The following is a 57,422-nucleotide window of genomic DNA, read 5'->3' on the forward strand; positions in this document are numbered from 1 at the left end:
GCGTCAGGTTGGCGGCGGCCTTGAGCATCGCCGCATCATCCTTCGGACGCGCCGCCGCACTCGGCTTCGCCGTTGCGCCAGCGGCCGCGGAATCGCGCCGAAGAATTGCCGTGTCGCTCATAAGTGGTTGTCCACACTCAATCTTTGCACCGGATCGTGGCGTCATGATGGCGCCAGGCGGGCGATCACGCTCCGGCCGGAGCGGCCCCGCCGATGGCGCCGGCCCTCGGCCGCTTGGCCTTCGGGATCGATGAACCGGCAGCAGGCAGCGACGGGCCCTTGGTGCCGCCGCGGTCGATGGTCTCGCCCGCAAGCACCTTCTTGATCTCGTCGCCGCTCAGCGTCTCGAACTCGAGCATCGCCTGGGCGAGCGTTTCGAGCTCGTCCCGGTGCTCGTCAAGCAGATGCTTCGCGCGTTCGTAGCCGTCCTCGACGATCTTGCGGATTTCCTTGTCGATCGCCTGGGCGGTCTCGTTCGACATCTGGCGCGCGCGGTTCATCGAATAACCGAGGAAAACCTCTTCATCAGGCTCGGCGTACTGGAGCGGCCCGAGCGCATCGGACATGCCCCAGCGGGTAACCATGTCGCGTGCGAGCTGGGTCGCGTACTGGATATCGGACGAGGCGCCCGAGGACACCTTGTCGTAACCGAAGATCACTTCCTCGGCGACGCGGCCGCCCATCGCGACGGCGAGGTTCGCGTACATCTTGTCGCGGTGATAGCTGTAGCTGTCCCGTTCCGGCAGGCGCATCACCATGCCGAGCGCACGGCCGCGGGGGATGATCGTCGCCTTGTGGATCGGGTCGGACGCCGGTTCGTGCAGAGCGACGATGGCGTGGCCGGCCTCGTGATAGGCGGTCATGCGCTTCTCGTCCTCGGTCATGACCATGGACTTTCGCTCGGTGCCCATCATCACCTTGTCCTTTGCCTCCTCGAACTCGTGCATCGCGACCAGGCGCTTGCCCTTGCGGGCAGCGAGCAGCGCGGCCTCGTTGACGAGGTTGGCCAGGTCGGCGCCCGAGAAGCCCGGCGTCCCACGCGCGATGACGCGCGCGTCGACGTCCGGCGCCAGCGGCACCTTTTTCATGTGGACGGCAAGGATCTGCTCGCGGCCGTCGATGTCGGGGCGCGGGACGACGACCTGGCGGTCGAAGCGGCCCGGGCGCAGGAGCGCCGGATCGAGCACGTCGGGACGGTTGGTGGCGGCAATGATGATGATGCCTTCGTTGGCTTCGAAGCCGTCCATCTCGACCAGCAGCTGGTTGAGGGTCTGCTCGCGCTCGTCATTGCCGTTGCCGAGGCCGGCGCCACGATGCCGTCCGACGGCGTCGATTTCGTCGATGAAGACGATGCAGGGCGCACTCTTCTTGGCCTGGTCGAACATGTCGCGGACGCGGCTGGCGCCGACGCCGACGAACATCTCGACGAAATCCGAACCGGAGATGGTGAAGAAGGGGACGCCGGCCTCACCTGCGATGGCGCGGGCGAGAAGCGTCTTGCCGGTACCCGGAGGGCCGACCAGGAGCGCACCCTTGGGGATCTTGCCGCCGAGGCGGGCGAACTTGCCCGGATCCTTGAGGTATTCAACGATCTCCTGAAGTTCCTCGCGCGCTTCGTCGATGCCGGCGACGTCGGCGAAGGTCACACGGCCTTCTTTCTGGGTAAGCATGCGCGCGCGGCTCTTGCCGAAGCCCATTGCGCCCGAGCCGGCGTTCTTCTGCATCTGGCGCATCACGAAGAACGCGATGCCGATCATCAGCAGGAAGGGCAGCGAATTGTAGAGCATGTACAGCCAGATGCTGCCCTGCTCGTCCGCCTTGACCTGAACGCCGACGCCCTTTTCGATCATGTGGTCGGCGATTTTCGAGCCGGCCGGGGCAACGGTGTGGAAATCCTCGCCGCTGTCGAGCTTGCCGGCGATATCGCTGTTGCCGCTGGTGCTCGTCGACATGGAGACCGTCTTGACGTTGCCCTCGTCGACCTGACGAACGAACTCGGAATAGGCCATTGCCTGACCTGTCGAAGCGCGCGAGCCGCCCTCGATGACCTGCACGAACAGCACCAGCGCGAAGAGGATGCCGACCCAGATCAGCAGGCTCTTCGTCCAGGGGTTCCCGGGCTTCTTTTCCTTGTCGTTCATCGTGTCCGTTTTCCGAAGGCCCAAACGGCCAGCACCTAAAATAGGCTCATCCACTTCAATAACAATGCGGGCTTAGGGGAAGGTGAACGCGCAGGCGCCGCCGTCTGTCCGTTCATCGAAGATTGATTGGGACTGCGGAGCGCCAAGCGTTAGCTAACGCAGAGCCGACAGGGGGGACCATGCTCGAGATCGCCAATCTATCGCACACTTATGCGAACGGGACAGTGGCGCTGGACGACGTCAGCCTGTCCATTCCGCGCGGCATGTTCGGGCTGCTGGGGCCGAATGGTGCCGGCAAATCCACCCTGATGCGGACAGTTGCCACACTTCAGCAGCCGACGGCGGGAAGCATTCGGTTCGGCGAAATCGACGTGCTAGCGGATCCGGAGCGGCTTCGCCGCACGCTCGGCTATCTGCCGCAGGACTTCGGTGTCTATCCGCGAGTGTCGGCCTACAGCATGCTCGACCAGATGGCCGTGCTGAAGGGCATCACCGGCAAGGGTGAGCGCAAGAGCGTGGTCGAGACGCTACTGAACCAGACCAACCTCTGGGCCGTGCGGAACAAGGCGATCGCCGGCTTTTCGGGCGGGATGCGGCAGCGGTTCGGAATCGCCCAGGCGCTCATCGGCAACCCCGAGTTGATCATCGTCGACGAGCCAACTGCAGGCCTCGATCCGGAGGAGCGCAACCGGTTCCTCAACCTGCTTGCAGGCATCGGCGACAATGTCGTGGTCATCCTGTCGACCCACATCGTCGACGACGTGGCCGACCTCTGCCCGCTGATGGCGGTCCTGGCGAATGGCCGGGTGCAGCTCCAGGGCAAGCCGGCCGACCTGATCGGCGCCACCCGCGGCAAGATCTGGAAGAAGGTCATCGATCGCGGCCAGCTCGAAGATCACCAGGGCCGCTTTGAGGTGATTTCGACCCGGCTGTTCGCCGGCCAGTCGATCATCCACGTGTTGGCGGACCAAAAGCCAGACGGCTTCGAGCCCGTCGAAGGCAGCCTCGAGGACGTCTACTTCTCGACCCTGTCCACGCTCCGCCGCGCGGCCTGAGGGGGCGCTGTCATGATCTTCGGGATCAGCGGCTTCGAAATCCGCTATCAGCTGCGCAACCCGGTGTTCTGGGTCGCTGCCTTCATCTTCTTCCTGATGGGCTTCGGAATCACGGCCAGCGAGAACGTTCGCATCGGCACCCCCGGCGCCGTCCACGAAAATGCGCCCTACGCGATCGCCGTCGCGACGGCCGTCTTTTCACTCTTCTACCTGTTCGTCATCACTGCGTTCGTCGCCAACGCGATCGTCCGGGATGAGAGCAGCGGTTTTGCGCCTATCGTCCGGGCAACGGCGGTGACGAAGACGCAGATCGTTGCGGGACGTTTCATCGGCGGACTGGTGATCGCCTGGCTCGGCTATCTCGCACTTCCGATCGGGATGTCGATCGGATCGGCAATGCCATGGGTCGATCCGGAGACGGTGGGGCCGCAGAAGCTCACTTATTATGCGTGGAACTTCGCCGTTTTCGCGGTGCCGAACATCTTCCTGATGAGCGCGGTCCTGTTCGCGCTCGCGACCGTGCTGCGCTCGATGATGGCGGCATACATCGGCGCGATCGTCCTCGTCATGGGCTATCTCGTCACCAGCAACATCATCGTGCAGAATATCGAGCTGCGGCCGACGTTCGCCCGATGGGAACCGATCGGCACGGGCGCCCTCCAGGAAACGACGCGCTACTGGACCCAAAGCGAGATGAACTCGCGGCTGGTGGATCTCGCAGGCAACCTGCTGTTCAACCGCATCTGGGCTGTCGTTCTCGGCCTGCTGTTCCTCGGCTTCACGCTATGGCGGTTCACGATGACGGAGCGCGCGCCATCGCGGCGCAGGCTGCGCAAGCTGGCCAGGCGGCAGTCACGGGAAGCGCGGATCGCTTCAGCCACACCGGCGACAGGCGGAGAGGCCATCCTCGCCCGCGAGGCGAACCCCTCGCGCTGGACTCAATTCACCACGAGGCTGCGCGTCGAAGTCCGGCAGGTTCTGACGAGCCCCGGGCTCATCGTGCTGACCCTGCTCGCGGTCGCATTCACGGCGGTGACCCTGTGGATCGCACGGTCGGAATACGGAACGTCCGACCATCCCACCTTGGCCGCAACGATCACCGGCGTGCAGGGCGGCTCCGCAATATTCCTGCTGATGATCGCCGCCTTCTACGGTGGCGAGCTCGTGTGGCGAGAGCGCGACCGCAAGGTCAACGAACTCATCGACTCCACCGCCGTGCCGAGCTGGGTGATGACGGTGCCGAAGATGCTGGCCATCTTCCTGGTGTTGCTGATCGTCAACGTAGCCGCGGCGTTAACCGGGATGTTCTACCAGCTGGTCGAGGGTGCCCGGGCGTTGGGCATTCCGGAATATGTCGCCTGGTTCATTGTCCCGGCCGCGATCGACAACCTGTTGTTCGCGATTCTGGCAGTGTTCTTTCAGGTTCTCAGCCCGAACAAATATGTGGGCTGGGTCATCCTGCTCATCTGGTTCGTCAGCGGGATTTTCCTCAACAACATGGGCTACGGAAACCCGCTGTACACCTACGAGCGCTCGCCGGACGTGCCGCTAAGCGACTTCGTGGGCACCGGCGGCTTCTGGAAGGGCGCTGCGACCTTCCAGTTCTACTGGCTGTGTTTCGCCGTGATGCTTGCGGCCGCCTCCCACTTGCTGTGGCCGCGGGGGACCGACCTCGGGCTGAAGACCCGTCTGCGGCGCGCTCCTGCAGCAGCGTCGACGGCCCTCATCGCGATCGTCGGTGTTGCAGCTACCGCGATGGCCGCGACCGGCGCCTACGCCTATTACAACATCAAGGTCCTCAACCGGTACCAGACCAGCGATGAGGCCGAGAAGTTCAGCGCCGACTACGAGCGCAAATATCTCAAGTACGAGAAGCTGCCGCAGCCGGCGCTCACCAGGGTCACGCTGGACGTGCACCTGATGCCCAGGCAGCGCTTGCTGATCACCGATGGCCGCTACGATCTCGTCAACAAGACCAGTACGCCGATCGGCGAGATCCACGTCCGCAAGGGCAACCAGGGGACAGAGTGGCTGAAGCTCGACGTTGCAGGCGCCCACCTCGCCAGCGACGACACCAAGTTCGGCTACCGCATCTACCGCTTCGACCAGCCGCTCGCGCCGGGCGCCAAGACCAGCCTGACCTTCCGCTCGCGCGTCTGGCGGCGCGGCTTCCGAGCCTCGCGGCCAGCGACAGACATCCTCGAGAACGGCACCTTCGCAAACAATTTCACGTTTGCGCCGATCATCGGCATGGACAGGAACGACCTGCTGACCGACCGCTCGCACCGCCGTCGCCAGCACCTTCCTGCGGAACTGCGGCCGGCCAAGCTCGAGAACCTGGCCGCGACCAACAGGAACTACATCGGCTCGGACTGGGTGATGTCCGACATCCGCCTGACGACGGACGCGGATCAGACGCCGATCGCCCCAGGCAGCCGGGTTCTGGACGTGAGCGGGCAGGGTCGGCGGCAGGCCCATTTCATCAGCACCGCGCCGATCCTCAATTTCTTCTCGATCCAGTCCGCCCGCTATCGTGACGCTTCCGAGATGCACAACGGCCTCAGGCTGTCGGTGTTCTACAACCCGGGCCACGACTGGAACGTGGCGAAGATGTTGCGGGCGATGGCGGCGTCGCTCGACTATTATCGTGCCAACTTCGGGCCATATCAGTTCAGTTACGCACGAATCATCGAATTCCCCGGCTACAACAGCTTCGCCCAAGCCTTCGCCGGAACGATGCCCTATTCGGAGACAATCGGCTTCAACGCGAACACCAACGATCCCACCAAGATCGACTTCACGACCTATGTCGTCTCCCATGAAATGGCGCACCAATACTGGGCGCACCAGGTGATCGGCGCCGACATGCAGGGCGGCACGATGCTGAGCGAGACGCTCGCTCAATATTCCGCGCTGATGATGATGAAGCACATGTACGGGCCGGACAAAATCCGGCGCTTTCTCAAGTATGAGCTCGACAATTACCTGACCAACCGAAAGGCCGAAGCGGTCGAGGAAGTCCCGCTCGAGCGCGTCGAGAACCAGGCCTACATCCATTACCGCAAGGGTGCAGTCGTCATGTACCTGCTTCAAGAGCGGCTCGGCGAGGCGGCGGTGAACCACGCGCTCGCCCGGTTCGATGCACGGTTCCGTTTCAGGGATGTGCCGTATCCCCGCTCGATCGACCTCATCGAGGAATTCCGCAAGGAAGCGAAGACGGCGAAACAGCAGCAGCTGATCACCGACCTCTTCGAGCGGATCACGTTGTACGACCTCAAGGTGGCGGACGCGGTGACACGCAAGGACGCTGCCGGCTGGACGACGACGATGACCATTGCCGCCGACAAGTTCCATGCCAGCGGAAAGGGTGTCGAGACCAAGGCTCCGCTTAACGAACCGATCGAAATCGGCCTGTTCACGGCTCGGCCTGGGATTGGTGAGTTCTCGGCGAAGGACGTCATCGTCATGGAGCGGCAGCCGGTCCACAGCGGGCGCCAGGTCATCAAGCTTCACACGCGAGTGAAGCCGCTGTTCGCTGGCGTCGACCCGTACAATTTCTACGTGGACCGAAACAGCGACGACAATCTGAAGAGCGTCACCGCTCGCTGAAATCGCGGCCGCTCAGCCCTGGACGGTGCGCATTCGTGAGACGACCTCGGCGAGCTTCGGTCGCTGTCCTTGGGCGAGCAGGCTTGCGCGGAAAAGACGTCCGACAAGGACGAGCTCGGCCCAGGTGAAGGCCCCAAGCGTAACCCCCGTCGCGACGACCTCCCAGGTGGGCATTCCCATGCCCAGCCGCGCGAGCACCGCGAACGGTGTCCAGATCGGCACCCAGGTGAGAACTTCCATTAGCACGCCGCCGCTGTTCCCCCCGATCACGGCCTGCATGAGGATGGAGATGGGTAGCAGGATCACGAGGAGGACCGGCATTAGATAGCCTTGAGCGTCCCGCATGGAGTCGCTCATGCCGCCGATGGCGAGGAACAGGATGCCGATGGTCACGTAGCCGACCACGAAGAAATAGATCATGGCGATGATCGAGCCGGGCGAGGTCAGCGGCTCCAGCGCGGGCCGGATCAAGTCGGCGATCGCGCCATGGGTGGCATACGCAGCGAAGACGCCGCAGCCGACCCACACGGCGATCATGAACAGGCCCACACCAGCAGTGCCGAGCAGCTTGCCGTACATGAGCTCCTGCGGGCTCACGCAGGCGAGCACGGTTTCGAGGAGCTTGTTGGAGCGCTCTTCCACGGTCCCCTGCAGCATCCAGCTACCCGACAGCATCAGGCTCATCATCAGCAGATAGGCGGCGGCAAGCGGCAGGATCGAGCGGACGAGCATGGATTCGCGGGCGCCACCCCCGGGCGGTGGCGTGGAGATTGCGAGCGCCGGGGTGATGCTGCTCGCGTTCTGGGCGGCGGCCGGCGGAACGCCCTGGCCGGTTAGGAAACGGGTGCGCAGGTCGCGGGTCAGCACATCCTGAACGGTTTGCACGAACGCCGGCGACGGCTGCCGGTTCGCCCACAGCCGGACAAGCGGACTTGGGCCGAAACTGGCAGGAACGAGAACGACGTAGTCGACCGGCTTCGCACCCTTGCCCTCCGGCTTAAGGACCGTCTTCAACGCAGAATCGAGCCCGCCATCCGGCACGGTCGCCAGCTCGGCAGGCACCGGCACCACCTCATAGTCCGGCTTGGATGCTTCGAAGTTCGGAGTAGCCTTCGGCTTTACCCGCGCGATCTCGGCTTGAGCCCGGTCGGCTCCGCCGCTCGCAACGAACTGCTCGACATCGGCGTCGGCGTACCAGCGGTCGTGCTGCGCCCACAGCGCGCCGGGGTTCGCGCGCTCAAGATGATGACGCTGAACGTAGCGTGACAGCTCGGTAAGCACCCTCCGGTTGCGCTCGAGATCAAGGCGCTGGGAGATCGCACGAGCCTCGCCTCCACCGGCGCGGTCGATCACCATGACGCGTGCCGCTTCGTCGTTGCCGACGAGCTGCGGCACGAATCCACCGATCGCGACAGACAAGGGTATGATCAGGAGCGTCAGCCAGAAGCTGCGCATGCTGGCGATCTGGCGGAATTCGCGGGCGGCGACGATTCGGATGTTTTTCAATTCGCCGCCTCCGGTGCGCCGACGATGTGCACGAAGACGTCGTGCAGGCTCGCGTGCACCTGTTCGAAACGCCGGAGCGGGAATTGCTGCGCAACGCAGCGTTCGAGAACATCGCCGGGAAGCACCCCCGCCGCGAGGCGCACGTCCCATTGCCGCCAGCCCTGCTCTGCGGCCCCGCGGTCATGGGCAGAGTCGACCCCTTCGATGTTCGAGGGATCCTGACGGGCGACCACGGCCAAGCGCGGCGGCAGCAGCCCGCGGGCCTCGTCGAGCGTGCCTTCGAACTGCTTGCCGCCACGAGCGAGGAGCAGCAGCCGGTCGCACAGGCGCTCGGCGTGCTGCATCACGTGCGTCGAGAAGACGACGGTCGCTCCGGCTGCAGAAGTGCGTCGGATCTCGTCTTCGAGCAGCCCCTGATTGACGGGATCAAGGCCGGAGAAGGGTTCGTCGAGGATCAGCAGGCGCGGGCGGTTGACGAGTGCGGTGGCAAGCTGGACCTTCTGCGCCATCCCCTTCGACAGCTTGTCGACGGTCGACCGCGAGTTCGCAGCAAGGCCAAAGCGGTCGAGCAGCGACGCCCCCTCGCGGCGGGCGTCGCCTGCGGACATGCCCTTCAGCCGGCCGAAGTAGGCAATCGTATCGAGCGCCGTCATCTGGCGGTACAGCCCGCGCTCTTCGGGAAGGAAGCCGATATCCGGCGCGCTCGCACGGCCGGGGGCCCGCCCGAGAACTTCGATCCGCCCTTCAGTCGGGCGGATGATGTCGAGCACCATGCGCAGAGAAGTCGTCTTGCCGGCGCCGTTGCCGCCGAGGAAGCCGAACACGGTGCCGGGCGCGACGGCGAAGCTCAGGTCGTCGACGGCGACCGTCTGGTCGAAGCGCTTCGTGACGCGCTCCAGGGCCAGTGCGCTCATCTTGTGTGACGCACGTCGGGTAAGTGGGCGGCAGTGGCGCCGATCAGCGGGCGAAACTCGCGGGCCGGAGCGGCAGCGCCATCACCGTGCAGCGGAATTTGTAGCGCGCAAGCGACTGGCACAGCATCTCCGAGTCGGCCTGTGACGCGGTTTCGATCTGGAATTGATTGAATCGCTGGCCATTCCAGTCGCGGTTTTCGATCACCGATGCGTGGAACTGGTTGATCGGCGGATAGGCGCGCTCGATCTGGCGCCACGTCGCCTGCGCGCCCTGCATGCCGACGAAGGCGCCGAACTGGACGGCGCCGCCGCGCTTTTGCGACCCGAACCGGGGTTGCGGCAGCGCCGCCGTTGGCCGGAGATAATAACGGCCGGGTAGCCGCGGCGCGGCCTGAACCGCCACGCGTGCGGGAGCGGCGACTTTGGCCTGTGCCGGTGCAGGCGACTTCGCTGCCACGACAGTCTTCTGCCTGGCAGACGCCTTGCTGCGGCACTCGCATTCGCCGCCCGCCAAGGTCACCGGCGGGGCGACCTTCGGTGTCGAGATCCGGTTCACTGCGTGCGCCGACTGCGGGACGGGGGCACTTGAGGCGGTCGCGGGAGCGGAGGTGGAAGTATGAGCCACTCGCGACTTCGCAACGCGCTTCGACGTCGATGTCTGTGCTGGCGGGAGGGCGACTGTCGTGCTGAGCGCCGGGGTCACCTGTTGTGGAGGCTGCTGGTTGGGTTCGTCTTCGGCGAGGAGCACATATGCGCCGCCGCTGATAACCAGCGCGGCCGGGATGAACCAGGCGGCGAACCGCCCCAGGCTGTGGTGGTCAGGAGCGACTGCTTCGTTGCCGAGCCATGGCAACCTCTCCGCTCCGGGCCTCGTGTCGGCCTCGGTCATGGTCTGGGCATCTCCTCAGCGGCAACCGCAGCGCAATGGTTTCGATTGCTCTTGATGATCTGCGTTAGGCCTAGCGGAAGTTCGGGCAGCGCGCGACAAACAATTGCATTGTTTTCAACGGAGAAGTGCAGCCACCGATCGGCGGCGCCCCGATCCGGCCGTTTAGATTCCGAGGCGGCTTCTTCGGGCTTCGTGCACCGATTGACCGAGAAGGAAGGAAAGGCCGGCCCGGTCGTGTGCGGCCCACCTGACTTGGGCGTCGATGTTGCCCATGCCGGCAACGACGAGGCTGACGACCTCTCCCTTGTCCAGGGGTTCTTCGCAGAACAGCTTGCAACCCTCGTAGCCGAGGTCCGTGACGAGAACACGGAAGCTGCGGCCGTCATCGCGCCGCGCCACACCGGTGAGGTGCACACGACGCCGCGCTGACCGGCCGATCCAATCCTGCTGCTCGCGTTGCAAGGTCAATCCCTTCGTAGCGCAAGATTATCATCGTATCGGTGCAGGAAATGTTAAGGCCGGCGCGGAGCGAAGTGGCAGGAGGTTGGGCCCCATCGCTGATGCGCATGGGTGTGTCAGCCGGCTTCGACGTGGATGCCGCGCACAGCCCGGGTTTCCATCGTGGTGCGCTCGTTTTCCGTCAACGGCCGGCTCTTGAGGCCCGGGCGCCCGATCAGGTGCATTCCGCCAGTTCTGAGCTGCGGAACGGCCCGAAGCGCCGCTTGCAAGTTGAGGTCGTCGACGAATTCGAGGCCACAGCGCGTGCCGGAGACCCAGGCAACCCGGCTGCGGGCGCGGATGCCATTGCGCTTGAACGAGACGGACGCGCCCTGCTCGGGAAGCACGCCGCCTTCGACGCACGCGCCGCGTGGTGACAGGTTGCGGAGGGTCATCGCTCTTGAGGCAGCGGCGCAATCGACCAAGGCTGTAAGCATCACGGATGCGCGGTGCGTTTCACGTCTGTCGGTATCGTCAGGGGCCACGTGCGATCTCCGTTGACTGGAGATCGGGCATACCATTCGGCGCCAGGCGCCGTAATCGCACTCCACGTGCTGTCCCACAATCGGACGCAGCTGCGGCTTCCGCTAAAGTGCAGTCAGCGCCTTATCCACGACGGGTGGAAACCCTTCGATCGCGAACTTGGTCGCCATCATCGCGATCGTCGCGGCCCCACCGTTCAGGATGAGCGCCGAGGCGCCAAGGCGGACCCGCGAGGTGTGGCGGGCAAGCAACTGCACGATCACAGCCAGGAACCAGAAGCCGATGATCTGGTAGCGCGTCTCGATGGACTCGACGGCCATTCGGGTCAGCGCAGCAGCGACGGCGAAGCCAAGGGCGCACCACAGCAGGATTGTCTTCGAACGTGTAATGACGATTGTCTCCGCATTCTTCTGTCGAACTCGTCCGCCGGGGCGAGCGGGCGGCGCCGGCTAGCACAGGGTCGGCAGTCCGCAATGTGTCAAAAAGATTGAAGATCCGCTTCGATGCTCCGCGCGGTGGGCTTGGCGATCCGCAGCGATGGTGCAACACTTCCCTAGGCCGTGGAGCTTTTTCGCGCCCGCAAAATGTGGAGTGGTGATGCCAGAAGACGTGGTGATGCCAGAAGACAAGGCGATTGTGGTTCCCGCCGCCAATCCGGCGGCTTTGGGGCTCGTGGCGTTCGGCCTAACGACGGTCCTGTTGAGCCTCGTCAACGCCGGAGTGCTTCCGGCGGGCGGCGAAGGGGTGGTAATCCCGCTCGCGCTTGCCTTCGGTGGCCTGATGCAGATCTTTGCGGGCGCGTTCGAGTTCCGGCTTGGGAACACGTTCGGGATGACGGCCTTCCTTAGCTACGGCGCATTCTGGTGGTGGTTCGGACTGCTGCTGCTGTTCGCTCACAATAACTGGATCGACATCTCGAACGCCGGGCCGACCGTGGGCGTCGCCCTGCTGCTGTGGGGCGTCCTGACCCTCTACCTGTGGATCAGCACATTCCGGCTTTCAAAGATCCTGTTCCTTATCTTCCTGACCTTGTGGATCACGTTCGCGCTGCTCGGTCTGGGCGCGATTCTTGGCAAGCCGGAGCTGGGACACGCCGGCGGCTGGCTCGGGCTCGTGTGCGGAGCGCTCGCCATGTACGGCAGCTTCGCGATCGTCACGAATACGACTTTCGGCCGCTCAGTCCTGCCTGTCGGAGAGCGCCCGATCCTCGGCGACTAGTAATTGCGGGGAGGTGCCGCGGCGAACCGCCACTCGGGGCCACCGATGCAAAGCACACCACGCAGCGTGGTCTGGCCGCCGTCGCGAAGGGTCGAGAGCAGGGGCTCCAGCTCTCGAGCCCGCAATGGCTCATCGGCGCCCTCGTGAGCCAGATTCGTGATAGCGCGAGCGACGATGCGTCGGATGATCTCGGTTGGGGCGTCCTCCGGCGCGTAACAGATCTTTCCCGAGCGTTCTGAAACCGCCCGGCTCCATTCCTGATCGACGGCCCAGTCGATTGCCTCATTGGCTGCAGCAAGGTGTGCTGCACTGGACGCGAGAGCCGCCGGGTCGAGCCAGTCGGCGACTGCAAGCCCGCTGCGAATCCGCGCCCGTTCAAAGCGCTGATCACTGTTGCTTGGATCTTCCATCGGCTCCACGCCCGCAGCCGCGCACACCCGCTCGAGTTCGGATCGCCGCCACGCCAGCAGCGGGCGCAACAGCTGCAGCCTGGAGCCGGGCAGCCTCGATCTAGGCCGCATCCCGCGCAGCCCCTTCACTCCAGCGCCGCGGTTGAGGCGCATCAACATCGTCTCAGCCTGGTCGTCCGCATGATGGCCGGTGAGGACGGCAGCGAACCGACCGGCGCGCGCCCAGTCGGCAAGCAGGCGATAGCGCTCGATGCGGGCGCGTTCCTGGATGGCAGTGTTCGGCTGGTCGGGCCATTCCGCCGTGAGCACCGTGTGCGGAACTCCGAGACGTCCGCAGAGGGCGCCAACCGCGAGCGCTTCGGCGCGGCTTCCGTCGCGAAGGTGATGGTCGACGGTGGCGGCCTCGATTAGCCCCGGTCTCGCAGCTGCCGCGAGCAACAGCAACGCGAGGCTGTCGGATCCTCCCGAAACGGCGATGCCGAGGCGAGCGGATCCCGGTGCAAGCGCATCGAGATCCCTCGTGAAACGGTCGATCAAGGGTAGCTCGGGAACCATCCCGAGCTTCTTAGCACATCAGCTGCATTGTGCCTGCGATTTGGCGCTCGTGAGCATCTTCTGAAGGTCCGGACGGACTTTGGATCCGTAAACGGACTCAAGCTCGGCATAGGCTTTGCACGCCTGCCCGGGTTGGCCGAGCTTCACCAGCGACTGGCCGAGGTAGTAGAGGCTGTCCTGCGCCCGCTCACCGCGCGGATTGTTGCGGTAGTTGGCGAGAAGCACTTCGGCAGCGCTCCGGGGATCGCCGTTATCGAGCATCGCACGGCCGATCAGGTTGTTCGCGTAGCTGACCCGGCGGTGCTTGGGATAAGCGGCGGTAAAGGCCTTCAGCGACGCGATCGCCTGGTCATACTGGCCGGCCTCCCACTGGTGGAAGCCAGCCGTATACGCGTCTTCGCCTGCATCGACCGCAGTGGCTGAGCCTTCCGCAGGTGCGGGGGCGTCGGAAGCTGCAGCAGGTGTCGGCTTTGGAGTTCCCGCCGAAGGCTTGCCGCGCACCGGCGTTCTTGCGGCTGGCGGATCGTTGGCGGGGGCAGTCACCGGGGCCGCGATCGGCGCAGGCGGCGTCTCGGCGATGCGCTGCTCGAGCGCGCCGATCCGCTGGTCCGAGTCGGCGCGGATCTTGCTGATGTCACCCTCAAGCGACTGCAGCCGATGCCCATTCTCTTCGGACTGGCGGAGCAGATCCGTCATCTGCCGCTCAAGCGCGTTGAGGCGCTGGTCGAGCGTGACGACGGACGACTGGGTCGCGGCAGGCTCCGTCGAGAAGCCTGCCGTGTCGGCCGGGCGACCGCGCGGGAAGACCTGCCGCTGCATCTGATCGATCTGCCGTTCCAGACGGTCGATCCGTTGCTCCGGAGAAGCCTGCTGGCGTTGGGCAAGCGCCGCCGCAGGCATCAGCGCAAGGCTGGCGCAAGCCGCAAGCGCGGCGGTCCGGTATGATTGGTTCACTGGCTTATGGTCCCCACGCTGCTCGTGCCGCGAAACTTTGCCCGTTGCCGGCTTTCCCGGCGATGAATCCTACTGTCCCGCGTTGGTCGTCGCTGTGTCCGCTTGCGGAGCGGGCGCCGGCGCCGGTTCCGCGGGCGGAGGGGTGACGCGTCGAGCGGCGGGCGGCGCTGCTCGGCGGGCTCGAACCGGCGGCGGTCGTAGCTGCGCAGGCGCTGGAGGTGCAGCCGTTGGCGCCGCCGACGGCGTCGCCTGCGCGGTCTTCATGAGGTCGGCGGGCAGGAGGCTGACCTTGCTGAGCTTGGTCGCGGGCGGGCCAATCTGCGGAGCGACCGCGCTGCCGACAGTAATCCTGAGCCCTTCGGCCTTTGCCGTGGTCAGGGTTGGCGCAGTGGCGGTCGCCGGCACCGGGAATGTTTCACCGGGCTGCAGGATGCCTTGCTTGAGAACGGTGCCGGCATCCTTGATCGAGAGCCAGACCGGCTCGGTTGCTGAAAGCACGACGGGCCCCTGGGGCGCCGCCGGTTGAGCCGCGGGTGTTTGGGCGGGCGCTTCACCGGCAGGCGCGGTGGCAGCCGGTGCGTCCGTGTCATTGCCCTGGTCGAGCGAACGATTGCTTAGCCAGCTCATCACGGCAACGACGAGTATCACCGCAGCGACCGCCGCGAGGACGAGCCAGCGCGGCATCGTCCGTGCGGGGTCGGCAGGCTCGAACACTTCCGTCGCTGTCGCCGGAGCGCCAGTTCCGCCCATCTCTGTTCGGAGCTGCTCACCGACCTCGGTCCGGTCGAGATTGACCGCAGAGGCATAGCTCTTGGCGAAACCCATCGTGTAGGTCGGAGCCGGGAGGTTGTCCCAGTCCGCTTGCTCCAGACTCTCGAGATGGCGGCGCGGGATGCGGGTCTGGGCGGCAACGTCTTCCAGACTGAGACCCTTTTCCTCGCGGGCCGCACGCAGGCGCTCGCCGACCGTTGGCAGTTCCGTCGCGTCGAGTTCGTCCATGCGTTCGCCTTATACTCCCTTGCGGTCAGTGTGGAGGCTGAACCGGGGGTGTCAACCGGGAATGGACCCGGTCAGTCGATTGTCACCGAGTGGCGCCGAGCCCAGTCGGTGAGCGCCTTGCGCATGTCGCGGGGAGGCTTGGCCAGGAGCTGGTCGAAGCGGGCGCGGATCGCCGCCGCATCGAGCGAGCGAACCATCGCCTTCACCGGCCCAACGGCTGCCGGAGTGATCGAAAAACTGTCCGCGCCGACCCCGACGAGGGCCATGGCTTCGAGCGGCCGGCCGGCCATCTCCCCGCAAACTCTCACGGGCACGCCGGCTGCGTGCGCTGCGTCGAGAACTCGCTTGAGAAAGCGCAGGATCGCCGGGCTGAGCCAGTCGTACCGCTGGGCCAGGCGCGGGTCCGAGCGGTCGGCGGCGAACAGAAATTGCGTCAGGTCGTTCGTGCCGACGGACAGGAAGTCCACTCGCGGCAGGAGTTGGTCGAGCATCTCGGCGAGGCTCGGCACTTCGAGCATGCAGCCGAACTCGATGCGACGCGGTACCTTGCGGTGCCCCTTGCGGGCCCATTCAACCTGTTCTTCGAACAAGGTCCGCGCCTGTTCATATTCCCAAGGCTCGGAGACCATCGGGAACATGACGCGGAGCACCTTGCCACCCGAGGCCTCGATCAGCGCACGCGCCTGCGCCTTCATGAGCGTCGAGCGGTCCAGCGACAGGCGAAGCGCGCGCCAGCCCATCGCCGGATTTTCGGCTTCGTCGTGGACGTCTGCGAGATAGGGCAGCGCCTTGTCGCCGCCGATGTCCACTGTCCGGAAGATTACGGGGCGGTCACCGGCGGATTCCAGCACTCGCGAGTAGAGGCGCTGTTGCCGGTCGCGCCCGGGGAGCGTGGCCGAGACGAGGAATTGGAACTCGGTACGGAAGAGGCCGATGCCATCGGCACCGGTCATTTCCAGCGCGGCGGCGTCCTCGGCGAGGCCGGCGTTGACCAACACGCCGACCTGCAGCCCGTCGCGCGTGACGGCGGGCAGCGCCTTCACTGCGGCGAACTCGGCGCGTCGCTTCTGGCTCATCGCCATGCGCTGTTCGAAGCTGGTCAGCAGTGGCCTGGTTGGACGGACGATGACGCTGCCGTTGTCCCCGTCGACCAGGATCATCTCGCCGTCATCCACGCTATGGCGGATGTCATTCAGGCGGCCGATGACCGGAACGCCTATGGCCCGTGCGACGATCGTCATGTGCGAGGTGAGCGAGCCCTCTTCGAGCAGCACGGCCTTCAGTCGGCGGCGGTCATATTCGAGGAGTTCGGCCGGCCCGAGGTTCCGCGCGATGAGAACGGTGTCGCGCGCCAGACCGGTTTGCGCCGCCGTGCCCATCCGTCCGGATACGATCCGCAACAGGCGGTTCGAGAGGTCCTCGAGATCGTGCATCCGCTCCTGGAGAAGCGGATCGTCGATGTCGCGCATCCGTGCCCGCATGCGCTGCTGCACCCGCTCGATCGCGGCTTCGGCAGTCAGCCCGCTGTCGATCGCCTCGTTGATGCGCCTCGACCATCCTTCGTCGTAGGCGAACATCCGGTAGGTCTCGAGGATTTCCTGATGCTCGCCGATAGTGCCGAACTCGGCCTCGCGCGTCATGTTGTCGATCTGTTCGCGCATGTTCCGGAACGCGGAATAGACGCGCTCGCGCTCGGCCTCGGTATCGTCGGCGACCACATGTTCGACGACGACGCGCGGCTGGTGGAAGACAGCCTCGCCCCGAGCCATTCCGGACACCAGCTTGAGTCCGGCAAGGCGCAGCGGCCCCGCGCTGCGGACGCGGGCACGGCGGGCACCGTCGACCAGCCGCGCCGCAGCGATCATCTCCGACAGCACCATCGCGACGGTCTGCAGCGCCTCGATCTCCACATCCTCGTAGCGGCGCGGGTCGGCGTGCTGGACGGCAAGCACGCCGATCGGGTTCTCGAGGCGCACGATGGGCACGCCCGCGAAGCTGTGGAAGCGCTCCTCGCCCGTCTCCGGCCGGTAGGCGAAGGCCGGGTGCTGCGCCGCTTCGGCGAGGTTCAGGATGCGGCCTTCGTGGGCGATGGTGCCGACCAGCCCCTCGCCCATTTTCAAGCGCGTGACGTGGACCGCTTCCTTGCGCAGCCCGTGGGTTGCGAACAGTTCGAGCTTGCTGTCGCGCAGCAGGTAGATGGAGCAGACTTCGCTTTCCATCTTGCCGGCGATCAGGTCGACGACGCGGTCCAGCTTGCTCTGGACCGACCCCCGCGCAGCCATGATCTCGTGCAGACCGGTCAGGATCTCGCGAGCGGAGGCGGCGGCGGACGCTGGCATGGCCCAGCGCTAGCAGGAACCGGCGAAGCGGATAACCCTCTGGTCGCGCCTACCGGGCGGAGACGAGGTTGTTCGCACGATCCCGGTCCGGAATCTTGTGGTCGGGATCCAGCTCCGCCCGCACCACCGGTGAGGGGCCAGGGACCGGCACGTCCGTAGCGGCTTGCCTGATCCACGTCTCGGCGGGCAGGCGAACGTCGCGCCGCGTGCCGTCGCCAAAGGTCAGGCGCAGGGTGACGGGCATGACCAGCTTGTCGCGCGACTCCACGCGAACCAGCGACCCTTGCTGACCTGCCTTGGCCGGGAACGGCTGAACGCTGGTGACGGCAAGGTCGAGTTGCCAGTTGTTCGCGTACCAGCCGCGCCACCACCAGCCGAGGTCCTCGCCGCTCTCGCTCTCCATCATCCGGAAGAAGTCGGCCGGCTTCGGGTGCTTGAATGCCCAGGTCCCGATGAACCGGCGGAAGGCTCGGTCGAACACTTCCGGGCCGAGGATCTGCTCGCGGAGCAGGACGAGGCCAAGCGCCGATTTGAAGTAGGTCACCGGGTGCCGGTACTTCTCGATGACCGTGTCGGCCCGCGACAGCATCGGCGGGGTTTTCGGGTCGGCGAGAATCGGCAGAATCTCGTCGACGGGGTTGCCGCCGCCGGGCGCATATTCGCTGTCGCGCTTGGGCGCGTACTCGCCGTGGTTGAACTCGTCGGACTCGTAGACATTGATGAAGGTGTTGAAGCCTTCGTCCATCCAGGCGTCGCGCCGCTCGTTGAAACCGACGATCATCGGAAACCAGCCGTGGCCGATCTCGTGGGCGGCGACGAAGAAGGTGGGCAGGGGGGGCGAGCGGATGTCGTCGAAGACGATGCCCGGATATTCCATTCCTCCGGCCGGGCCAGCAACGTTGATGGCTGCGGGCCAGGGATACGGGTACCACTTGGCCGAGTAACGTTCGACCGAGTCCTTCATATATTCGGTCGAGCGGTTCCACGCCTTGGCTTCCGGCGGATAGACGGACTCCGCGAGCGCGGTGCGGCCAGCGGGGAGCCGGATGCGCGCGGCGTCCCAGATGAAGGCGGGCGAGGCAGCGAAGGCGACGTCGCGGGTGTTGTGCATCCGGAAATGCCACGTGCGGGTCGCGGAAGGAGACCCGAGCGGTTCGGCAAGCGTGCGGATCATGACCGTCTTGTCGCTCTGGCGTGCCTGGGCGAGGCGGGCGCGCAGCTGCGGCGGGAGCGCCTGCGCTTCGTTGACCAGCTCGCCGGAGCCCGCGACGAGATAGTTGGCGGGCAGAGTCACCGAATAATCAAAATCGCCGTACTCGAGGTAGAACTCCTGCGCGAGGTAGGGGAGCGCGTCCCAGCCGCGGATGTCGTCGTAAACGGCCATGCGCGGGTACCATTGGGCGATGCTGTAGATCTCGCCATTCGGGCTCGGCATCCAGCCGGTGCGGCCGCCCCAAGGATCCTTGGGGACCGTGTAGTGGTAGGCAATGCGGATGATCGCCTGGCTTTTGGATGCGAGCGGCGTCGGCAGCTGGAGCTGGGCGCGCGTGTCGCTAATCAATGGCTGGACGGCAGTACTGTCCTTGCCGAGCTGGACCGACGCTGAGTCCAGCACCAGACCTTCGGTGTAGCCACCGGTCGGTCCGCCGCCCGACAGGTTGCCCCGGGACTCGGGGCGGTAGCGGTTCTGCTCCAGCTGCAGCCACAGCACGTCGAGCGCATCGGGGCTGTTGTTGGTGTAGCGGATCTCGACCGTGCCGCGGATCGAATGCGTCGCGGGGTCGAGCGTCGCACGAATGCTGTAGTCGGCGCGGTTCTGCCAATAGTGCGGGCCTGGCAGCCCGCTGCCCGAGCGGATCAGGTTCGGCGCAGGACCGTAGTCGAACGCCTGGAAGAGCTCGCGCGGATCATACGCAGAAGGCGCGGGGGTCTGCGCTTGCGCCGCAGCGGCCAGAGCCAATCCCACGAGAGCAAGCGCCGCGCGCACGAATTTGGACAGGCCCATGTCTCTCCTTAACCCCGGCTTTCAAGAGCGGCGGCGGCTTCGTCGACCAGTTCGCCGATGATTTCGGCGACCGGCTCCTCGCGGGTCACCATGCCGACGGACTGACCGGCCATCACGGAGCCCGCCTCGACGTCGCCGTCGATGACTGCGCGGCGAAGTGCGCCCGCCCAGTAATGTTCGATCTGCAGCTGCGCCTCGGCCATTTCGATGTCCTGCCGGTCGAGCAGGTCGGCGACCTCGCGCTGCTTGGCGGCGAAGCGCTCCATCTCACGGTTCTTCAGCGCTCGGACTGGAATGACGGGCAGTCGCGGGTCGATCTGCACGGACGGGATCGCGTCGCGCGCCGACGCGCGGATGAAGGCTTTCTTGAAGTTGGCGTGCGCGATGCACTCGGTCGCGCAGACGAAACGCGTGCCGAGTTGAACGCCGACCGCGCCCATCTCGAGGTAGGCGGCGATCGCTTCGCCGCGGCCGATGCCGCCGGCCACGAACACCGGGATATCCTTCGCCACGGCAGGCAGGATTTCTTGCGCAAGCACGGACGTCGAGACTGGGCCGATGTGCCCGCCGGCCTCCATGCCCTCGATGACCAGCGCATCGACGTTGGAGCGCATCAGCTTCTTCGCCAGCGCCAGCGCCGGGGCAAAGGCGATCAGCTTGGCGCCGCTCGCCTTGATGCGGTCGATCGCTCCACCAGGCGGGAGGCCGCCCGCGAGCACGACATGCGTGACGCCGTGCCTTGCGCAGACGTCGATTAGCTCGGACAGCTGCGGGTGCATGGTGATGAGGTTGACGCCGAAGGGTCGCGTCGTCCGCGCCTTGGTTTCAATGATCTCGGTGTCGAGCAACTCCGGCCCCATCGCTCCGCAAGCGATGACGCCAAAGCCGCCGGCATTGGAGATGGCCGAGACCAGGTTGCGTTCGGAAATCCAGCTCATTGCGCCGCCGAGGATCGCGAGGTCGCAGCCAAGCAGCTCGGTCCCGCGATGCATCAGCGTCTTCAGGCGCGCGTGCCCGAGCGATGGCTGCAGCGCGTGAGGATCGGCGATCAGTCCCTCGCCGCTCATGCTGCCTTCTCCGCGTCGAGGCCAAAGGCGGTGTGAAGAACCCGCACCGCAAGCTCCAGCTCGTTCTCAGCGATCAGCGCGCTCACCTTGATCTCGCTCGTCGAGACCGCGAGCAGGTTGATCTGCCGCTCGGCAAGGACTTCGAACATGGTGGCGGCAAGCTGCGGGTTGGAGCGAATGCCGACCCCGACGATGCTTACCTTCGCGACGTCGTCGTCGTGCAGCAGGCTGGCATAGCCGATCTCGCTGTTGCGCTGCTCGATGACGGCCATCGCCTGGGCAACGCTGGCGCGCGGCACGGTGAAGGTGAGGTCCGAGGCGCCGCTGTTCGGCGTTGCAGCGTGAACGACCATGTCAAATGCGATTCCGGCCTCGGCGAGCGGAGTCATCACGCGGGCGACCGTGCCCGGCTTGTCCGGCACTCCGGTCAGCGTAATCCGCGCCTCGTTCCGGTCGGCGGCGATGCCGGCGATCAGGTTTCTTTCCATGTTCACTCCCGAAAGCTCGGCGACGATATCGGTGCCGGGCTTGTCCTCGAAGGCCGAAAGCACGCGCAGCGGCATCCTCTCGCGCATTGCGAGTCCGACCGACCGGACCTGAAGCACCTTCGCACCGACACCCGCAAGCTCCAGCATTTCCTCGAAAGTCACCTGAGTCAGCTTGCTCGCGCGCGGCACGATGCGCGGATCGGTGGTGTAGACGCCGTCGACGTCCGTGTAGATGTCGCAGCGATCGGCTTTCACACCGGCCGCGATGGCGACCGCGGAGGTGTCCGAGCCGCCGCGGCCGAGGGTAGCCAGGCGGCCGTCTTGCGACACGCCCTGGAAGCCCGGAATCACGGCCACCGTGCCGGCGCTCAATGCCTCGCCGAGCATTGCGGACTCGACGGCCTCGACGCGGGCGTTCCCGTGCACGCCCGACGCGCGGACCAACTGCCAACCCATGAAGCTGCGCGCGTTCACGCCCATGGCCTGCAGCGTCATCGCCAGCAGGCCGGACGTGACCTGCTCGCCGCTCGCGACGACCACGTCATATTCCTGCGGATTGTGGAGCGGCGCAGCCTCACGGCAAAGTTGTACCAGCCGGTCGGTCTCGCCAGCCATTGCCGAGACCACGACGAGAACTTCGTTCCCAGCCTCGGCTTCGCGTCCCACGCGCGCTGCAACGCTGCGGATCCGCTCGATGCCCGCCATCGAGGTTCCGCCGAATTTCATGACGATGCGGGGCATTGATCTCCTTGGGCGGCAGGCGGCGTCCTGTTAGGGGTGGCTCATGGTCCAGACAAGCATCCTCGCCGAAGAAGCCGAGCGCTTCGGCCGCCTCGCCGCCGACTGGTGGGACCCGGACGGCGCCTCCGCGATGCTTCACAAGCTCAATCCGGTGCGGCTGAAGTACGTGCGCGACCAGCTCGACCAGCATTGGCAATGCGACGAGTGCAACCGCCGGCCGCTGGAGGGCAGGACGGCACTCGACGTCGGCTGCGGCGCCGGCCTGCTCGCCGAACCGCTGGCCCGGCTGGGTGCGAAGGTCACCGGCATCGACGCGGCTCCGGAAGTGATCGCGGTGGCGCATGAGCATGCGGCGGCTCGCGGCCTGGAGATCGACTATCGCGCCGGTGACGTGCAGGCGCTCGAGGGGCAGTTCGATCTCATCACCTGCATGGAAGTGATCGAGCATGTTGCCGACCCGACGGCGTTCGTTGCTGCGCTAGCGCAGAGGCTTGCTCCCGATGGCCTCCTCGTTTTGTCCACGCCCAACGCGACGGGCTGGTCGAAGCTGATGATGATCACCGTTGCCGAGGGCCTGGGCCGAATCCCGCGCGGCACGCACGACTTCGACAAGTTCATCGCTCCCGAGCGGATGAAGGTGCTGCTTGCCGATGCCGGGCTGAACTGCGTCGATGTCGAGGGCATCGCCTGGTCGCCGACCCGCGGCCTTCACCTCAGCGACGACGTGCGCCTCAACTATCTTGTGTCGGCTACCCGCGGGCCAGTGGCTTGAAGACGGCGCTGCTCGTGACGGCGATGCTCGTCGCCTGCTCACCCGCGCCGGTCGACGCCCAGGTGCCGGCATTCCCCGGCGCCGAGGGCGCGGGAGCGATGAGCCTTGGCGGGCGTGGTGGCCGCATCATCCGCGTCACCAATCTCGAGGACAGCGGCCCGGGCTCGCTCCGTGCAGCAATCGAAGAACGCGGATCTCGCATCGTCATCTTCGACGTCGGCGGCACCATTCGGCTCAAATCGCCGCTGACGATCCGCAACGGACGGATCACAATCGCCGGCCAGACGGCTCCCGGCGGCGGAATCACCGTGCGCGACCAGACCTTCAGCCCGCACGCCGACGACGTGGTCGTCCGCTTCGTTCGCTCGCGCCTCGGCGATGTGTCGCGGGCAGTGAACGACGGTATCTGGGTCAGCCACGGCAACCGCATCATCCTCGATCACGTCTCGGCGAGCTGGGGGACGGACGAAAGCCTCTCGGTCACGTCCAACTACAAGCGTCCCGGGACCGACCTCGGCGACGTGACGGTGCAATGGTCGATCATCTCCGAATCCCTGTGCCGGTCCGTGAACCCAAAGGGGCGGCACTGCTTCGGATCGATCATCGGCGGCTCGCGCGGCGCGCACTACAGCTTCCACCACAATCTCTGGGCCGACCACGCGGCGCGCATGCCGCGCATCGGGCCCGTGCTCCCTGCCGAAAAGGACAGCATCGGCGGCTTTTTCGATATTCGCTCGAACGTGATCTACAATTGGGGCGGACACCAGGCCGGCTACAGCGGCCTTCCGGTCGGGCCGGCCGCCTACAACTTCATCGACAACAATTACTGGTCGGGTCCGGACAGCATGGACCCGGAGATCTTCAAGGAAGGCAATCCCGGCGCCCACGCCTATTTCTCGGGCAACATGCTCAACGGCCAGGTCCTGACGGGCTTGGCGGGTGTCGGCGGGCTGAAAAACCCCGGTTACCTGCTCGCTCGGCCGGTCGCGATGCCTTCGGTGAGGACGGACAGCGCGGCCGCCACTTACGACAAGGTCTTGCGCCTGGCCGGCGCCTCGCTCGTTCGCGACGCGGTCGACAATCGCGTCATCGCCGGCGTCCGCAACCGCACCGGGAGGCTCGTCGACAGCCAGGAACAGGTCGGCGGCTGGCCTGACCTCGCGCGCGGCAGGCCGTGGGTCGACGGGGACGGCGACGGCATGCCGGATGACTGGGAACGTACGCACCGCCTCAATGCGGACGACCCGAGCGACGGCAACGAGGATCGCGACCAGGACGGCTATACCAATGTGGAAGAGTGGCTGAACGCCCTGGCGGCGCCCGCAATGCCTCGGTGAACCGCGATGACTTGACGACGAACCGTGCATTTCTGTAGACGAGCCGTGTTGAGGCCGTCAGGAGATGATCGCGATGAGCCGTTCCGAAGTCAGCCGCACGCCTGGTTCCAAGCTGCTTTGGGCGATCCTCATCGGCTTCGCATTGTCGATCCCGCTCTTCTCCGTCTGGCTGCTCGTTTACGATCGGCAGAACCAATCCCGGGAGGCTAGCGCTTCGATCACTGCGGGTTGGGGCGGGCCACAAGCAATTTCCGGGCCGGTCCTTGCGATCCCCTACCGGATGAGCTCGACCGAGACGACGGTCGAGAACGGGCACGACGTCACGCGCACAAACGTCGTCAATCGAGTCCTGACGCTCGCGCCCGAGGTCGTCGGGCTGACGACCTCGGTCCGGCCCGAAGTGCGCAGGCGCTCGATCTATCAGGCTGTCGTTTACGGGGCGACCGTTTCGGGAAAGGCGCGCTTCGCCTTTCCACCGGACCTTGCCCGCACTGGCGTCGATCCGTCGCAGATGAACCTGAGCCGCGCCGAGCTGCGATTCGGACTCAGCGATCCGCGAGGCCTCGGCGCGAACCCGCGCGTGGCCATCGGCACCCAGCCACTTCGTCTGCAGCCGGGGGGCGGCAGCAGTGGAGGCCGGCGCTTCTTCGCATGGGTCGACGCGGCCGGTTTGGCTGGTCAGCCAATCGTCGTGGACTTCTCCTACGAGTTCCGCGGAAACGCCGCGCTTAGCCTGAGTCCCAACGCTGGCGACACGCAGTGGAGGGTACAGTCGTCCTGGCCAAATCCGAGTTTCGGAGGGGACTTCCTGCCAAGTGGCCGCAAGGTTGCTGCCGACGGATTCCAGGCAAGCTACCGGATCGGCAACCTCGCTCTCGGCCGTTCACTGGTGAGCACCGGCGACGCAGATGCAGCGCCAGCCCCGGCGCCTCAGCCGGGGCTCTCGACCACCGCGGACGACGGCGCGCAGACCGCTCAGATCGACCTCATCCAGACAGTCGATCTGTATTCGCAGGTAAACCGCGCGACGAAGTACGGCTTCCTTTTCATCGGGTTCACCTTCCTGGCGCTGCTGATGTTCGACATCATCGGCGGAGTGCGCGTGTCATCGGTCGAATACCTGCTGATGGGCGCTGCGCTCGTGCTGTTCTTCGTGCTCTTGCTCGCCTTTGCGGAGATCATCGGCTTCACACTGGCGTACGTGCTCGCATCGGCGGCAATCGCAGGACTGAACACCGCTTACTCCGCCGCGGTTCTGGGCAGCTGGAGACGCGCCGGTTTCATCGGTGGTTTGCTCGTCGGCCTGTACGCCGTGCTCTACATCCTGCTCAGCCTCGAGGCGTTCTCGTTGCTGATTGGCTCGCTGCTCCTCTTCGCGGCGCTCGCTGGCGTGATGTACGCGACGCGCCGCATCGACTGGGGAGGCATTCGCGAGCCGCAAGTCTCGTGACCCTGTAACAGAATGCCGCTAGGCGGCGCCGCATGAGCAACACCGTTCCGCCTAAACGCATCTTCCCGACCTCCAAGGTCGACGCCCGCGCCGCAAGCCACGTGCCGTCGACGCCGCAGACCGAGAGCGCCGCTTACCGGCTGGCGTTCCAGGACAATGAATTCCTGCTGCGCGAGGACCTGCGTCCGGTGCGCTTCCAGCTGGAGTTGCTGAAGCCCGACTTGCTGCTCGACGAGGCGAAGATCGGGTCGACGTTCGTGTTCTACGGCTCGGCGCGCATCCCGTCGCCGGAGGCGGCGGACGGCCTCGTTGCGGCAGCAACCAACGACGAAGAGCGGGCGATTGCGGAGCGGCTGAAGACGAAAGCGCCCTATTATGACACCGCTCGGGAGCTTGCGCGGCTGGCGAGCCGGACGCCGGTGGACGCCTCGGGATACAGGCACTTCGTGGTCTGCTCGGGCGGCGGTCCGTCGATCATGGAGGCAGCCAACCTGGGCGCAGTCGACGAGGGCCAGGAGACGATCGGGCTCAACATCGTCCTCCCGCACGAACAGCTGCCGAACCCCTATGTGACGCCGGACCTCAGCTTTCAATTTCACTATTTCGCGCTGCGCAAGATGCACTTCCTGATCAGGGCGCGCGCGGTTGCCGTGTTCCCAGGCGGATTCGGAACGTTCGACGAGATGTTCGAGCTGCTGACTCTCATCCAGACGGGCAAGGTGCGGCCGCTGCCGATCCTGCTGTTCGGCCGCGACTTCTGGAGCCGGATGGTCAATTTCCAGGGCCTCGCTGACGAGGGTGTCATCTCCCGCGAAGACCTCGACCTCATTCACTGGGTCGAGGATGCGCAGGATGCCTGGGATTACGTCCAGCGCTTCTACGAAGAGCGCGATGCGGTCGGGGACACAACGGACACCGACGGCAGCTGAAGCTTACTTGACGGAGCCCTTGGTGCCCGGGTTGGCCTGAGCCGCCGGGCTGGCATCGCCACCCGAATTCTTGATGTTCTTCTCGATCGCGCCCGTCTTCAGGACCGGCTCCTTGTCGGCCTTTTGCGGTCCGTTGTTGGCGCCAGTGCCGGCCTTGGCAGCGTCCTTCTGCGCAGTGTCCGACGCCGGAGCAGCGGCAGCCGCAGCCGGAAGCGGCTGCGGGGCGTCGCTATGCTGGTTCAGGAAGGCGATCACGTTGGCGCGGTCCTGCGGATTGCTGAGGCCCGCGAAGGTCATCTTCGTGCCCGGCGCGAAGGCCTTCGGACTCTTCAGCCACTGACCGAGACTGTCCCAGCTCCAGTTGCCGCCCTTCTTCGCGAGTGCGTCGGAGAAAGCGAAGCCCTTGCCCTGACCGATCGGTTCGCCGAGCACGCCCCAAAGGTTCGGACCGAGCTGGTTGGCGCCGCCCTTGTCGGCGTTGTGGCAGGCACCACACTTCTTGAACACGTCGGCGCCCTTGGCTGCATCGGCCTTGGCGAGATAGGCCTCGATCGGCTCCTCGGCCGCAGCACCGCCGGCGCCTTCTTCCTCGACACCCGCGATCGGGTAGCCCATCGTCTCCGGCCGCTCGCTGTGGAACGCTTCGCCCGCGACGATCGACGATCCGAGGGCGATGATCCCTGCGAACAGCACCCAGCCGGCGATAGTGTTGAAGCGATCTTGCATGAGGTTTCCCTGTTGCTCGTGAGCCGAGACAGATTGGATATGCGCCGCCCTTTACGGACGACTTCCGGCTTCTTCAAGCGGCCAGCCAATGCTCCATGAGGGTCCTGGCAATGGCAAATCGCGGCGGTGGCTGAAAGGCGGCGTCGTCCGGATGGCGGATCGCTTCGGCGACCTGTTCGCGGCTGAACCAGCGGGCGTCTTCCAGCTCCGTAGTATCGATGGTGAGGTCGGGCGAGAGCGCACGGGCAAGGCAGCCGATCATCAGCGACGACGGGAACGGCCAGGGCTGGCTGGCGACATAGACGATGCCTTGGACGGCGATCCCTGCCTCCTCGCGCAGTTCGCGCGCAACGGCGGCTTCGATCGTTTCTCCGGTCTCCACGAAACCTGCGAGCGCCGAGTAGCGGCGAGGCGGATACGCGGGCTGTCGCCCGAGCAGGACGGCACCGTCGTGTTCCGCCAGCATGATCACGACCGGGTCGACTCGCGGGTAATGTTCCGCACCGCACTCAGCGCAGGAGCGCGACCAGCCGCCGCGGATGATTGCTGTCGGGGAGCCGCAGTTGGCGCAGAAGCCGTGCCCTCCGTGCCAGCCAGCGAGGCTGAGCGCAGCGGCGAAGATCGGTGCCTCCGTCTCGGTGATGCCGCCCAGCACCGAATAAGCGGCGCGTGATCCTTCGACGTGGTCCGGGATCGCGCTGAAGCGCGGGGCGTCCTCGTCGAGACCGAGGAAAAGATCCGGTGCGCTTACCGGCTGCCATTCGAGCATCCCGTCCGCCCCGATCGCAGGAAGGCCGTCGCGCCAGGCGAGCTGCCGTGCCTGCGGGCTGCGTGAGAGCTCGGCGATCCCACCCGGATCGCCGCGCAGCGCATCGGCGCGATCGAGTCCGGCACCCGAGAAAAACGGTTCAGGCGGCAAGGAGCCGTTCGCCTTCTTGGGCGGCTGCGACCGCTTTCCGGTACAGGGTCGGCAAGCCCGCCTCGTCGATGCGCTCGAGTGGTTGCCACCAGCCTTCGCCAACGGCGCCACCGGCGGGGACGACATGAAGGTCGAGCGAGAAGTGCGTGAAGACATGGCGCACGACAGCCACGGCATTTGCCGGCGCGGTTTCCTGCCATTCGCTGGTGGGGAGAGCAGCCATCCCGCCGAGAATGCCGCGGCCGGGCCGCCGAACCAGCCACAGCGTTCCGTCCCGTTGCGTCCACCAGGCAATCGCGTGCCGATGCGGCCGCGGTGCTTTGGATTTTGCCGCCGGGAATGCGGCTGGCTGGCCCGAAGCGCGCGCTTTGCAATCTCCGGCGAGGGGACATGATTGGCACAGCGGCGCCTTGGCCCGGCAGATCGTCGCGCCGAGGTCCATCATCGCCTGCGCAAAGTCTCCAGGCTGGTTGGCCGGGACCATCGTCTCGACAAGCGCGCTGATTTGCGCAGGGGTCGGCTCCCGGATTGCGTTCAGGCGGGCGACGACACGGCGGACGTTGGTGTCCACGACCGCGACAGCCTCGCCGAATGCGATCGCGGCGATTGCCCCCGCTGTGTAGTCGCCGAGTCCGGGCAAAGTGCGAAGCTCGGCTGCCGTGCTCGGTAAACCGCCGCGACGGACGACTTCCCGGGCACAGGCGATGAGATTGCGGGCGCGGGCATAGTATCCGAGGCCCGCCCATTCGGAGAGCACCTCGTCGTCCAAAGCGGCGGCGAGCGCCTGAACGGTCGGCCATCGCGCGACAAAGCGCTGGAACCGCGGCGTGACGGCGGCGACGGTGGTCTGCTGGAGCATCACTTCGCTCAGCCACACGCGATACGGGTCCGGAGGCGCTTCACCCGGGCCGGACCGCCACGGCAGCCGCCGGAAGTTATCCACATAATGTTGAAGCAGGCGCGTCGCGGCGTTGGCGGTCACATGGGGGCTATGGCATGCTCCCCGGCGATGTCGAAGGGAAAGATGACCGAGGAGCCGGAACGCAGCTGCCGTGCGCGTGCGGCCGGCGATCTCGTCGGCGAAGTGGGTGGGCAGTCCTTTCGCAAGTTCGGCTTCGTACAGAGTGCCGTAGTCAGCCGCTGGAGCGAGATCGTCGGCGAGCGCTACGCGAAAGTCTCGTCACCCGAATCGATCCGCTTCCCCGCCGGCCGCAAGTCGAGCGGAGCGCTGACTCTGCTGGTCGAGGGCGCCCATGCTCCGCTCGTGCAGCACCTGGGGCCGATGATCATCGAGCGGGTGAACCGGTTCTTCGGCTATGCCGCGATCGACCGCATCATCTTCAAGCAAGGCCGGGCTCCGCGCCCGGCACCGGCACCGCCCCGGCCGCAGCTTGCGCCGGTCCCGGCGGAACTCGGCGACGGCCTGCGGGAAATCGCCGATCCGGGGCTTCGGGCTTGCCTGGAGTCGCTCGCGGGACGAATTGCCGCTACCGCCGGGCCGCCGTTGCTGCCAGTCAGCGACGATAAACCTTTTCCGGGCGATATTCGGAGCAAGTAAAGCAATGAAGATTGGCAAATTTCTCGCCGGCGTGATGGCCGTCCTGGCCGTGGCCGGCTGCAACCAGAACAAGTCGTCTGGCGAAGCCGTTTCGGACAACGCCAACGTGAAGATCACGCAGGCGAACCCGCCGCCGGGCGGAACCTGGGCCGATGTCGTGAACGCCACGTCAGCGAGCTACGTGATGGGCAACCCCAACGCCAAGGTGAAGCTGGTCGAGATCGGCTCCCTTTCGTGCCCGCACTGCAAGCTGTTCGCCGACGAAGGCGTGCCGTCACTCGTCAACAAATATGTGAAGACCGGTCATGTCAGCTGGGAATACCGGCCGTTCGTGATCCACGGGCCGGTCGACATGGCGGCGGACATGATCGTTCGCTGCAATGGCGCGAAGACCTTCTTCCCGATGATCGAGGCGCTCTACAAGGACCAGGCCGCGTGGATGGGCAAGCTCGAGGCCGCTCCGCAGGACAAGATGACCGAGATCCAGAATTTGCCGCCAAACCAGGCGTTCGTCGCCATGGCAAACCTGCTTGGTCTGCAGGACTGGGCGGCCGCGCGCGGCCTGTCCGTTGCCAAGAGCAACCAGTGCCTGAGCGACCAGAAGATGATCGACCATGAGGTTCAGGTGCTGAGCGACGTGAACAACCAGTACCCCGACTTCGCGGGCACGCCCTCATTCATCATCAACGGCAAGATGCTGCCGAAGGAAGTGGCGAGCTGGGACAAGCTCGAGCCAGCCCTCCGGGACGCGCTGAAATGAGGACTGCTGCGTTTGCGGTGATCGCCCCGGCGCTTTGCCTGGCGCCCATCGCCGGCGCGGCAGTCAAGCCGGCGCCGGCACGCGACTGGTCGCGCACTGTCGCGGCGACGGCCGAAGGCGGAATCCGGCTCGGCAACCCCGCCGCGCGGGTCAAGGTCGTTGAATACGGCTCGCTGATGTGCCCGCACTGCCGGCACTTCGAACAGACCGGCTTCAAGCCGCTCGTGCAGGGCTACGTTCGCAAGGGGCAGGTCAGCTTCGAGTTCCGCAACCTCCTGCTCAATGCTCCAGACATCTCGGCGACGCTGCTGACTCGCTGCGCCGGAGCGGCGAAGTTCTTCCCGATGGCCGACGTCGTCTATGCGACCCAGCCACAGTGGCAGAAGCGGATCGCCGACCTCAGCGAGGCGGACAACTCCGCTCTTCAGGCGATGACGGATCAGCAGCGGATCGTCCGCTACGCGCAGGTCACCGGCCTCGTTTCGGTCGCGGCGCGCTTCGGAGTCACGACTGCCCGGGCGCGGCAATGCCTCAACGATCCCAAGGCGCTCCAGCAGCTGCTCGATGTGACGAAGAGGGCAAGCGACAACGGAGTCCACCACACGCCGACCTTCCTGATCAACGGCAAGGTTTCCGACGCCGCAACTTGGGAGCAGCTTGAGCCCGAGCTCAAGACAGCGCTCACCAGTTAGCGGCGCTCGGGGGGGGAGACATCGTTGCGGATACGACGGCTCAAGCTCAGCGGGTTCAAGAGCTTCGTCGAGCCGACGGAGCTCCGGATCGAGCCCGGGCTGACCGGAGTCGTCGGTCCCAACGGGTGCGGCAAGTCCAACCTACTCGAAGCAATCCGCTGGGTGATGGGCGAATCCAGCCCCAAGTCGCTGCGCGGCGGCGGCATGGACGATGTCATCTTTGCAGGCACCCTGAGCCGGCCGGCACGCGATTTCGCCGAGGTCTCGATCCTGCTCGACCGGCAAGCAGGCGAAGATGGATCGAGCGGCGGCGAGAGCGAAGTGACCAGGCGCATCGAGCGAAGCGCCGGCTCTGCATACCGGATCGATGGACGCGACGTTCGCGCCAAGGACGTGGCGCTGCTCTTCGCCGACGCCGCGACGGGTGCTCATTCCCCGGCGCTCGTCAGCCAGGGGAAGATCAGCGGGATCATCGCCGCCAAACCCGTCGAGCGGCGCCAGCTGCTGGAGGAGGCAGCCGGCATCTCCGGACTGCACGCCCGCCGAAAGGACGCCGAGCAGAAGCTGCGGGCGACCGAGGCCAACCTCACGCGCCTGGGCGAAATCCTGTCGGACCAGGAGCAGCGCGCTGCTGCGCTGCGCCGCCAGGCTCGTGCCGCCGAGCGCTACCGGAAGCTGAGCGAGCAGATCCGGCTCGTTGAAGGCAAGCTTCTGCACGCGCGGTGGAGCGAAGCGGAATGTGCGGCCGACACTGCGCGTGCGGACGCCAGATCGGCCGAGGAGGAAGTGGCCGCCGTTCAGCAGGCGATGACCGATGCGCAGACTGCGCAAGCCGAAGCAGCGGCAGCCCTCGCTGCACGGCGGACCGCGCTCGCAGAGTTGCGCGAGGCCGCGCACGCGCTTGCGCATGAGCTTGCGACGGCGCGGGCTCGGCGCGACACGGTTGCGCGGCGGCTCGCGGAGCTCGACCGGTTAGACGCTTCGCTCAAGGCGGACATGGAACGCGAACGAGCTCTTCATGGGGATGCCGTCGCGGCGCTCCGGCAGCTGGATGCGGAGCGCACGAATATCGAGCAGCGGCTCTCGGAAGCGGAGAGCGACGCCGGGCGGATCGCAGCTGAATTGAACGCCCTCGAAGCAAAGTCGCGCGAAGCAGAAGCGGCGCTCGCCGAGCTGCTCGCGCGTCAGGCGGCGATGCGAGCCGAGCGCCGGGTTGCGGAAGCGGCGCTTGAGGCATCGCGTGCGCAGCTTGGCCGCACCGGCCTGGAGCATTCGCGGCTTGGCGATCAATTGTCCGCGCTCGGCGACGGCTCCGAGCATGAGGGCGCGAAGGCGAACGCCGACGAGCGCGCCCGAGCCGCTGCCGCGGCACTGGAAGCGGCCGAAGCGCGGCGCGCCGCAGCCGACGAAGGCCGCGCCGCCTCGGCGGAAGCCAGGGACGCCGCCGAGAGCAAGCTGGCGAGCGCCCGCGCGTCGCTATCGGCCGTATCTTCGGAACATGACGCTCTGGCCCGAGCTCTCGAACACGGCGGCGGCTCGGCCATCGCCAGCCTGAAAGCCGAGCCGGGATATGAGCGGGCGCTTGCAGCTGCCCTGGGCGAGGATGTCGAAGCAGCGATTGGCGGCGACGCTGCCAGGCGCTGGCAAGGGAGTGCGGCGCACGCCAGCGATCCGGCGCTCCCGCCCAGTACCAAATGCCTCGGCGATCATGTCGCCGCTCCCGATGAGTTGCAGCGCCGTCTGCGGCAGGTAGCCGTGGTCGACGAGGATGAAGGTCAGGAGCTCGCCGTCGGTCAGCGGCTGGTGACCCGCGACGGCAAGCTTCGGCGGTGGGACGGGTTCGTAGCGGTCGGCTCTGGCGCTGCTGCGGCGGAACGGCTGCTCCGGGTCAATCGCCTCGCCCAGCTCGCCGACGAGCTTCCAGGCCTTCAGCAGGCAGCTTCCGACGCGCTTGCGGCCCGGGACGCGACTATCGCCGACATGGAGCGCTTGCGCGCGGCGGCAGAAGAGGCGCGGGGTGCTGCGCTGGCTGCTGAGCGCGAAGGTCGCGAGGCCGCTCGCGCTTCGGATGCCGCCGCCGCCGCCCTGGAGCGAATTACTGCCCAGCGCACGGCGCTGGAGCAGCGGCTTGCAGACCTGGAGCCGGTTCTCGCTGCGGCGCGTGATTCCGTTGCTGCAGCCGACCAGGCGTTATCGACCTTGCCCGATCCTGCCGCCCTCGAGGCTGACGTGGAGGCCGCGCGTCGTACTGCCGGCGTCGCCGCCAGCGCCGTCGCCGACAAGCGAGCGGAAGCGGCGACGCGGGCACGCGAAACGGCTGCCGCTCGTGAGCGCTCAGCCGCCGCGGCACGTGAGCAGACCGACTGGCGGCGGCGCCTGGCAGATGCGGAGCGGCGTCTTGCCGAGGCTGACGAGCGGCAGAAACAGCAGACCGCCGAGCGTGCCGAGCTGGCCGCCGAGCCGCCCCTGCTGGACTCCCGCATTGCCGAGCTCGAGCAGGCAAATTCGGAAAGCCACGCCGCGGTTAGCGACGCATCGGGTGCAGAGCAGGACGCGGAGCGTGCAGTGGCTGCTGCTGCTGCTTCCGTCACGGCCACCAACGAGCGCTCGGCCGGCGCGCGCGAGCGTCGGGCCGGCGCCTTGGCTCGTGCCGAAGCGCAGCAGGCGCGCAGCACCGAACTCGCCCGGGTTTGCCTGGAGCGGTTCGAATGCGTCCCGCAGCGGCTCCCAGAGCGGCTGGGCTTCGACCCCGCGGAGGTGAGTAACGCATCGGATGAGTCAGCCAGCCTGGAACGGCTGACTTTGGAACGCGAGCGGATTGGCCCCGTCAACCTCGTCGCCGAGCAGGAGCTTGCGGAACTCGACGCCGATCGCACCAGGAGCGCCGCCGAAGCCGAGGAACTGACGCAGGCGATCCACCAGCTGCGCGGCTCGATCGGCAATCTCAACCGCGAGGGCCGGGTGCGCCTTCTCGACGCCTACCAGAAAGTCGACGGCCACTTCCGGCGGCTGTTCACTACACTTTTCGAAGGCGGGCAGGCGCACCTGGAGCTGGTCGAAAGCGACGATCCGCTCGAGGCAGGGCTCGAGATCATGGCGCAGCCGCCTGGCAAGCGGCTGTCCACGCTGACGCTGCTGTCAGGCGGAGAGCAGGCGTTGACCGCAGTCGCGCTGATCTTTGCCCTCTTCCTGACCAACCCGGCGCCCATCTGCGTGCTCGACGAGGTCGACGCGCCGCTCGACGACGCCAATGTCGAACGCTTCTGCGAGCTACTGCAGCGGATGACGCAGGAGACGGACACCCGCTATCTCATCGTCACCCACAATGCCGTGACGATGAGCCGGATGGACCGGCTCTTTGGTGTGACGATGATCGAGAAGGGCATCAGTCGGCTGGTATCGGTGGACCTCGGCGGCGCCGAGACACTGCTCGCTGCCGAGTAGGGGCCCGCTATTGCGAATGATTAGCATTAACTGTAGACGCTCGTCCCAACAACAATGGGGACGATATGGACCGGATTATGTTCGCATCGCTGGCAGCGGTGCTCGCGTGCGGCGCGCCCGCAGCACATGCGGCCACGACTGGCGGAGCAAGCGCTGACGTCGAAAATGCCGGTCCGCAGATCATCGTCACCGGTCAGCGCGGCCGCTATGGGGCGAGCTCGACCGGCACGGCGACGAAGACCAACACCGACGTCAAGGACATTCCCCAGGCGCTGACCAGCATCTCGTCGGCGCAGATCGACGATCAGCAGCTTCGGTCGATGGGACAGCTACTGACCTTCGTACCGGGCGCGAGCGCCGGCACCGGTGAAGGCAACCGCGACCAGCTTGTCCTGCGCGGCAACTCCAGCACCGCCGACTTCTTCGTCGATGGGGTTCGCGACGACGTCCAGTACTTCCGCGACTTCTACAACGTCGAGCGGGTCGAGATCCTCAAGGGCCCGAACGCGATGATCTTCGGGCGCGGCGGCGGCGGCGGGATCGTCAACCGCGTGCTCAAGCGTCCGACGTTCAGCGACCGGCGGGACGTCACGGCATCTGCCGACAGCTTTGGGGACGTTCGTGGCACGGTCGATGTCGACGCGGCACTCAGGGCGAATGCGGGGGCCCGCATCACCGCGATGGCCGAGGACGGCCGCGGCTTCCGCAAGCACACGCGGCTCCGGCGATGGGGCGTGAATCCGACCGCGGCGGCAACGATCGGAGAGACCCGGATCGATTTGTCGTTCGAGCATTTCCACGACCGCCGCACCGCGGACCGCGGTGTGCCGGCTAACGGGGATGAGCCGCTGCGTGGCTTCGACCGAACTTTTTTCGGAGATCCCGACAAGAGCCACGCGCGCGCCAACGTCGATCTGGCGTCGCTCGCCGTTCAACAGCAGCTCGGGACGGGCCTCACGCTGCGGAACCGGACGTTGCTCGGCAGCTATCGCAAGTTCTACCAGAACGTATACCCGACAGCGTTCAGCGCGAGCTCGGGGCTTGTCACGCTCGGCGCCTACAACAACCGCAACGACCGGGATAACCTGTTCAGCCAGACCGACCTCGTGTGGGCCAACCGCCTCGCCGGTATCGACCAGACTCTGCTTGTCGGGTTCGAGGTCGGCCGGCAGAAGTCGCGCAACCAGCGGCTGAGCGGCACCATCGTCAGCGGCAACACGACGCCGATCAGCGACCCGACTGTCGACGTGGATGTCATCTGGGCTGCTGCGCCGACCGACGCGAACAACCGTGCGCGCGCCAGTGTCGCTGCCGTGTATGTCCAGGATCAGATCAGGCTCGGCAAGGCCATCGAGATTGTCGCTGGCGTTCGCTTCGACAGTTTCAAGCTCAGAGTGCGCGATCTGCGCACCAGCGGCGGCGAGTTCACGCGGAGTGACCACCTCGTGTCGCCGCGACTAGGCCTGGTGCTCAAGCCGGCCGGGAGCCTGTCCTTCTATTCCACCTACAGCCGGTCGTACCTGCCGCAGTCCGGCGATCAGTTCAGCGGCCTGACGCCGGTAACGGACTCATTGAAGCCGGAGCGCTTCGACAATTACGAGATTGGCGCGAAGTGGGAGCCGAAGCCCGGCTTGCTGGCGACAGCGGCGATCTACCGCCTCGACCGTAGCAACACGCAAGCCCGCGACCAGAACGACCAGGTCGTTCTCACCGGCGCCCAGCGCAGCCGCGGCGTGGAACTCGGCCTCGAGCGGAGCCTGGCGAGCGGATGGCTGATCTCGGCTGGCTACGCATGGCAGAAGGCGGAGATCGTGAAGACCACTGCTGCCGCGCCGGCCGGACGCGAAGTGCCATTGGTCCCCCGTAACAGCGCCTCGCTGTGGTCGCGCTACGACCTGAACCGCCACCTGGGCATCGGGGTCGGCGTAGTTGCCCGCTCCAAGTCCTACGCGACAATCAGCAACGCGGTGACACTTCCCGGCTACGCTCGCCTCGACGGCGCGTTGTTCTACGAGGTCGGCAACGGCATCGAAGCGCAGGTCAATGTCGAAAACCTGCTCGGGGCGCATTATTTCAGCGCCGCGAACAGCGACAACAACATCGCACCTGGAGCGCCGCGCACCGTAAAGGCCAGCCTCGGCTACCGCTTCTAGCGGGTCAGCTCGGCTGCGCGTTCCTTGATGCGGCCGAGATCGGCAACGAACTTCGCTCGCTCCTCGTGGCGGCGGTCCTCTTCGGGGATGCGCAGGAGGAAGCTCGGGTGAACCGTGACCCAGCATTCGCCGCCGTCGGCGAGTTTCAGTGGTGACCCGCGCACCTTGCTGATCGTCACGACCTTATCCAGCAAGGACCGCGCTGCTGTCGCCCCAAGCGCAACGGTGACCGGCGGACGGATCAGTTCGCGCTCATGGTCGATCCACCACCGGCAGGCCTCGATCTCACCCGCGTCCGGCTTGTTGTGGATGCGGCGCTTGCCGCGCGCCACGAACTTGAAGTGCTTGACGGCGTTGGTGACGTAAACCGTCGAGCGGTCGATCCCCGCCTTTTCCAGCGCCGCGTCGAACAGCTGCCCGGCCGGGCCGACGAACGGCCGTCCCGCGACATCCTCCTGGTCGCCCGGTTGCTCGCCGACGAACATGATCGACGCGTCGAGCGGACCTTCACCGAACACGGTCTGGGTACCGAACTTGTAGAGGTCGCACCGGGTGCACTTGCGCGCATCCTTGAACAGCGCTTCCCAGGAGGCGCGCAAGTTGCCGCCGGGCTCGACCCGCCGCTCGGCTTCAAGAGCGTGGCTCAGTCCTTCCTTCGCAACCGAGCGGTCGATCATCTCCAGCTCCCTCGCGCGCGCACCCGCGATCAGCGGCTGAACGAGCGAGGTCTCGGGCATGTTGCGCCAGTATTTCTTCGGCATCTCCTTGAGCATCGCCCCGACCTTCAGGCGCGCCGGGTTGAAGATCGAAGCGTAATAGGTGCGCCAGGTCTCCTCGAGCGGGTCGCCCGACGGCGCGTCTGCCCGCGTAGCGCCCGGCCCCTCGTTGAGCGTCTGGCCCTCCCAGTGGATCGACAGCTCCGGCGTCAGGATCGACCAGCGCATGTTGGTGAAGCGGTCAACGAAGAAGCTCGCGGCGCGGCGGACGATGTGATGCTCGGGCTCGAAGTAGGCGACGAAGCGCTCGTCCAGCTCACGGAAGCGGACGAACGCATGCATCTTGTGGATGTCGCGGCGGACCGCCTTGGCGAGGTCCTGCAAACGCCGGACCAGCGGATCTGCGGCGTCGTCCAGCGCCTGCTTGTTCACCTTCACCCGAAGCAGCATCGCATAAAGCAGAGCGAAGCGCTGCGGGTCCGAATGGCAGACGACGGCCCGAGCAAGCTCAACGAAGGCGCGCGGTACCGGGAAGCTCGCGGCTGCGGGTTGCGGAGTATCGGAACCGAACAGGTCCGCGTCGCCACCTTCCACCTGCCAGACCACGGCACTCGCGGGCACGCCAGCCTCGGCAAGATCGCGAGCGGCATCGCGCCAGCCGTCGAAGTCATCCGGCGCGGCGAGCGTTACGCGATGCGCGTCGATCATGGGCCCTTCGCGTAGCACGTCAGGCCGCGAACAGTTCCAGCTGCTGCTGCTTTGGCGCGATTATCTTCTGGAGCTGTGCGCTGTCGGTTAGCAGGGTCGGACGCCAGTCCGCAGTCGTGATGAACGGGCGCAGCTTGGTGATGGAGACGGTCAGGCGTGCGACGTCGTCGAGCCGCAGCTTGCGCCAACTCCGGGACGCGACGATGCGGTCGACCGCTTTGACGCCCAGACCGGGGACGCGCAGAAGCATCTCGCGTGGCGCGCGGTTCACATCGACAGGGAAGTTGTCGCGAAACTTCAGCGCCCAGGCGAGCTTCGGGTCGATGTCGAGGGGCAGCATGCCCGCCTCGTCAGCGGCGCTTTGCACCTCTTTCGGTGCGAAGCCGTAAAAGCGCATCAGCCAATCGGATTGGTACAGTCGGTGCTCGCGCATCAGCGGCGGTCGCTTGAGCGGGAGGACGGCGCTTGGATCAGGGATCGGGCTGAACGCCGAGTAGTAGACGCGACGCAGGCCGAAGCGATCGTAGAGCGTGCTCGCCTTGCCGACGATGTCCGCGTCGCTCGCTGCGTCCGCGCCGACGATCATCTGCGTCGACTGGCCTGCGGGTGCGAACCGAGGGGCCGACTTGAAGCGCTTTGCGGCGTCCCCGGCCTCGGCGATCGACGCCTTCATGTCGTTCATCGCGCCTTCGATCTGACCGGCGTTCTTCTCGGGTGCCAATGATGTGAGGCCAGCTTCGGTCGGAAGCTCGACGTTGATTGACACCCGGTCGGCAAGCAGCCCCGCCTGACGGACCAACTCCGGGTCGGCGTCCGGAATCGTTTTGAGATGGATGTAACCCCGGAAGTCGTGGTCCTCGCGTAAGCTCCGGGCCACCTCGACCAGTTGCTCCATCGTGTAGTTCGAGGAACGGATGATCCCGGACGACAGGAACAGCCCCTCGATGTAGTTGCGCTTGTAGAAGGCGAGCGTGAGGCGGACGACCTCCTCCGCCGTGAACCGCGCCCGGCGGACGTTCGAGCTCTTGCGGTTGATGCAATAGGCACAATCGAAGATGCAGCTGTTGGTCAGCAGGATCTTCAGGAGCGAAATGCAGCGGCCGTCTGGCGCATAAGCGTGGCAAATGCCCATGCCTTCGCTGGAGCCGACACCCTTGCCCCCGCGGCTGTCGCGCTTGCTCGTCCCCGACGACGCGCAGGACGCGTCATATTTGGCCGCGTCAGCAAGGATCGCGAGCTTTGCCTGGACGTCGAGCTGGGCCACGCGTTCTATCTATGTTCCGCACTGGTCACTTGCAAGACAATAGCTTAGCTGACGCGGCTGACCGACCTGACCGAAAGGCCGTAGCACGGAACGTGGGGCGCTGACGGCGGTTGGTTTGGCGGACAATTAGGAGATTCCCGATGGCCGATGACCGCGAAATCGAAGAGACGTTCTGGAAGGCGCTGAAGCACAGCCCGTTCATCATGCTTGGCGTCGAAGGCACGCGCGACGGCGCGACCCAGCCGATGACGGTGAACTTCGAAGACCAGGACCGCGAAGCAGGCGTGCTGTGGATCTTCACCGCCAAGGACCATGACCTCACCCACGCGCTGGGCCAGTCCAATCGCGCGATCGGGTCATACTCCGCCAAGGGTCACGACGTGTTCGCCAGCCTGCGCGGGACGCTGCAAATTCAGAACGACCGGGCCACCATCGACCGGCTGTGGTCGCCGATGGTTGCCGAATGGTACGAGGGCAAGGACGACTCCAAGATGGCGCTCGTCCGATTCGATGTCGAGGATGCGAAGATCTGGATCAGCGATGTGGAAGGCTTCCTGAAGCCCGCCGTCAATAAGCTGTTCGGCCGGAAGCCGGAGACCGGCATGAAGGAGAAGGTGGCCGAGATCAGCCTGTAGGAAGGCTCTCGCGCAGCTTGCTTTCGATGTTCTCGGTTGGCGGCCGGTGAATCGACCGGTAACGTGCTTCGACGAGGCTGTAGACGCCGAACAGCATCAAGCCGGCTGCCACCGCATATTCGAGTGGCCCGTGCAGCGCGTCCAGGGCCTGCTCGAGTCCGCCAGCTTCCGCCGGGTTGCCGTCGAGGGCTGCACGGGCGAGCAGGAACCCGACAGTAAGGAATGTGACCCCACGCGCTGCATAGCCAGCGCGGCCCAGCCATTTTGCCCACCCTTGGCGCGCCCGCTCGTCAAGGTGACGCAGGAATGAGCAGGTGCCGACTTTGTACAGCTGCACGAGCCCCGCGCCGGCAAGCACGGCGGCTGCCACTGCGAGGACCAGCTGGCCGTGCGGCAAGTGCAGCGCAGTCGCTGCATTGTCTTGTGCTCCCCCCTTCGCTTCATGCCCGTCGGTGATGAGGCGCGCCGCCTTGTAAGCGAGGTACGAATAGATCGCGCCGCTGCCACCGGCGGCGATCCGGCGGCGCCACGCCTTTCCGCCGTCGGTGCCGCTGTCCATCCCGAACGCTGCGTCCGCAAGCCGCCACAGTCCATAGCCTGTCATTCCGACGATCATCACAATCAGCAGGCCGCGCCCGAAGCCGCGGTTCAGGTATTCCAGTGCGCCGGTGAGGTCCTCCGTCCGGCCCGTGCCGAGGACCAGCACTCCGATAACGATGTAGAGCGCCCCGCGGACAAGGAAGCCGAGCCTCGCCAGCCACTGGAACTTGCCCTCATATTTCGGTTCGGCGCGCACGGTCAGCTGAGCGCTTCCGCTTGCTCCTGTGGGCTCCCTTCCATTCGCTGCCCGAGCAGCAGCTTGAACAGCACGAATGCGACCAGCCCGACGCCGGCACTGGCAATGTGGATCAGCCAGAAGGTGGTCGTCGGCAGGCTCGAGTAGAGGCCACCGACATAGCCGACCATCTTGTTCGCTGCGAAGAACGACAGATAGTAGAGCCCGATCACCGTCGCGGTGATCTGCTTGGGCGCGATCTTCGTGAACAGCGCCAGGCTGATCGGCAGGATGTGCGCGAAGCCGATGCTGTTCAGCAGGTGGAACATGAAGGGCCAGAACAGTCCGATCTTGGCACCCTCCGGCTGGGTCAGCGCTGCCATGAACAGGCAAGCGCCGCCGGCGACCGTGAACAGACTGCCGATGATCATCTTGCTGATCTCGTCAGGCTCGCGATGGTTGAGGCTCCACCATTTCCAGAACGCGGCGACCGCGACGAGCATGGAGAAGCTCAAGGTCGCGTCGAGGGTGATCAGCCATGAGCTCGGCATCGTGTAGCTCATGAACGTCAGGTTGAACTGCTGATCGCCCCAGACGAGATAGGCGTTGAAAATCTCCTGGTTGGTCAGGAGCGAAATGGCCATCACCGGAATCAGGATGAAAAGCGCAAGCACTCGGGACTTGTCCTCGCGCGGCAAGTTGCGGGTCATGTACAGATAGAGCCCGGCGATCAGCACGACGGTCGAGATCACGGCAGTGAGCGGCGTTGCGAACAGGAAACCCGAGATCGCCAGCCATGCGATGACGAGAACAGCGATGCCCACTGCTCCGGCGCTGATCCGCCCCGTCGCGACACTGGTGCCGAGCTGGGCCCCGCGCGGGTCGGCGGGGAGCCAGCGCTGCCCCATTAGGTAGATGACGAGCCCGAATACCATCACCACGCCGGCGCAGCCGAAGCCATATTCCCACCCGACTTTCTGGCCGAGCGTTCCAGCGACCAGCGGCCCGGCGATGACGCTGACGTTGATGAAGATGTAGAAGATCTGGAACGCCATGGCGCGGCGCAGATCACGCTCGTCGTAAAGCTCGCCAACCTGCGTCGCGATATTGCCCTTGAAGAGGCCGACGCCGACGATCAGCGCCAGCAATGCGAACAGGAACGCGCCTTCGAAGGCCATCAGGAAGTGGCCGAAGGACATGACCAGAGCGCCCGCGATCAGCGCCGCTTTGCGACCGGTCAGCTTGTCGGCGATGATGCCGCCAAGGATCGGCATCAAATAGACGAGCGAAGTGTAGTCGCCGAAAATGCCCGACGCGAGCGGCTGCCCCTCGAGGCCCTGGTAGTGCCAGCTCCGCAGCCAGGCGAGGCCCGTGACACTTTCGATCCTGTCGGGGAGCAGCAGGTAATTGACCATGTAGAGCGTCAGCAGCGTCTGCATGGAGTAATATGAAAAGCGCTCGCAGGCCTCCGTGAAGCCGAGGAAGCCAAGGCCCTTCGGGTGCCCCAGGAAGGCGCGGTCGGAGCGGTCAACCTGCTCGAGGTCGGGCGTGGCTTCGGCAACACTCATGACTGCTCTCCCCTGCAGCGTGCCCGACGGGGCTAGCAGAGCGTCGCGGCCCCGCAACAAAATTGTCCCGTCAACGGCAGTTCGGACTTGTCTGAACAAGCGTCAGGGCGTCTTACGCCGTCATGAACGCCAAGCTCCTCCGCACCACCGCCCCGATTCTCAGCCTCTTCGCGATTGCCGCCTCACCGCCGCAAGCTCGAGTGACTCCGATGACTCCCGATGTCGTCGCCAGCTACGAGCAGGTGAAGCCCTGGGCCGATTTCGTGCGGCGCGAAGTCATGATCCCGATGCGCGACGGTACAAAGCTGTACACGGTCGTCGTCATGAAAAAGGGGACGCGCGGCGGGCCGATTCTGCTTACGCGCTCGCCTTACGACGCGCATGGCGATGCATTCCGCAGCGCCAGCCAGCGCATCACCGACAACCTGCCAGCGATGTACAAGGAGTTCGCGGAGGACGGCTACATCATCGCGATCCAAGACATCCGTGGGCTCCACCGCTCCGAAGGCACGTTCGTGATGACGCGGCCGATCGCCGGCCCGCTCAACAACACCGGCATCGACGAATCCACCGACGCCTACGACACCATCGACTGGCTGGTGAAGAACACGCCCGAGTCCAACGGCCGCGTGGGCACGATCGGTTCGTCCTACCTCGGCTTCACGACGCTGATGAGTGAGATCAACCCGCACCCGGCGCTCAAGGCCGCCGTGCCGGAAAGCCCCATGGTCGACACCTGGATGGGCGACGACGACTTCCATAACGGCGCCTTCCGCGTGCCCAGCTTCGACTACTTCCTCGGCATGAGCACCGGCAAGGCCGATGCCGGCGCCGCGATCGCGCGCGGCCAAGGCGACGATTACACTACTTACCTGGACAGCGGCTCGGCTGGCGACTTCGCGCGCCGCTGGGGCATCGAGAACGTGCCGTCCGTCCGCAAGGTCATGGAGAACCCCGCCTACACCGACTTCTGGTCGCTTCAGGCGGTCGACAAGTGGTTCGCCGCACGTCCGCTCACCGTTCCGACGATGCTTGAGGTGGGTCAGTGGGACCAGGAAGACAGCTATGGCGCTCCGGCTGTCTACCGTGCGCTCAAGGACAAGTACGAGGGCACTGGCCTGCTCCATCTGGTGATTGGCCCTTGGCGGCACTCCGGCGCCAACCACTACGGCTACGATCTTGGCAACCTCGCCTTCACCGGGGACACGGCGCGGGAGTGGCGCACGAAGTGGATGAAGCCGTTCCTCGACCACCACCTGAAAGGTGCTCCCGATCCTCACACGCCGCCGGTGCTGACCTATGCGACGGGGATCAACCAGTGGGAGGAGAGCCCGCGCTGGCCCATGGGCACGCCGACCCCGCTCTATCTCGGGCCGGGCCAGGCGACGAGCTTCACGCAACCCGCCCGCGCAGGCAACGATGCATACGTGTCGGACCCGTGGAAGCCGGTTCCGTTCATGCCGCGTCCGGTCAACATGGGCGACGCGGACCAGTGGCACACCTGGCTCGTCAACGATCAGCGCTTCGTCGACGGCCGCCCGGATGTGCTGAGCTACACCGGTGAGCCGCTAACGGCTCCTGTGCACATCATGGGTCCGCCGCAGGTCAATCTGTTCGCTTCAACCAGCGGCACCGACAGCGATTGGGTGGTGAAGCTCATCGACGTCTACCCCAACGACATTCCCGAGGGCCGTTCGCAGGGCGCAAGGCCGAGCATGGCGGGTTACGAGCTGCCGGTCGGAATCGAGATCTTCCGCGGCCGCTATGTGCATGACCGGGCGCGCCCGGCAGCGCTGAAGCCCGGCAAGGTGGAGCAGTTCAGCTTCAACCTGCCAAACGTCGATCACGTGTTCCTGCCTGGGCACCGGATCATGGTGCAGGTCCAGTCGAGCCTCTTCCCACTCTACGACCGCAACCCGCAGACGTTCGTCCCCAACATCTTCAACGCGCGGCTCGCCGACTACCGGTCGGCGCAGCAGCGGATCTATTTCGGCGGCGCGACGCGTAGCGCGGTGATGCTCCCGGTCGTTCCCTAGGAGCGGGGAACCTATTGCTCGGGAGCGGTCTGCTGCTCGGACGCTTCCTGGGCCTCACGCTTGGCGCGCTTGATCTCCTGGATGAGGCAGCCGGTGTGGCCGCCCGGGCCAACCGCTGAACAGCTCATGGTCCCGGTGTTGCCGACGCTCTGCAGGTCCTGCGCCTTGTTGGCCCAGGATTGCCGTTGCTGCCGGGCTCCGCTCAGCCGCTGGTTCTGGGGGAGGCGATAGCGCTCCGTTTCCGGACGGTGGCGGCAGACCACGATGCTGCCGTTCGTCGAACGCGGGCAGGGGTCATTGCCGAAAACGATCACTTCGCCGGCAGTCTCTTGCGCGGCCGCAGGTACGGATACGAGCGCGAGGCTTCCGGCGGCTATCGTGGCGCAGGCGCTGAGCGCGATGATCACCTTCGTCATGGGTCGGTCCTTCCGTATGTTCCAATCGGCGATGCCCGCCGCAAGTTCCTCAAATCCGCTTAGAAAGCGCAATCGCCGTCCGGCAGCCGGCGCGGATCGCGGCAGTCAGAAGCGGGTAGCCGACGGCGTCGCGCGCCCCTGCTTCACGCGCCGTGTCCCGGTGCTCGAGCTCTTCCGCCTGGAACTCCAGAATGTCCGCTGCAAGTTGCGGATCTTCGTCGCCGATATCCTGCAGTTGCTGCGAATAATGCTTGTCGATCTCGGTCTCGACGGCGTCGGTGCAGGCGAGGGCCGCCTGTTCGGACATCAGCGCGGTTGCGGCGCCAAGCGCGAAGCCGGCCACATTCCACAGCGGCTGGAGAGCAGTTGGGCGTACGCGCCGCTCGGCCATCAGAGCGTTGAAACGCTCGAGATGCCGACGCTCTTGTGTCGCCATCCGCGCGACCAGCTTCGCTTCCGGGCAATTGCGGCGAAGGACCGCGAGCTGGCCGGCGTAGATGCGTGTCGCGCCATATTCGCCGGCCTGGTTGACCCGCAGCATCGCATCGCGGTCGGGCCGAGCGTCGCCTGGACGCCAGCGGCTCATGCCCGCCGTCCCCGCAGCACGAGAACGGCGATCAGGAGAGCGCTGCCAAGCGAGACGATGGCGTTCCATCCCGCCATGGAGACGCCGAGGAATGACCATTGCACCTGGTCGCAGCGAACGACCGGAGCGTTCATGATCTGCTTCAGAAGATCGGCCGAACTCGTGCCGTGGGCGGTTGACGTGCAGGTCGTGAAGCCCCGGAAAATGCGAAGCTCGACGCCGGCGTGATAGAAGCCGATGGCGCCGGAAACCGCGATCGCCGCCGCTGCAAGCAGCACCAGCGCGCGCGAACGGCCAGACCTCGCCGACGCCGTGAACGCGAGCACCGCCGGGACGAGCGCGGCGAAGTGCGCGTAGCGCTGCCACCAGCACATCTCGCACGGGTAGAGGTGGCCGATATATTGCGAGCCGAACGCTCCCGCGAGCAACGCTGCAGGCACAAGCAGCGCGAGGAAACGCGCGACCGCTGGCGGAGTCAGCGCCGCCGGCTCGGAAGAACGCGTTGCAACCGCTTCGGTCATGCCGGGCTTAGTTGCCCTTCTTCGTGACCGCCGAGGCCGCGACGGGGCCCTGGCCGGCTGCGCGGCGCACGGTGTTCAACGCATAATAGAGCTGGAAGTCGTCGATGCCCTTCTTCTTCAGCTCCTCGGGCGTCGCGCTAAAGCGCGGGTCGGTCTTGTCATCGCTTTCCAGCAGCTTGTCATCGACCTTCGCCTGGTTGAGCAGGTGGCGGCGCAGGTCCGCTTCGCGCGTCACGCGCCGGTCCTTGTAGTCCTCGTCCGACAGCTGCGGCACCGCGATGTCGGGGTCGATCCCACCCTCCTGAACCGAGCGGCCGGATGGCGTGTAGTAGCGGGCCGTGGTCAGGCGCAGCGCCGTGCGATCGCTGAGCATCTGGATCGACTGCACCGATCCCTTGCCGAACGTACGCTCACCTAGGATCAGCGCGCGCCGATGGTCCTGGAGCGCTCCGGCCACGATCTCCGAGGCCGAGGCACTGCCGACGTCCGTCAGCACGACGACCGGTAGACCGTGCGCCATGTCGCCGGCCTTGGCGTAGTAGCGCTGGATGTCGTCCTTCTCGCGCCCGCGCTGCGAAACGATCTCGCCGCTGTTTAAGAAGGCGTCGCTGACCTCGATCGCCTCGTCGAGCGATCCGCCAGGGTTCGAGCGCAGGTCGACGACATACCCCAGCGGGTGACCGCCGGTCGCCTTGTCGATGCCCGTCAGTGCGGCTTCGGTGGCGGCGCCGGTGCCGGCCGCGAACTGGTTGATGTTGATGTAGCCGATGCCGTTCTTCACCTCCCACTTGACGGGGCGAACCTTGATCTCCTCGCGCACGATGGTGAAGTCGAGCGGCTTGTCGCGGCCCTTGCGCAGAATCTCGAGCCGGATCGGCGTGCCCGGATTCCCACGCATCTTCTCGACCGCCTCGTCGAGCGTATAGCCGGAGATCAGCTCGCCGTTGATGTGCGTGATGTAGTCGCCAGGCTTGATGCCCGCGCGCCATGCGGGGGTGTCCTCGGTCGGGGCAATGACCTTCAGAGTCCCGTCTTCCATGCCGACAGAAATGCCGAGCCCGCCGTAGCTGCCCTCGATCAAGGTTTTGAGCGCATCATAGTCGGCGCCCTCGGCGTAGCTCGAATGGGGGTCGAGCGAGGCCAGCATGCCGTCGATCGCGCCCTTGATCAGCGTGTGGTCGTCGACGGGCACCACGTAATGCTGCTTCACCTGCTGATAGACGCTCATGAACTTCTCGAGTTCGGCGTAATTCGTCGTGTCGGCGGCAGCGAACGAGCTCGCGGTCACCGGAATCAGGGCGAGCGCGCTGACCAGCGCGACTGGAGGAAGGAGCTTGTGAAGCAAAGTCATACGGGTGGTCCTGCTGGCGGCCCGACGATTTAGCCGCCTTCGTTGTCATTTGACAGGGCTGCAGATGAACCTGCGATGAGAGCGGGCGAGACCTGGGAGCCGTTTCGCGATAATTCGATTTCAATCGGCCCGAGCGAGCGTCCGAGCGGCTGCCCCGCGTTGACCCTGGCGCCGGTCTGCAGGGTCGAGCCGACGCCGACCAGCAGCGTCGCCCAGCCGCCGCCATGATCGATGATGACCACCCCATCGTGGCTCTTGAACGGGCCCGAGAAGCGGATGACTCCGGCGGCCGGCGCGCTCACCGGCGTCCCCCGGCTCGTGCGCAATGTGAGTCCGCGCGAACGAACGCCCGCTTCGTTGACTGCGCCGAGGCCTTCGACGACCGGCGCTGCGGCTGGGAGCTGGTAGGCGAACGGTGCGCGCGCGGGATCGCCTTCACCGCGGATCGGGCGGGCCGGTGCGGGGTCGACTCCGCTAACCTGCGCCGCCATCTGCCGGGCGGCGGAAGATCCGGAGGCCGTCCGCTCCAGGCTTTGGACCTGTTCGCCCGAGGCGAGGGCCACGTCTCCAAGGCTGAGCGAGCGGCTTGCCGCCGAGGATGCGAGCAGAAGTGCGCGCCGCTCGAGCGCAGCAAACTCCTGCCTGCGCGCCGTCAGCAGCTGCCGGCTCCGCGCGAGCTTGTCACGAGCGATGCTGGCTTCATGCTCCAGGCGCGCGCCTTCGGTGAGCTGGGCCGAAAGGGCACCGGCACGGCGCCTGATCACTGGAAGGGTTGCATCGAGCAGCACGCGCACGCGCACGAGTTCGTCGGTGCTGTGCCGATCGGCGATGGCGAGCAGCGGTGGCCGCTCGGCCATCAGGGCCAGGCCCGCGAGTAACGATGAAACCGGCTGCTGCTCCCGCTGCAGCTGCGCTCGCTGGGTCGCAAGTCGAGCGGAGGCGAGCCGGACCTCCGCGTCGGCGGCCGTGATCTGGGCCTCGGAAGCCTGAAGCGCCTGTGCTGCGGCGAGCTGCTGAGCCTGCAGCTTGGCGGCCTGTCCGCGCGCCTGCTCGGCGATGTGCAGCAGCCGCGCTTCCTCTTCCTCCGCAGCAGCCTGCTCGGCGCGGGCGCTGTTCAGGGTCTCGTCGATCGACTCGGCTACGGGCTGGACCGGCGTGCTGGCCGCCAGGAGCAACGGCGAGAGGATCAGCGTAAGGGCGAGCCGGTTCACGCCGCTAACCCTCTCGATGATACGGGTGGTTGGCAAGGATGGACGTTGCACGGAACAGCTGTTCTGCGAGCATCGCCCGGACCAGCAGGTGCGGCCATGTCGCCGCCCCGAAGGAGAGGAGCAGGTCGGCGCTCTGCCTCTGGTCGTCCGCATGGCCGTCGGCCGCGCCGATCAGGAACCTCGCCTCTCGCTTGCCGCCGTCGCGCCATCGTTCGAGCTGCGCCGCGAGTTCGCTCGACGCCAGGGTTTTCCCGCGTTCATCGAGCACGACGCTGACCGAGTTCGTAGATGGAGCAGGCGCGTCCTTGCCGCGGTCGGGCAGTTCGCTGACCTTGGTCGGCCAGTCGATCCGTTTCAGGTAGCGCTCGACAAGCTCAGCTTCGGGGCCGCGGCCGATCTTGCCTCTCGCGATGATGTGCAGGAGCACGCCCCGGCAACGATTAGGGCGTAGCGAGCGCGTTACTGAACGGCCAGGTCAGCACTCTCGTGAAGCCGTCGTAAATCGTGCGTGCTGCCTCGGCGATCGTCCGCGGCCGGTTGGATCCGCCGCGTGCGAAGATGGCCACCGCGATCCGGTGACCGTTAGGCATGGTGATGAAGCCGACGTCGTCGCTCAGCCCGTCAAGCGTGCCCGTCTTGTGCTCCACGGGCGTTCCGGCCGGGAGCAGCCACTTCATACGGTTCTTGCCGGTCTGGCATCGTGCCATCAGGCCAAGGAGGTAATTGCGGCTTTTTGGCTGGACCAGTTCGCCCTGGTAGATGCGCTTCAGGAGGTCGACCATGGCCACCGGTGTGCTCGAATCCCGGCGGTCCCACAGGTCGCGGCGAGCGGCGAGAAGCTGCGCAATGGTGCGGTCGACGCGAACGCCGCGGATTCCATTGTCGCGCAGCCAGTTGTGGACGGCGTTTGGCCCGCCATCCGCTTTCAACAGGATGTCGGCCGCGCGGTTGTCGCTGTGGATCAGCATCTTCGCCATCAACGAACGAACGGACTCGCCGTTGATGGAGTCATCGAGCGAGCGCATCCCGTGATCCACCTGCGAGAGGTAGAGCGCGGCGATAGCGACCTTGACCGTGCTTGCCATCGGGAACGGCACGTCCCCCTTCACGCTCAGCGTTTCGCCGGTGGTCAGGTCGAGCGCTGCAATGCCGACGTCGGCCGTCTTGTTGGCGACGAGCATCTGCAATTCCTGCTCAAGCCCCGTCAGCGACGGCGACGAGGCCGCGACCGCGGGCTGCGCAAAGAGCGCAAGCACAGACAGCAGTAAAGTCGTTCGCCGCATCAGTTCACCCACCCGCAGCAGCCGTGCGATCAGAATCGCCGAAAGCCCACATGCGCTCCAGATTGTAAAAAGTTCTTACCTCTGGGCGGAACAAGTGAATGATCACGTCCTCGGCATCGATCAAGACCCAATCGGCTGCCGGGAGTCCCTCGATGCGCGGCGTGCGCCCAACCGAGTCTTTTATGCGGTCGGCGACCTTGTTCGCCATCGACGCAACCTGCCGCGTCGACCTTCCGGACGCGATCACCATGTGGTCGGCGATGTTCGACTTGCCGGCGAGCGGGATGGAAACCACGTCCACCGCCTGGTCATCATCTAGCGACTTCAGGATGAGGCGGTGCAGTTCTTCGACGTCGATTGGAGTGCGGCCGGGCTTCTCGGCGGCAGGCTCAGCGGGACGTTCGGTCAAGGGGTCTCCTGGGTGAAGAGGCGGAGCCGTCTTCCCTCCTGCCTGTGCGGCTTGGATCGAGGCGGCGATGCCAGTTGGGGTCGTGCGCGCGAATAGCTGTCGCGGAGGTGGGATCGGGCGGCAGGCGAAGGAACAAGATCGCCGGTGCACTCCACTCCGTCCAACGTTCGGCCTGGCTGGGCGGTCGGACAAACCACCTCAGCCAACCCAGCGCGCGCGCCGCGTGGGCACTGCGATCATAACCCCGGCGCGAAATGACCGCAATCGCCAGTTCGCGTGCTAACCCTCTCCAATCACGCCATTTGTGAAAATCCGGCAGGCTGTCGCCGCCCATCAGCCAGATGAAGCGGTCACCGGGATATCGGCGCTTGAGGCGCCGGACCGTATCGACACTGTAACGTGTGCCCTCGCGGCTCTCGAAGTCGCTGACCCGGAGCGGCGCTCGTCGGGCGATCCGCCGGGCTGACTCCAGCCGGCCTTCGAAAGGGGCCATGTCGGCGGCGCCGTCCTTGAGAGGATTGCCGGGCGATACCAAAAGCCAGACTTCGTCGAGCCCAAGCACGCGCATGGCTTCGAGGCTGATGCGCCGGTGGCCCCGGTGTGCGGGATTGAAGGAGCCGCCGAGAAGACCGATGCGCGCCATCGCCGGAGCGCTAGCACGCACGTTCCTGACCGCCTAATATGCGGCTTCGAGGGGGCGTTGATGAGTAATCTGGAGGTATTGGGGGACGCGGTTGCAGGCGGTGTCATCGGCCGCGCGGTTGAGCCGAAGGCAGGCGAAGTCGCGGCCGGCCACACCCACGAGAGCGATTGTTTGAATTGCGGTGCCAGCCTGGCGGGGCCGTTCTGCGCCGAATGCGGGCAGCACGCGCATGTGCACCGGACGCTGTCCGCTTTCTTCCACGACTTCGCGCACGGCGTTCTGCACTTCGAGGGCAAGATCTGGCGGACGGTTCCGCTGCTCGCGTGGAAGCCTGGCGTCCTCACCCGCCGCTACATCGACGGGCGGCGAGCGAGCTACGTCTCCCCGGTCGCGCTCTTCCTCTTCTCCGTGTTCGTGATGTTCGGCGTGCTCAGCGCGACCGGGAACGTCAATTCGCACCTGGGCTCCGACCCGAGCCTCGCCAAGCAGGAGCGGGCGACGGTCGAGAAGATCGAGAGGCGGCTGAAGAAGCGGGCTCGCCCCGACCTCGACGCCGGAGACATCAAGGATATCGACGAAGACATCGCCGAGACGAAGACCGACCTGGCACTCATCCGAAGCCTGCGGGCGCAGGGGGTCACCGAAGCAACCTTCTCCCGCGGCACCGATCACTTCAACAGCAGCGTTCCGTGGATCGAGGAGGCCTATCACAAGGCGAAGCAGAACCCGGACCTGCTGGTCTACAAGCTCAAGAGCAACAGCTACAAATGGAGCTGGGCGATCATCCCGCTCTCGGTGCCCTTTGTTTGGCTGCTGTTCCCGTTCAGCCGGCGGTTCCGCATCTACGATCACGTCGTCTTCGTCACTTATTCTCTCGCCTTCATGACCCTTCTTGTCACGGCGGGCGCTCTTCTGTCGGCAATCGGGATCAGCCAGGTTGCGCTGCTGGCAGCCGTTATTCCGCCCGTCCACATGTACCGGCAGCTTCGCGGTGCTTATGGCATCCGGCGCTTCGGTGCCGTCTGGCGGACGATGCTGCTGCTCCTGTTCGCGCTACTCGTGCTGATTGGCTTCATCCTGCTGATGATTGCGCTCGGCGTACTCGACTGACGCGCTCCGTCAGGCTTGCTGTTCAAGCCCTGCAAGGAACGCCTCGATGGCCCCGACCGCTTCGGGCTCGTCGAGATCGGGCGCATGTCCGACGCCGCTCACGACTGCCGCCTGCATGCCGGGTGCTTCGGCTTGCATCCGGGCAGAAGCTTCCGCGCTTAACAGGTCGCTTCGCTCGCCACGGATCAGCAGCAGCGGTTTGTCCGCGAGTCCACGAAACAGCGGCCACATGTCGATTTGCGGCGTGGGCCCCGATCCAGCGAACGGCGCTGCGATCTGCATGTCGTAGTCGAAGCCAACTTCGCCATCCTCTTCGCGGCACGTTCGTCGCGCCATGCGGACCCAGTCTTCGTGCGTGTAATGCGCGGAGAGGTTCGCGTTGTTGGCGGCAAGCTGCCGCGCCGCTTCGTCGAAGCTCGCGAAACGGACGGGCTTGCCGACATAGGTCCGGATGCGATCCAGACCTTCGCTGCTGAGATCGGGCCCGACGTCGTTGAGGATCGCCGCCGCAATCCGCTCCGGCGCGATCGCAGCGATCGCCATCGTGACCAGCCCGCCAAGCGACGTTCCGACGAAAACGGCCCGTGCAATCCCAAGATGATCGAGCAGCTCGAGCGTGTCCCACGCGTAGGTTGGTGGCACGTAGCGGGACGTCACCGGATCATAATCGCTGCTGCCGCGGCCCCGGAACTCCAGCGCGATCACCCGGAAGCGTGGCGAATAACGCTCGGCGAAATCGGCAAAGTCGCGCACGTTTCGGGTCAGCCCGGGCAGGCACAGCAACGGCGGCCGGAACTGGCTGCCTGCATAATCGCGGTAGTGCAGCTTCAGCCCGTCCCGAACGGTAAAATATGCGTCGGCTCCTTTGCTCATCGCGTCAGCCCCGTGCGCAGCATGCGGCTGGTCACGTCCGCGACATGCGCTGCATCGCCGCTCGACCACACCGAAAAGCGAAGCCCCAGAAACACGTTCGCGCCCATCATCCCCCAAGCCAGAATATCGATGTCGCCGTCGGAGAAGCTGCTGTCGATGTCGCCTTTGTCCCGGGCGGCGATCAGGCGGGCGGCGATGCGCGTTGCCGTGGTCTGGTAGTGCTCCTTGAAACCGTTCGGTTCGACGAATTCGGCTTCGTCGATGATGCGATAGACGTTGCGATGCTCGCGAGCGAAGCGAAGGAACGCTTCCAGAGCGCGCCGCTCACCGTCGATGGCGTCCTGCGCGGCCTTGAACTCGGGCGCGACGCGGTCCCGCACTTGCGCGGACATGTCGCGGACCACTTCCTGGAACACTGCCTCCTTGCTGTCGAAATAGGTGTAGAACGTGCCGAGCGCGACACCGGCCCGCTGCGTGATTCCGACGATTGAACTGTCCGAAAACCCGCGCTCCCCGAACTCGTCGCGTGCTGCGTCCAGGATCTTGCGCAGCGTGCGTTCGCCGCGCGCGGTGCGGGGCGCCTTGCCGTCGCTGGCTGGGCTGGTTTGCTCTTCGCTGGCTGGTTCGCCGCGCATCATTCCCCCGTACCCGTGAAGCCGATTTTCGCAAGTTGAATACCGGTTCAACTTTCATTATGGCTTCTTCCAAGCGTGGACGCAATGCATCCGTCCGCGGAAGGGGAGAGATCGATGCGCTTCGAATTTGTTCGCGCCGCCTTGTGCGGCAGTGTCGCCGCAATTGCATTCTGCGCCGTTCCGGCTGCCGCGCAGCAGAATCCGAGCACGAGCTCGTCCGCGCCATCGAACGCGCAAACGCAAGATGCCGCAGCGGCCGGCAGTGACCAGGAAATCGTCGTTACCGCTCGCCGCCGCAGCGAGCTTCTGCTCAACGTCCCCGTCGCGGTTACCGCTTACTCCGGTGAGCAGCTCGACCGCCAGGGCGCGCTCGACATCACGGATGTTGCGGACACCACGCCGAACGTCACGCTCGAAGTATCGCGTGGCACCAACAGCACGCTGACGCCGTTCATTCGCGGGATCGGCCAGCAGGATCCGGTTGCCGGCTTCGAACAGGGCGTCGGGCTGTATCTCGACGACGTCTATCTCAATCGCCCGCAAGCCGCCGTGCTCGACATCTACGACGTTCAGCGCATCGAAGTTCTACGCGGACCGCAGGGCACGCTCTACGGCCGCAACACCGTCGGCGGCGCAATCAAATATGTGACGCGCAACATCCCGACCGACGCACCGCACGCGAGCCTGCGTACCAACATCGGAACGCATGGCCAGCGCGACCTGATCGGATCCGTCTCGGCACCGATTACGTCGACCATTCGCGTCGGCGCGGCTGTTGCGCACCTGAGCACCAGAGGGTTCGGCGAGAACGTCACGACGCACCAGCACAATTACAACAAGAACGTCTGGGCGGCGCGCGGCACGGTCGAGTTCCAGCCTTCTGAAGACACCTTCTTCCGGCTGTCCGGCGACTACACATGGGACAACAGCAATCCGCGCGGGGGCCATCGCCTGATCGACAATATCCGCACCGGTGAGCACCCGCTTAGCGACGTGTTCGACACCGAAGGCGACCTCAACGATCCCAAGCAGAAGGTGCGCGCCGGCGGCGTCGCGCTGCATGGCGAGATTGGGCTCAGCGACTGGCTGAAGTTCCGCACGATCACTGCGTACCGCAAGGACAAGAGCGCAACGCCGATCGACTTCGACGCAACACCGCTCGTCGACCTCGACGTTCCCGCCATCTACAAGAACCGCCAGTTCAGCCAGGAATTCCAGCTTGTCGCCGACAAGGGCCCGCTAAAGGGCGTGGCCGGCTTCTACTATCTGGACGCCAATGCCTACGACATCTTCGACGTTCGCCTCTACACGCTGATCCCCGGCTTCACGGCTTCGACGCTCGGCGATGTCGACACCAAAACCTGGGCCGCATTCACCGATCTCACCTATGACTTCAGCCCGCAATGGAGCGTGTCGGTTGGCGGCCGCTACACCCACGATCACCGTCACGCGCACGTGCTTCGCCAGAGCCGCGTCGGCGGCGGGCAGCCGGGGCTTGGCGGAGTCGACGGGTTTGGCGTCGGCACGGTGATCGCGACGACGTCCGACTTCACCGGCAGCCGGACCGACAAGGCGTTCACCCCCCGCGCGTCGATCAACTTCAAGCCCGACGCCAACAACAACCTGTACCTCAGCTACTCGAAGGGCTTCAAAGGCGGCGGATTCGACCCGCGGACGCAGTCTTCGCAAGCGCCGAGCCAAAGCCCCGAGGACGTCTACAACTACATGGCGTTCAAGCCGGAGAAGGTGGACAGCTTCGAAGCGGGCTGGAAGGCGGCGTTGTTCGATCGTCGCCTGCAGCTCGCCACCGCATTGTTCGACGCGGAGTATAAGGACGTGCAGGTCCCCGGCTCGGCGGGTTGCGTCATCGCCGGCCAGGCGAACTTCTGCGGCGTCACCACGAACGCCGGCAAGGCGCGGTTCCGCGGCGCCGAGCTCGAGACGAACTGGAGGCTGGCGCAGAACCTGGTGGCGTCGGGTGATCGCCTGAGCTTCGCGGGGACGCTTGGTTACCTCGACGCCAAGTACATCCACTTCGTCACCAACATCCCGGGGAACGGGCCGGTGGACGTGGCGTCGGACCGCAAGATCCAGAATACGCCCAAGTGGACGCTGAGCGGATCACTGGACTACGATACGCCGCTCAATGGCGGCCGCCTCAACCTCAACACGACGGTGTCCTACCGCAGCAGCAGCCAGCAGTTCGAAATTGCGACTCCGATGCTCGACCAGCCCGGCTTCGCCCTGTGGGACGCGAACATCGTATGGCGCTCTGCCGGCAACCGGTTCCAGATTGGGCTGCACGGCAAGAACCTCGCGAACAAGAAGTACATCGTGTCCGGCTACAACTTCCTGACTCAGGACCCTTACACCGGCGATTTCATCACCGGCGCCAACGGCCATTACATTCCGGCGGGCGGCCTCGGCTCCACCGGCGTGCTGACGGGCTTCTACGGCAACCCGCGCCAGATCTGGGCGTCGCTAGGAGTGAATTTCTGAGCGATCGGCCAAACAGCGAAGGGCGGGGCCTCGGCGGACGAGTCCTCGCCCTCCTGCTGCTCGCCTACATCTTCAATTTCCTCGACCGCCAGATTCTCGGCATCCTTGCGGCGCCGATCAAGGCGGACCTGCACCTGACCGACACGCAGTTCGGCGCAATCGGCGGGCTTGCGTTTGCGCTCCTTTACTCGGCGTTGGGCATCCCGCTCGCCTATCTTGCCGACCGGACCAGCCGAAGCGCCGTAATTGCCGGTTCGCTGGCAGTGTGGAGCGCGTTCACCGCCCTGTGCGGCGCGGCGACGGGTTACTGGCAGCTGTTCCTGTGCAGGCTTGGCGTTGGGGTCGGCGAAGCCGGCGGTGTCGCGCCCTCCTATGCGCTCATCTCCGACTACTTCCCGCCCGAGCGACGGGCGCGCGCGCTCGCCATCTATTCCCTCGGCATTCCGATCGGCCTCGCCGCCGGCACGCTGATCGGCGCCTACCTTGCCGCACTGATCGACTGGCGGGCAGCGTTCATCGTCATGGGCATCGCCGGCGTCATCCTCGCCCCCATCCTCCGCTACTCCGTCCGGGACCTCCCGCGCGCCGCCGCAAAGGCGCAGGCGCCGGTCGGACGCGTGTTCCCGCTCCTGGCGCCGAAGCCTACCTTCTGGCTGCTGGCGTTCGCATCCTCGTTGAGCTCGCTGTGCGGCTATGGCCTCGCGCTGTGGGTACCCTCGGTCATGATGCGCAGTTTCGACCTCGACCTGCTCACGACGGGCAAGTTCCTTGCGTCCATCCTGCTGGTCGGCGGCTGCGCGGGAGTATTCGCCGGTGGCTGGTTCGCCGACCGGCTCGGCACTCGCGACCGCAGCTGGTATGCCAAGCTTCCGGCGATCGCCTGGATCCTGACCGCGCCGCTTTATGTCGCCGGCCTGATGTCGCCGAGCGCGTTGATCGCCTGGCCGCTCCTGCTGCTCGCCAATGCGCTTAACATCCTGTGGCTCGGCCCGATCACCACCGCCGTCCAGCACCTGGTGCCGGCGCACATGCGCTCCACAGGTGCTGCGAGCTTCCTGCTCATCAACAACCTAATCGGCTTGGGCGTCGGGCCGCTGCTGATTGGCGGGCTGTCCGATGCGCTCAAGCATAGCTACGGGGTCGATGCGCTGCGCAATGCTGCGGTGGCGTGCACCGGTTTCTACATACTCGCGGGCCTGCTCGTACTCTTCGCTGCACCCCGCCTGCGCGCCGACTGGGTCGCCGACGAAGCTTGACTCTGGCGCCCGCCTGCGCTTGAGGGCAGCCATCGGCGGGCCGTTGGGCTCGCCGCTTCCATTTAGGGGTGATGGCGCTGCCCCGAACCAGCGCCTGGCCGGGCTTACCTGATACGGAGCCCAGACGAACGAAAGGAATGCACCATGCGCCATCGCGTAGGCGGACGTAAGCTTCAGCGCACCTCGAGCCACCGTGCGGCCCTGTTCCGCAACATGGCGGCAGCGCTGATCAAGCACGAGCAGATTACGACGACCGTCGCCAAGGCGAAGGAGCTTCGCCCGTACGTCGAGAAGCTCATCACGCTCGCCAAGCACG

51 protein-coding genes (2 of these 51 running past the window's edge) are annotated in these 57,422 nt (G+C 65.8%); 18 read left to right on the forward strand and 33 right to left on the reverse strand.

Annotated elements, in window-relative coordinates; genetic code table 11:
- Positions 1-121 carry the 5' portion of a fatty acid desaturase family protein gene (locus ACUXST_RS10400; RefSeq protein WP_458389902.1) on the reverse strand. It extends 983 nt beyond the left edge of the window, so only the first 121 of its 1,104 coding nucleotides appear in the window; its start codon is at positions 119-121; its stop codon lies beyond the left edge, outside the window.
- A gap of 64 nt (positions 122-185) precedes the next feature.
- Entirely contained in the window at positions 186-2,141 is a 1,956-nt protein-coding gene (ftsH, locus tag ACUXST_RS10405; RefSeq protein ID WP_458389903.1) for an ATP-dependent zinc metalloprotease FtsH, read from the reverse strand.
- A 179-nt stretch (positions 2,142-2,320) separates the two neighbouring features.
- On the opposite strand from ftsH, the gene ACUXST_RS10410 reads away from it, so the two are divergent.
- Both ACUXST_RS10410 and ACUXST_RS10415 read left to right on the forward strand, forming a co-directional pair.
- Positions 2,321-3,196 carry an ABC transporter ATP-binding protein gene (locus ACUXST_RS10410; protein WP_458389904.1) on the forward strand — a complete coding sequence of 292 codons (876 nt, stop codon included), beginning with the start codon at positions 2,321-2,323 and terminating at the stop codon, positions 3,194-3,196.
- A gap of 12 nt (positions 3,197-3,208) precedes the next feature.
- Positions 3,209-6,805, forward strand: a complete 3,597-nt coding sequence (locus tag ACUXST_RS10415) for a M1 family aminopeptidase (protein WP_458389905.1) — start codon at positions 3,209-3,211, stop codon at positions 6,803-6,805.
- A 12-nt stretch (positions 6,806-6,817) separates the two neighbouring features.
- On the opposite strand, the gene ACUXST_RS10420 is transcribed toward ACUXST_RS10415, so the two are convergent.
- From ACUXST_RS10420 to ACUXST_RS10445, 6 genes are all read right to left on the reverse strand, one after another.
- On the reverse strand, positions 6,818-8,311 hold the full coding sequence (locus ACUXST_RS10420; protein WP_458389906.1) for an ABC transporter permease: 1,494 nt from the start codon (positions 8,309-8,311) through the stop codon (positions 6,818-6,820).
- Positions 8,308-9,225: an ABC transporter ATP-binding protein gene (locus ACUXST_RS10425; protein WP_458389907.1), complete on the reverse strand. Its 918-nt coding sequence runs from the start codon at positions 9,223-9,225 to the stop codon at positions 8,308-8,310. The genes ACUXST_RS10420 and ACUXST_RS10425 overlap by 4 nt, the downstream gene beginning before the upstream one ends.
- 43 nt (positions 9,226-9,268) lie before the next feature.
- Positions 9,269-10,114 (reverse strand): hypothetical protein, encoded by an 846-nt coding sequence (locus tag ACUXST_RS10430; RefSeq protein ID WP_458389908.1) that lies wholly within the window; start codon positions 10,112-10,114, stop codon positions 9,269-9,271.
- A gap of 162 nt (positions 10,115-10,276) precedes the next feature.
- Entirely contained in the window at positions 10,277-10,528 is a 252-nt protein-coding gene (locus ACUXST_RS10435) for a hypothetical protein (protein WP_458390050.1), read from the reverse strand.
- A 161-nt stretch (positions 10,529-10,689) separates the two neighbouring features.
- Positions 10,690-11,097, reverse strand: coding sequence for a PilZ domain-containing protein (locus ACUXST_RS10440; RefSeq protein ID WP_458389909.1), 408 nt, complete (start codon positions 11,095-11,097; stop codon positions 10,690-10,692).
- 102 nt (positions 11,098-11,199) lie between these two features.
- Positions 11,200-11,415 (reverse strand): hypothetical protein, encoded by a 216-nt coding sequence (locus tag ACUXST_RS10445; RefSeq protein ID WP_458389910.1) that lies wholly within the window; start codon positions 11,413-11,415, stop codon positions 11,200-11,202.
- Positions 11,416-11,692: 277 nt separating this feature from the next.
- Between ACUXST_RS10445 and ACUXST_RS10450 the strand changes: the two genes are divergently transcribed.
- Positions 11,693-12,313 (forward strand): acetate uptake transporter, encoded by a 621-nt coding sequence (locus ACUXST_RS10450; RefSeq protein ID WP_458389911.1) that lies wholly within the window; start codon positions 11,693-11,695, stop codon positions 12,311-12,313.
- Here the strand turns inward: ACUXST_RS10450 and tilS are convergent.
- The 7 genes from tilS to ACUXST_RS10485 form a co-directional block, all read right to left on the reverse strand.
- The gene (gene tilS / locus ACUXST_RS10455) at positions 12,310-13,260 is read right to left on the reverse strand and encodes a tRNA lysidine(34) synthetase TilS (protein ID WP_458389912.1); all 951 of its coding nucleotides are present in this window, start codon (positions 13,258-13,260) and stop codon (positions 12,310-12,312) included. The two genes, ACUXST_RS10450 and tilS, sit on opposite strands and share 4 nt — an antisense overlap.
- 36 nt (positions 13,261-13,296) lie before the next feature.
- The gene (locus ACUXST_RS10460) at positions 13,297-14,232 is read right to left on the reverse strand and encodes a tetratricopeptide repeat protein (RefSeq protein WP_458389913.1); all 936 of its coding nucleotides are present in this window, start codon (positions 14,230-14,232) and stop codon (positions 13,297-13,299) included.
- A 69-nt stretch (positions 14,233-14,301) separates the two neighbouring features.
- Entirely contained in the window at positions 14,302-15,231 is a 930-nt protein-coding gene (locus ACUXST_RS10465; protein ID WP_458389914.1) for a RodZ domain-containing protein, read from the reverse strand.
- A gap of 71 nt (positions 15,232-15,302) precedes the next feature.
- Positions 15,303-17,570 (reverse strand): phosphoenolpyruvate--protein phosphotransferase, encoded by a 2,268-nt coding sequence (ptsP, locus tag ACUXST_RS10470; protein WP_458389915.1) that lies wholly within the window; start codon positions 17,568-17,570, stop codon positions 15,303-15,305.
- Positions 17,571-17,619: 49 nt separating this feature from the next.
- A complete protein-coding gene (locus tag ACUXST_RS10475; RefSeq protein ID WP_458389916.1) occupies positions 17,620-19,575 on the reverse strand; it encodes a M1 family metallopeptidase in 1,956 nt (651 codons plus the stop codon).
- 8 nt (positions 19,576-19,583) lie between these two features.
- The gene (locus tag ACUXST_RS10480; RefSeq protein WP_458389917.1) at positions 19,584-20,642 is read right to left on the reverse strand and encodes an NAD(P)H-dependent flavin oxidoreductase; all 1,059 of its coding nucleotides are present in this window, start codon (positions 20,640-20,642) and stop codon (positions 19,584-19,586) included.
- Positions 20,639-21,871, reverse strand: coding sequence for an aspartate kinase (locus ACUXST_RS10485; protein ID WP_458389918.1), 1,233 nt, complete (start codon positions 21,869-21,871; stop codon positions 20,639-20,641). Before ACUXST_RS10485 ends, ACUXST_RS10480 begins: the two co-directional genes overlap by 4 nt.
- Before the next feature lie 43 nt (positions 21,872-21,914).
- Between ACUXST_RS10485 and ubiG the strand changes: the two genes are divergently transcribed.
- From ubiG to ACUXST_RS10505, 4 genes are all read left to right on the forward strand, one after another.
- Positions 21,915-22,643: a bifunctional 2-polyprenyl-6-hydroxyphenol methylase/3-demethylubiquinol 3-O-methyltransferase UbiG gene (gene ubiG / locus ACUXST_RS10490; protein WP_458389919.1), complete on the forward strand. Its 729-nt coding sequence runs from the start codon at positions 21,915-21,917 to the stop codon at positions 22,641-22,643.
- The gene (locus ACUXST_RS10495; RefSeq protein ID WP_458389920.1) at positions 22,640-23,980 is read left to right on the forward strand and encodes a pectate lyase family protein; all 1,341 of its coding nucleotides are present in this window, start codon (positions 22,640-22,642) and stop codon (positions 23,978-23,980) included. Before ubiG ends, ACUXST_RS10495 begins: the two co-directional genes overlap by 4 nt.
- Positions 23,981-24,053: 73 nt before the next feature.
- Complete coding sequence (creD, locus tag ACUXST_RS10500) at positions 24,054-25,430, forward strand: cell envelope integrity protein CreD (protein WP_458389921.1); 1,377 nt, start codon at positions 24,054-24,056, stop codon at positions 25,428-25,430.
- A 32-nt stretch (positions 25,431-25,462) separates the two neighbouring features.
- Entirely contained in the window at positions 25,463-26,359 is an 897-nt protein-coding gene (locus ACUXST_RS10505) for an LOG family protein (protein ID WP_458389922.1), read from the forward strand.
- A 3-nt stretch (positions 26,360-26,362) separates the two neighbouring features.
- Here the strand turns inward: ACUXST_RS10505 and ACUXST_RS10510 are convergent, their stop codons facing one another.
- From ACUXST_RS10510 to ACUXST_RS10520, 3 genes are all read right to left on the reverse strand, one after another.
- Complete coding sequence (locus tag ACUXST_RS10510) at positions 26,363-27,085, reverse strand: c-type cytochrome (RefSeq protein ID WP_458389923.1); 723 nt, start codon at positions 27,083-27,085, stop codon at positions 26,363-26,365.
- A 73-nt stretch (positions 27,086-27,158) separates the two neighbouring features.
- Entirely contained in the window at positions 27,159-28,004 is an 846-nt protein-coding gene (nudC, locus tag ACUXST_RS10515) for an NAD(+) diphosphatase (RefSeq protein WP_458389924.1), read from the reverse strand.
- Positions 27,994-28,986, reverse strand: a complete 993-nt coding sequence (locus ACUXST_RS10520; RefSeq protein ID WP_458389925.1) for an A/G-specific adenine glycosylase — start codon at positions 28,984-28,986, stop codon at positions 27,994-27,996. Before ACUXST_RS10520 ends, nudC begins: the two co-directional genes overlap by 11 nt.
- A gap of 27 nt (positions 28,987-29,013) precedes the next feature.
- On the opposite strand from ACUXST_RS10520, the gene ACUXST_RS10525 reads away from it, so the two are divergent.
- The 5 genes from ACUXST_RS10525 to ACUXST_RS10545 all read left to right on the forward strand — a co-directional run bounded on the left by ACUXST_RS10525 (position 29,014) and on the right by ACUXST_RS10545 (position 36,611).
- Complete coding sequence (locus ACUXST_RS10525) at positions 29,014-29,562, forward strand: DUF721 domain-containing protein (protein ID WP_458389926.1); 549 nt, start codon at positions 29,014-29,016, stop codon at positions 29,560-29,562.
- A 4-nt stretch (positions 29,563-29,566) separates the two neighbouring features.
- Positions 29,567-30,322: a thioredoxin domain-containing protein gene (locus tag ACUXST_RS10530; RefSeq protein WP_458389927.1), complete on the forward strand. Its 756-nt coding sequence runs from the start codon at positions 29,567-29,569 to the stop codon at positions 30,320-30,322.
- Positions 30,319-31,014 (forward strand): DsbA family protein, encoded by a 696-nt coding sequence (locus ACUXST_RS10535; protein WP_458389928.1) that lies wholly within the window; start codon positions 30,319-30,321, stop codon positions 31,012-31,014. The genes ACUXST_RS10530 and ACUXST_RS10535 overlap by 4 nt, the downstream gene beginning before the upstream one ends.
- Positions 31,015-31,038: 24 nt before the next feature.
- Positions 31,039-34,458, forward strand: coding sequence for a chromosome segregation protein SMC (smc, locus tag ACUXST_RS10540; RefSeq protein WP_458389929.1), 3,420 nt, complete (start codon positions 31,039-31,041; stop codon positions 34,456-34,458).
- A gap of 77 nt (positions 34,459-34,535) precedes the next feature.
- The gene (locus tag ACUXST_RS10545; protein ID WP_458389930.1) at positions 34,536-36,611 is read left to right on the forward strand and encodes a TonB-dependent receptor; all 2,076 of its coding nucleotides are present in this window, start codon (positions 34,536-34,538) and stop codon (positions 36,609-36,611) included.
- Here the strand turns inward: ACUXST_RS10545 and ACUXST_RS10550 are convergent.
- Together ACUXST_RS10550 and ACUXST_RS10555 are read right to left on the reverse strand one after the other, a co-directional pair.
- On the reverse strand, positions 36,608-38,035 hold the full coding sequence (locus ACUXST_RS10550; protein ID WP_458389931.1) for a UdgX family uracil-DNA binding protein: 1,428 nt from the start codon (positions 38,033-38,035) through the stop codon (positions 36,608-36,610). The two genes, ACUXST_RS10545 and ACUXST_RS10550, sit on opposite strands and share 4 nt — an antisense overlap.
- Before the next feature lie 19 nt (positions 38,036-38,054).
- A complete protein-coding gene (locus ACUXST_RS10555) occupies positions 38,055-39,299 on the reverse strand; it encodes a putative DNA modification/repair radical SAM protein (RefSeq protein WP_458389932.1) in 1,245 nt (414 codons plus the stop codon).
- Between the two features lie 140 nt (positions 39,300-39,439).
- Between ACUXST_RS10555 and ACUXST_RS10560 the strand changes: the two genes are divergently transcribed.
- The gene (locus ACUXST_RS10560) at positions 39,440-39,934 is read left to right on the forward strand and encodes a pyridoxamine 5'-phosphate oxidase family protein (protein WP_458389933.1); all 495 of its coding nucleotides are present in this window, start codon (positions 39,440-39,442) and stop codon (positions 39,932-39,934) included.
- Here ACUXST_RS10560 and ACUXST_RS10565 read toward each other — a convergent pair.
- Positions 39,924-40,730, reverse strand: coding sequence for a DUF1206 domain-containing protein (locus ACUXST_RS10565; RefSeq protein ID WP_458389934.1), 807 nt, complete (start codon positions 40,728-40,730; stop codon positions 39,924-39,926). The genes ACUXST_RS10560 and ACUXST_RS10565 overlap by 11 nt on opposite strands.
- Before the next feature lie 2 nt (positions 40,731-40,732).
- On the reverse strand, positions 40,733-42,277 hold the full coding sequence (locus ACUXST_RS10570; protein WP_458389935.1) for a peptide MFS transporter: 1,545 nt from the start codon (positions 42,275-42,277) through the stop codon (positions 40,733-40,735).
- 122 nt (positions 42,278-42,399) lie between these two features.
- Here ACUXST_RS10570 and ACUXST_RS10575 point away from each other — a divergent pair, with 122 nt between their 5' ends.
- Positions 42,400-44,313: a CocE/NonD family hydrolase gene (locus ACUXST_RS10575; RefSeq protein ID WP_458389936.1), complete on the forward strand. Its 1,914-nt coding sequence runs from the start codon at positions 42,400-42,402 to the stop codon at positions 44,311-44,313.
- A gap of 11 nt (positions 44,314-44,324) precedes the next feature.
- On the opposite strand, the gene ACUXST_RS10580 is transcribed toward ACUXST_RS10575, so the two are convergent.
- The 9 genes from ACUXST_RS10580 to ACUXST_RS10620 are packed head-to-tail and all read right to left on the reverse strand — an operon-like array spanning position 44,325 to position 50,733.
- Positions 44,325-44,729: a hypothetical protein gene (locus ACUXST_RS10580; protein WP_458389937.1), complete on the reverse strand. Its 405-nt coding sequence runs from the start codon at positions 44,727-44,729 to the stop codon at positions 44,325-44,327.
- A gap of 49 nt (positions 44,730-44,778) precedes the next feature.
- Positions 44,779-45,315, reverse strand: a complete 537-nt coding sequence (locus ACUXST_RS10585; protein WP_458389938.1) for a demethoxyubiquinone hydroxylase family protein — start codon at positions 45,313-45,315, stop codon at positions 44,779-44,781.
- Positions 45,312-45,836 (reverse strand): disulfide bond formation protein B, encoded by a 525-nt coding sequence (locus tag ACUXST_RS10590; RefSeq protein WP_458389939.1) that lies wholly within the window; start codon positions 45,834-45,836, stop codon positions 45,312-45,314. The genes ACUXST_RS10585 and ACUXST_RS10590 overlap by 4 nt, the downstream gene beginning before the upstream one ends.
- Before the next feature lie 7 nt (positions 45,837-45,843).
- Positions 45,844-47,187 carry a S41 family peptidase gene (locus ACUXST_RS10595; RefSeq protein WP_458389940.1) on the reverse strand — a complete coding sequence of 448 codons (1,344 nt, stop codon included), beginning with the start codon at positions 47,185-47,187 and terminating at the stop codon, positions 45,844-45,846.
- A 29-nt stretch (positions 47,188-47,216) separates the two neighbouring features.
- Positions 47,217-48,398 (reverse strand): murein hydrolase activator EnvC family protein, encoded by a 1,182-nt coding sequence (locus ACUXST_RS10600; RefSeq protein WP_458389941.1) that lies wholly within the window; start codon positions 48,396-48,398, stop codon positions 47,217-47,219.
- A gap of 4 nt (positions 48,399-48,402) precedes the next feature.
- The gene (locus ACUXST_RS10605) at positions 48,403-48,825 is read right to left on the reverse strand and encodes a 23S rRNA (pseudouridine(1915)-N(3))-methyltransferase RlmH (protein ID WP_458389942.1); all 423 of its coding nucleotides are present in this window, start codon (positions 48,823-48,825) and stop codon (positions 48,403-48,405) included.
- 13 nt (positions 48,826-48,838) lie between these two features.
- Positions 48,839-49,681, reverse strand: a complete 843-nt coding sequence (locus ACUXST_RS10610) for a serine hydrolase (protein WP_458389943.1) — start codon at positions 49,679-49,681, stop codon at positions 48,839-48,841.
- Positions 49,682-49,685: 4 nt separating this feature from the next.
- Positions 49,686-50,090 (reverse strand): ribosome silencing factor, encoded by a 405-nt coding sequence (rsfS, locus tag ACUXST_RS10615; protein WP_458389944.1) that lies wholly within the window; start codon positions 50,088-50,090, stop codon positions 49,686-49,688.
- Positions 50,071-50,733 (reverse strand): nicotinate-nucleotide adenylyltransferase, encoded by a 663-nt coding sequence (locus ACUXST_RS10620; RefSeq protein WP_458390051.1) that lies wholly within the window; start codon positions 50,731-50,733, stop codon positions 50,071-50,073. The genes rsfS and ACUXST_RS10620 overlap by 20 nt, the downstream gene beginning before the upstream one ends.
- A gap of 60 nt (positions 50,734-50,793) precedes the next feature.
- Here ACUXST_RS10620 and ACUXST_RS10625 point away from each other — a divergent pair, with 60 nt between their 5' ends.
- On the forward strand, positions 50,794-51,843 hold the full coding sequence (locus ACUXST_RS10625; RefSeq protein WP_458389945.1) for a DUF3667 domain-containing protein: 1,050 nt from the start codon (positions 50,794-50,796) through the stop codon (positions 51,841-51,843).
- Positions 51,844-51,852: 9 nt separating this feature from the next.
- Here the strand turns inward: ACUXST_RS10625 and ACUXST_RS10630 are convergent, their stop codons facing one another.
- Together ACUXST_RS10630 and ACUXST_RS10635 are read right to left on the reverse strand one after the other, a co-directional pair.
- Entirely contained in the window at positions 51,853-52,716 is an 864-nt protein-coding gene (locus ACUXST_RS10630; RefSeq protein WP_458389946.1) for an alpha/beta fold hydrolase, read from the reverse strand.
- The gene (locus ACUXST_RS10635) at positions 52,713-53,351 is read right to left on the reverse strand and encodes a TetR/AcrR family transcriptional regulator (RefSeq protein WP_458389947.1); all 639 of its coding nucleotides are present in this window, start codon (positions 53,349-53,351) and stop codon (positions 52,713-52,715) included. The genes ACUXST_RS10630 and ACUXST_RS10635 overlap by 4 nt, the downstream gene beginning before the upstream one ends.
- Before the next feature lie 114 nt (positions 53,352-53,465).
- Here ACUXST_RS10635 and ACUXST_RS10640 point away from each other — a divergent pair, with 114 nt between their 5' ends.
- From ACUXST_RS10640 to rplQ, 3 genes are all read left to right on the forward strand, one after another.
- Positions 53,466-55,850 (forward strand): TonB-dependent receptor, encoded by a 2,385-nt coding sequence (locus ACUXST_RS10640; RefSeq protein ID WP_458389948.1) that lies wholly within the window; start codon positions 53,466-53,468, stop codon positions 55,848-55,850.
- Complete coding sequence (locus ACUXST_RS10645; RefSeq protein WP_458390052.1) at positions 55,847-57,106, forward strand: spinster family MFS transporter; 1,260 nt, start codon at positions 55,847-55,849, stop codon at positions 57,104-57,106. Before ACUXST_RS10640 ends, ACUXST_RS10645 begins: the two co-directional genes overlap by 4 nt.
- 144 nt (positions 57,107-57,250) lie before the next feature.
- Positions 57,251-57,422 carry the 5' portion of a 50S ribosomal protein L17 gene (gene rplQ / locus ACUXST_RS10650; protein WP_458389949.1) on the forward strand. Its footprint extends 248 nt past the window's final position, so the window shows 172 of its 420 coding nt (coding positions 1-172); its start codon is at positions 57,251-57,253; its stop codon lies off the right edge, out of view.

This window comes from Sphingomonas sp. F9_3S_D5_B_2 (assembly GCF_054263715.1).

Coding starts and splice junctions, on each gene's coding strand:
- ACUXST_RS10485 (WP_458389918.1), bottom strand. CDS start 21,871: ATGCCCCGCATCGTCATGAAATTCGGCGGAACCTCGATGGCGGGCATC.
- ACUXST_RS10415 (WP_458389905.1), top strand. CDS start 3,209: ATGATCTTCGGGATCAGCGGCTTCGAAATCCGCTATCAGCTGCGCAAC.
- ACUXST_RS10625 (WP_458389945.1), top strand. CDS start 50,794: ATGAGTAATCTGGAGGTATTGGGGGACGCGGTTGCAGGCGGTGTCATC.
- ACUXST_RS10610 (WP_458389943.1), bottom strand. CDS start 49,681: ATGCGGCGAACGACTTTACTGCTGTCTGTGCTTGCGCTCTTTGCGCAG.
- ACUXST_RS10445 (WP_458389910.1), bottom strand. CDS start 11,415: ATGGCCGTCGAGTCCATCGAGACGCGCTACCAGATCATCGGCTTCTGG.
- ACUXST_RS10640 (WP_458389948.1), top strand. CDS start 53,466: ATGCGCTTCGAATTTGTTCGCGCCGCCTTGTGCGGCAGTGTCGCCGCA.
- ACUXST_RS10480 (WP_458389917.1), bottom strand. CDS start 20,642: ATGAGCGGCGAGGGACTGATCGCCGATCCTCACGCGCTGCAGCCATCG.
- ACUXST_RS10510 (WP_458389923.1), bottom strand. CDS start 27,085: ATGCAAGATCGCTTCAACACTATCGCCGGCTGGGTGCTGTTCGCAGGG.
- ACUXST_RS10535 (WP_458389928.1), top strand. CDS start 30,319: ATGAGGACTGCTGCGTTTGCGGTGATCGCCCCGGCGCTTTGCCTGGCG.
- ACUXST_RS10505 (WP_458389922.1), top strand. CDS start 25,463: ATGAGCAACACCGTTCCGCCTAAACGCATCTTCCCGACCTCCAAGGTC.
- ACUXST_RS10585 (WP_458389938.1), bottom strand. CDS start 45,315: ATGAGCCGCTGGCGTCCAGGCGACGCTCGGCCCGACCGCGATGCGATG.
- ACUXST_RS10430 (WP_458389908.1), bottom strand. CDS start 10,114: ATGACCGAGGCCGACACGAGGCCCGGAGCGGAGAGGTTGCCATGGCTC.
- ACUXST_RS10475 (WP_458389916.1), bottom strand. CDS start 19,575: ATGGGCCTGTCCAAATTCGTGCGCGCGGCGCTTGCTCTCGTGGGATTG.
- ftsH (WP_458389903.1), bottom strand. CDS start 2,141: ATGAACGACAAGGAAAAGAAGCCCGGGAACCCCTGGACGAAGAGCCTG.
- ACUXST_RS10630 (WP_458389946.1), bottom strand. CDS start 52,716: ATGAGCAAAGGAGCCGACGCATATTTTACCGTTCGGGACGGGCTGAAG.
- ptsP (WP_458389915.1), bottom strand. CDS start 17,570: ATGCCAGCGTCCGCCGCCGCCTCCGCTCGCGAGATCCTGACCGGTCTG.
- ACUXST_RS10525 (WP_458389926.1), top strand. CDS start 29,014: ATGTCGAAGGGAAAGATGACCGAGGAGCCGGAACGCAGCTGCCGTGCG.
- ACUXST_RS10545 (WP_458389930.1), top strand. CDS start 34,536: ATGTTCGCATCGCTGGCAGCGGTGCTCGCGTGCGGCGCGCCCGCAGCA.
- ACUXST_RS10590 (WP_458389939.1), bottom strand. CDS start 45,836: ATGACCGAAGCGGTTGCAACGCGTTCTTCCGAGCCGGCGGCGCTGACT.
- ACUXST_RS10570 (WP_458389935.1), bottom strand. CDS start 42,277: ATGAGTGTTGCCGAAGCCACGCCCGACCTCGAGCAGGTTGACCGCTCC.
- ubiG (WP_458389919.1), top strand. CDS start 21,915: ATGGTCCAGACAAGCATCCTCGCCGAAGAAGCCGAGCGCTTCGGCCGC.
- ACUXST_RS10410 (WP_458389904.1), top strand. CDS start 2,321: ATGCTCGAGATCGCCAATCTATCGCACACTTATGCGAACGGGACAGTG.
- ACUXST_RS10450 (WP_458389911.1), top strand. CDS start 11,693: ATGCCAGAAGACGTGGTGATGCCAGAAGACAAGGCGATTGTGGTTCCC.
- ACUXST_RS10595 (WP_458389940.1), bottom strand. CDS start 47,187: ATGACTTTGCTTCACAAGCTCCTTCCTCCAGTCGCGCTGGTCAGCGCG.
- ACUXST_RS10530 (WP_458389927.1), top strand. CDS start 29,567: ATGAAGATTGGCAAATTTCTCGCCGGCGTGATGGCCGTCCTGGCCGTG.
- ACUXST_RS10560 (WP_458389933.1), top strand. CDS start 39,440: ATGGCCGATGACCGCGAAATCGAAGAGACGTTCTGGAAGGCGCTGAAG.
- ACUXST_RS10620 (WP_458390051.1), bottom strand. CDS start 50,733: ATGGCGCGCATCGGTCTTCTCGGCGGCTCCTTCAATCCCGCACACCGG.
- ACUXST_RS10425 (WP_458389907.1), bottom strand. CDS start 9,225: ATGAGCGCACTGGCCCTGGAGCGCGTCACGAAGCGCTTCGACCAGACG.
- ACUXST_RS10550 (WP_458389931.1), bottom strand. CDS start 38,035: ATGATCGACGCGCATCGCGTAACGCTCGCCGCGCCGGATGACTTCGAC.
- ACUXST_RS10635 (WP_458389947.1), bottom strand. CDS start 53,351: ATGCGCGGCGAACCAGCCAGCGAAGAGCAAACCAGCCCAGCCAGCGAC.
- ACUXST_RS10580 (WP_458389937.1), bottom strand. CDS start 44,729: ATGACGAAGGTGATCATCGCGCTCAGCGCCTGCGCCACGATAGCCGCC.
- ACUXST_RS10575 (WP_458389936.1), top strand. CDS start 42,400: ATGAACGCCAAGCTCCTCCGCACCACCGCCCCGATTCTCAGCCTCTTC.
- ACUXST_RS10465 (WP_458389914.1), bottom strand. CDS start 15,231: ATGGACGAACTCGACGCGACGGAACTGCCAACGGTCGGCGAGCGCCTG.
- creD (WP_458389921.1), top strand. CDS start 24,054: ATGAGCCGTTCCGAAGTCAGCCGCACGCCTGGTTCCAAGCTGCTTTGG.